Source organism: Paenibacillus sp. 79R4 (assembly GCF_013393165.1).
In the GTDB taxonomy this organism is placed as follows: domain Bacteria; phylum Bacillota; class Bacilli; order Paenibacillales; family Paenibacillaceae; genus Fontibacillus.
Genome location: NZ_QJOT01000006.1, coordinates 115343 through 173013, shown reverse-complemented (window position 1 = coordinate 173013; position 57671 = coordinate 115343). Strand labels below are relative to the sequence as shown.

Sequence of the window (57671 nt, the reverse complement as noted above, 5' to 3'; positions counted from 1 at the left end):
CGCTATCTCGCCAGAATAATGACCAGAGGACATGATGAACCAGTGCCAGAATTGAAGATAACAGCAGCAGGTTGCTCTTGATATCCTTGCTGACTAGCTTGAAGATAGCTACCAATGCAATCGCCGCTCCAGTAATCCCTAGCAGAAAATATAGCGGGAAGAGCATAATCACCTGATTCGGTGCAAGAAACAACGTAATGACCGCCGTACCTAAGATTAATCCCTTATATAACGGGTATATCCTGCGCCAATATCGCAGCATGCGGTGGTTCGTACACTCCAACAAAGCATAGACGCCGATCATTAATGAGACATTAGAGAGCCGAAAATCCCAGCCCGCGCCCATATAAAAGAGTTGATGGAACAGCTTCTCATCATTGCTTAGCACATTTGAAAAGGTGATACACAAGGTCAACAATGAAAAATAAAGCAGACGCTTCTCTTTGTTGCCAAGCAGGTACAACAGAAGGGCATAAATGGAATGCATCAAAAAGATAATGACTGCTAGAAACTGCATTGAAATGGACAACTTCATCTCTCGGGTAATAGCGGCTTCCGAACCGAATTTGATGGAACGAATAATCCCGCTGCTTCGGCTATCCACATAGTTAGCCGCCTGAATGACCAGATCGATCTCGCCTTTCTCATCCGCCGCAAATGTAGAGGAATAAGGGAGGTTCTTGGCTGTATATTTATCCTTTGTCTCCCCGATCTGCCCGGATCTGGCCAGCAATCGGCCATTGACGTATAACTCGGAGGCCGTGCGTACACTTGGTATGCGAATACCATAGTTCATGTCCTCCGTCGGATCTACATGAATACGCAAACGATAAGAACCGTAGCCATAGGGGGTTGGCTCCTCGGAATCCAGCGCTTTATTCCAGCCTCCGGGGACATCGATAAATCTAAGGGGATTCCCGTTTGGTATTTGGAGCAGCTTCCCATGTATCAGCCATTGTGAAGGATAGAATTCCCACTTTCCATCCAGCAACAGGATTTTACCGTCCTCTGCGTCCCAATCATGTAAATCCAACTGACCATTCTGAATCGAAACACGCGCCCGCTGGGGAGACACCTCCATCCACAAAATACGCAAAGCGGACAAAGCGACTATAAATAGAATTAGCAATATCACTACATGATTCTTCTTCATACCGTTATTTGGCATAGCATCTGCCAAGGAACATTCCTCTCTTTGTCTTTATCTGTTATTGCAAAGTACGTTACATTACCAGAAGCCCCCGTCGGAGTGAATGATTTGTCCCGTAATCCACTCCGCTTCCTCACTCGCCAGAAATGCGATAAGCTTCGCGGCATCTCTCGGTTCACCGAGGCGACCCATAGGAAATCTGGGCAATAAGTGTTCCTTCAATTCACGAGACATCCATCCACTGTTTGTGGGTCCGGGATCTACAGCATTCACCGTAATTTTAAGCGGCGCCAGTTCAATAGCAACGGACTTAGTGAAGGTAGAGACAGCTCCCTTGGTCGCTACATAAGCCAAATTGCCTGGCTCAGGCGACTTGTCCTGACCTGACACCATATTAATAATTCGGCCCCCATGCTTCCCTTCGATTTGTCGCGCAAACTCTACCATTAGCAGACAAGCTCCTCTCACATTCATCGCATAATGAGCATCAAGGATATCCGCTGTGATCGAACGAAAATCTACATCTACCGAATGGGTTGCATTATTTACAAGAATGGATGGCGAGCCTAATCTCTTATGAACTTCATCTAGCAGGAGCTTGGGGGCATCGGGGAGCGTGAGATCTACTTTCATCGATTCACACCTTACCCCAAGCTCGCGGATCTCCTCCATCAGCTGCCGTGGCCAATCCATATCCTCTTCGATAAAATAATCCATTTTCCGGTCATACCTGGACCAGTGCGTAAAGAATATATCAGCGCCTTGTTGGGCCAATTCTCTACAAATTGCCGTACCAATACCATTTATCCGGCTAGCGCCAGTAACAATGGCAATTTTGTTCATTAATTTTGTCATGATTAGCATCTCCTTGCGGGAACGCCAAACAACGTACTATAGGAGATGAATGCGCACCAACCAAAAAAGCGAACACCATAAATTGGTATTCGCTCGGTGCGTTTATAGCACATGAATTCAGCGATCCTATAATGGTCTAATTAGAAATGGACAATTGATCCCTTCCTGCAAAGGGAATCCGCAAAGCCATTCAATTATGGAACCATTAAAGGGTACCTGCCATTATAATTCATGCTCCTCTCGTACATCTCCTGCCTCATATCGTATCACAATTACAAATTATAGTAAAACATTAACTCGAATATAAAGAGCAATAAGTATGTGAGAAATTCCCTGCCAATAGGTCCTGCTTGCGAATGAAAAATTGCAGTTCCCCAGCGTCCCACCAACAGAACCCAACCTCTTGATCCGAGTCCAGGGCAAGAAGCAGAAGCGTATCCCGAACCTCCTGCTCTGCCTTGTGCGCATCGCCTTTCAAGTGAGCGGCGATTTGCTTCATCGCATCCTGTACGGAATAATTGTACTCCGCACCCGTCAGCATTTGCAGCGCCGCCTCATATTCACAATCCCCGTGCTGGGTCGCAGGATATCCAAACATAACGGCAAGATCGTTCGAGTTCGCTTCCGTCAGCTCAAAGCATAAGTCCTCATATTGCTCGTAATCATGCTCCTCATCCTCCACCAGCTCGTAATCCACATAACCATAATTCGGTGGCTCCATCGTGGATCTGGCTTCCACCCGATAACCCTTGAATTGCTCCTCCAGCGATGTTTGTTCAGGAGCCAGCCGACGATGAGCCTCCTCTAGCTCCTCATCTCGCAAATATAACACCTTATGTTCAATATTGTAGGCAGGCTCATCCACGCCCACAAAGAAATAAAGCATCCCTTCCTTAGGAAGCAGCGAAGACTCCTCCTGAGCCGCTAATTCACTCAAACGCAGTTGAGCGAGAAACGTCATCGGCGTTCCCTCCGAATCGAGCGGCCATTCCACACCCGCCGGCAAATCCGGATCCCCCCCAATGCGGGAGGCGCCCGCTTCTCTGTAGTTCTCTATTTCCTTCTTGGACCATCGAATGCCTTGGCGTACGGAAGCCTGTAAATAATCCAGCGCATGTTCAAACTGATGTTCACAGACCAATTGCCCTAGTCTGTTCTTGAGGTTCTCGCTCAGCACCGCTGTTCACCCTCCTTGTATTTCGATTAGATCATCCTGATATGTCATCGGAATGATTTAATCGAGCTTCATTTCCCGTGCTAATGAAGAGGGGATCTCTTCTTTATCCACGATCACATCGATGACGTATGGTTGGTTCAAGGCTAGCGCCTGTTTGAGGGCCTGCTTAAACTCGTCAATCGTCGAACACTTTGCACTATTTGCACCCATCGAAGCGGCGTAAGCGGCCACATCAAGGGGCTGCTTAAAGATCGTTCCATCCGTCCGTCCGGTAAACTGCTGCATCCCTTTTAAGGCCATATCTAATTGCCCATTATTGATGACGATAAATATAACCGGAAGCTGCTCCGCTACACAAGTGGAAATCTCAGAGCCTAGCATAAATAAACAGCCGTCCCCTGTCAGACAGATAACGTTCCGTTCCCGGTCGGCGAACTTAGCGCCAATGGACATTCCGATTGCATTAGCCATTGAGGCGAAATAAGAATCGAAGAAGAACTTCACACCGGGCTTAAGATCCAGCCAGCGAACAGCGTGATAGCCATGAGCACCGTCATCGGCAAAGATCGTGGTATTCTCCGGAATAATATCACTAACGGCCTGGCAGACCTCAGCAACAGACAGAAATTCCAGAATAGGAAGTGGATCATGATAAGGTGCAGGTGTAGCTGTATGTACAGGAATGGGTTCTTCTTGTGGATGTAAACGTAAAATCTCTTCCAGAGTGGTTCGTAAATCGCCCAGCACAGGCATAAATTCAGCTGGAACAATGCCGCCCATAAATTCAGGTGTTATATCAAACTGGATTATCTGCTGAGGATAATGAGAGCGGTCCAGACCAGCCAAAGCCGTATCACTTAACCGCGAACCCATCACCAGGAGCAAGTCAACTCCTGATTCCAGCAAATCCATGGCTCTTCGATGTCCGCCCAGACCCAAAGGTCCATCATACAGGGGATGTGATGAATGAGTGCTTCCCTTGCCACCCGGAGTTGTGACGATAGGGAGCTGGAATCTCTCGGCGAACCCGGCGAGCGCCTCTTGTGCGCCCGAGAGTACTACTCCTTTGCCGGCAAGAATAACAGGCTTGCGAGCACTCTTCAGCCGTTGAACCACCTCTGTCAGATTGGTGGCCATAAAATCGGTTCCTCTGGACGGTAAATGTATATGTGGTTCACTTACGGGTGAGATCATAACATCAAAAGGAATGCACAGATGCACGGGTCCTTTTCTTCCGGTCAAGGCCTCTCGTAGAGCATATGTCAGAATCGCAGGAAACGTATCGGCCCGCGTCACCATCGTGCTAAACAGAGTAACAGGCTTCATAATTTCCGCCAAGTCAATCCCAAATTGCGAAGAATCCTGACATTGCGGGATTCCCATTTCAGCAGCGGACTGATGCCCGGTTATAAAGAGCACCGGCAGACAGTTCATTTTGGCATGCGCTGCGGCTGTAACAAGGTTGGTGCCTCCCGGCCCAGAGGTGGCTACGACAACGCCCAAATTGTTATTCGTAAGAGCATAACCTCCGGCAGCGAAGCCGGATCCACTCTCGTGTCTTCCCAAAATAAACTCAATATCCTGGTTGCCAAATTCCAATACCAGTGGGGCAATCGATTTTCCCGGAATTCCAAATGCATGTGAAACACCAAGGTTTACGAGGGACTCAACTAAGATTTGCACAACACTTTTCACATTGAACACTCCTTTATGTCGTCTAGGTCGTCGCATGTCAAAGGTAAATGAATATTAAAATCCGTACCTATACCCGGTCTTGAATCGATGGTAATTTCTCCGTTGTGATTATTAATAATACGATAAGAAACAGATAACCCGAGGCCCGTTCCATTATCTTTCGTTGTAAAGAAAGGATTTTGAATTTTGGTCAGATTTTCCGGACTGATCCCGATGCCATTGTCAGAGACCGTGATTACCAGACTATTGCCCAGCTTCCTTGTTTTCAAAGTGACGATATCCTTGGGTTCAGAAGCTTCAACGGCGTTTTGCAAAATATTAATCAACACCTGCTTGATCTGAGCAGCATCAGCCAGCAAAATCTCCTCGTCCACGGTACAGTAGTCGCGAGCAAAGCTTATATCATGCAAAGCGGCATGCCCTTCCATAAATCGAAGCACGCTATCCAGAAAAGTGTTGATTTCAATCGGTTTAATAATCGGGACGGAGGGCTTGGACATCGTAACGAAATCGGAGACGAGATTCTTGACACGCTCCAATTCCTCATGAACATAACCCAGATATCGTGTAGTCACAGGGTCCAGCGGCCGTGAACGGGTGATTTGCACAAAGCCCATAATCGTAGTCAACGGATTACGTATCTCATGCGCCAGACCCGCTGCCAGCTTGCCAATCGCCGAGAGCTTTTCACTCACAATTACCTGCTGCTCTAAATAATAACGTTCCGTGATATCGCGAAACTGAGCATATGCGCCTTCAATATTTCCCTTTTCAAAAATAGGAATGATATCCACGAGACAAATCGTATGTACTCCTTTGTCATTGTAGTGGATCTCAAAGTCCCGCTGCGGCAGGCCATTCGTAATCGCTTCCCGAAAATAAGGGCCCAGCTCAGCGATGTGCAGGGACGACCGCCCCACCGCGATGAAGTCCGGAATCATATTGTGCGCGACCTTGTTATAATCCACAATAAGTCCCTTGTGATCTACCAAGAGAATCCCTGTGTCCAGATTATTGACCATCAAATGGTGCAAATCCAATTGACGCTGATTCGTTCTTCTCAAGATCAACTCTCTCGCCATGGACTCTACCATATTAACCAGCATGGCAAGCGGATAGTTGCTAAATTCAACGACACTGGTCATCAGAGAGATTGTACCTTCCAGCACCCCTTGTCCTCCATAACCGTCCGGGAAAGAAAAGGGAACACTATGACAAGCAGAATCGTGTAAAGCAAGATGGAAATGATCCGTCCCTACTGTCTGGAAAGGAATCTTCTTGTCCAGGGCGATCAGCGTGGCGCAAATTCCCACTTCCCGCTCAATGAGCAAACTGCCTTCTTTAATGTTGAGCTGCGATAGATTTTCCTTCATGATCCGATCCCCGAAGGAATCAATAACGAGACCTTTGTCGTCCGTAACGAGAAATAGTACCATCTGCCCATTCAACAGCTTAATGGTGTTCTCTCCAAAAATCTCCGTAACCTCTAGGATGTCGGCATATAGCCTCTGTTGCTGCTGTAAATGTTCTTCAGTCGCCTTTGTTAATGGAGAAGGGACATCGGTTGGCTGCATGCCATTCTCAATACAACGCCGGCGGATCTCAGCAAGGAGATTGTTTGTCATAGGATCGCCACCTCAGGTTAGCAAATTATACTACATTCTCTACTAATTCTTCTATATACTATATCGGTGCTTTAATAGGTTCACCGTATAGGTCTTGCCGCCTTCATCAACGTCTCATAGCTCGTCGCCCCCAAGTACTGATTACGGAGGGTGCCGGAAGGATCAATAATATAGGTGGTTGGATATGCTGTTACTGCGTAATCCCTTAGCACCTCTCCACTCTCGTCCAACACAATAGGGAAGCTAAGCCCTTCTTGATTCGCGTACTTTCCCACAAGCTCATCGCTTCTCTCCTGGCTCGTTGCGTTCACAGACAGCAAGACCACATTCCGATCTTGTTGATCACGATAGAACTTCTCCAGGTGGGGCATCTCAGCTTGACAGACGCGGCACCATGTCGCCCAGAAATTGAGAACAACGGTCTTGCCGCGATAGTCGGATAGCCGAACGGTATTGCCATCCAAGTCCCTCAGTTCAAAGTCAGGAGCGGCTTGATCAACACGGGCGCTCTGGCCAACAGTCCCGTCAAAAATCGTAAAGCCGAGCATGGCGACGAGGAGTAGAATGCCGAGCGATTGGCTCGCGATTTTGGACGTCGATTGAAGCAAGATAGCCAGCAATACGACCGCCATAGCGAATCCCACATAATGAACCGTGCCGGATGAATCATCCAGCAGAATAAGAGCAAAGAACGAAACTGCAGCCATTCCGGCTCCCCAGGTTCCTGCTACCTTCAATGCCTCTCGGCTTCCGTTCGGGCGATAATTACGCAGAAATAAATAAGCGAGTGAGATGATCGAGGCAAGCCAGACGCCCCTCAGCCCACCGCTAAAGAAGACCAGTGACAACGGATGGCGGATAACACCCTGGAAATCGAATAACATCAGACTGGCTTTCCAGACGATGATCCAGAGGAAAACGGCGTTCCAGGCCTGTCCTGCTCGCCTCTCCCTCTCCGCATGGTTCCGATCCCGGTAACGGACGATCAGAACCCCTGCAATACCCGCTATGAAATAGATCAGCAATTCGATATTCAGTACGAACGTGCCGATTTGCAAATTTGCCAAGGTCAATCGCTCCTTGTGTATGATTTGAACAGATCCTCGATGACACTAGGATCAAATGGGCTCACGACTTTGTATTCCCAGCTATATTTCTTCTGATTGCTGGACCCGTTATAAATGCGCAGGTAATTCGGACTTCCATAATGTATGCCAAAGGTTGGGCCGCTCCAGGTATGGAACCAGATCTCATATTCATCCCCACTATTCCCCTGCGCAGAACCCTTCCGCAGCCTGATATCGGATAAATTTTTCATCATTGCTGTGATTATCGCTTGATCGGTAATTGTTTGTTCACTTCCGTCCGGTTGATGCCGGTATTTATTTATCCGCATTTCATTTACCGATTCAGAGGCATTCATCTGGTCGAGAACCAGTTCCTTAAATGAGGTTCGCGTCTGCAAAGCAGAGTATACCCCGGCACTTCCTAAAATGAGCACTGCTAAACTTAAGCGAATATACCAAGTACGGCGCTTCATTTCGGCTCTCCTCCTCGCACTCGCAATAGGCTCACTATTCTAGCAATCTCCCCTGCAGTCATAGAATGCATCTATCAATGAAAAAACACCCTCAAGGATAATTTCCATATCTTGCGACATGAACACGATCTCTTGAAGATGTTCAGCTTAGTCCGTCCAGTAATATTTAAATTTTGTATCATCTATATCCATATTAATGGAATTCTTCATCCTAATCAATATTTTGCCGAGCTCCTTACGCAATTAGAGACTTAAGACTTAAGGCTTCAATATAACCTTAATGCAATTCTTCGTGATCATTGAAAATACGATAAGCATCGCTCGCTTGTTCCAACGGCGTACGATGCGTAATGGCTTCTGTTCGATATACTCCAGAGCAGACTTCTTGCCGTCCATGCCTACAATCAATGACGACATCGGCCCCACCGTGAGTGATTTCCTTCAGATACTCTCCCATGTCGTCATGCTTGGTGAAGTCAAATGTTCCACATAATTAATTTTCTTTCCCCGCCCGGATAGTTGCTGAATTTTTCCCTCATCATTGATCCGGCATCAGCGGATGATGAAGAGGCTGTGCTAGCTTACATCTGACGCAGCTCCGTTCTCCAGGTAGGATATTGTGGTTCCCAGCCATATACAGTCCTCGCTTTAGTGTTCGATGCTCCGCGTTCCCACCCCTGTCTTCCCTCCTGATATTCCGGAGCAGGGGCTTGCAGGGCTTTTGCGTAGATCGGTAGCCAGTCGATTCCCGCAGCAGGCTCATCATCTACGATATTGACGGGACCGGATGGCCAGTTTAGAGCCAATAATGCCGCATGGGCCGCATCCTTGACATGCAGGAATGACATAACTCCATCTGTAGCCGGAAGTTGATGATTCTGCACTTGCTTCGCCATTTCACCTTGAATGTCATACCATGTCCCAGGGCCATAGAACATCCCGTAACGCAAAATGACATGATCCGCAACTTCAGCCACGGCCTTTTCCAAAGCGACGATGCCATCGATGCTTATTTTTCGCGGTAATGGAGCGTCTATATCAAGAGAGTCTTCTTCTCTAGCTGGCTGATCACCTGATTCATAGGCCCAGGCGATGCTCTGGGCGATCATTCGCTTCACACCTGCAGCCTTCGCAGCATCCACCAAATTGCGAGTCCCCTCGATTCTGATTCTGGCGTTATCCTGAAAGTTTCGATCGCTCAATGAAGTAAGCTGATGAATCACTACATCCGGCCGGATGTCCTTTATAGCAGAAAATACGGCTTGCCGGTCAAAAATATCAAGAACGTGCTCTTGAGCTCCTAAACCGCGGATCAGCTCCGTACGTCCCGAATCGCGCGTCATTCCAACAACTTCATGCCCTGCTTTCACCAGTTTGGGGAGCAGCAGACATCCGATCACTCCCGTTGCCCCTGCTACGAATATTTTCATGAGTAACGCCTCCACATCTTTACTTTCGAGTTGGTAATTTCTGTGTTAACAAGCAGACTCGTATCCATAATATCACTTTTGATTAGCTTTTCGCATACAGTTTGAACCAATCTAACGTTTCTGCAATCGCTAGCTCATGGGGCGTTGTATCTGTACCAAAGGCTTGCTCATATTTGCTAGTGTTAACAATGAACGGTTTCTCAAATAAATAGAGGGTTTCTTTAATCTCTTTCATGTTGGCGTTGAACAAGCCCATCAGAGATACCAAAAGTTTAGGTGCAATGCGAAATTGGGGCCGCCTGCCTGCCGCCTCATAAACCATATTGACGATTTGTCTCGTCGTTATTGTAGCTGCGCCCGGAATATGCCAAATCTGCCCCAATGCCTCTTCGCGCGCTCCCAGCGTCACCAAGCCTTTTGCAAAATCACGAATATAGAGGTACGTATGAGGAATATCGATATTTCCCAGCACCTCCGCAGCCCTTCCCTCTAGCGCCGCCTTGAAGATTCGTTCCCCCAAAGCGGATTCCAGAACACCAGGACCATAGAAGTCTGCGCCACGGCCGATCGCTGCCCGTACTTTGCCGCGATGATGCGCATCTAGCAGCACATCAGCCATTTGAGCGCGCGTTCTGCCTTTGTGCCCGGTTGCGCCATTTGGTACATCCTCAGTAAGAACCCGATGCTTGCTTCCATACATGTACAGATTATCGCCATAGACGACTTTAGCCTCTTCCCTCACGGCCGCATCAATGATGCCATTCATTATTGGCGGGAACTTCTGCGGCCATTCCGTATAAGGAGCCTTGGCGCAATGATATATAACCGCCGCCCCCTTGCAAGCATGGCCGATGCTATTGCCATCAACAGCATCCCCTTTGACAACCTCTACGCCTGAGGGCACACTAGCCTGACCGCTTCGATTCACCATCCGCACGCATTTTCCCTTGCGAAGAAGTTCCTCCATAACCGCCATTCCCAGCGGCCCTGTTCCGATAACGACATGCAGCTCATCCATCCCTGTAGCCATACCAACCGCCCTTTCCGAAATTGAGATCATAATTCCTATAAGCCAATTATATTTTAAATATTTACTTGAGTAAATTATTTTATTTATGTAAATCAATTTTGTGAGTCAAGGCCATTCTTCCCACCCCAAAAAAAAACCAAAGCCAATACCGTAAAAACGGTATCGGCTTTGGGGCGAATAACTAGCCATAAATAGCGATAGCTCCATACTTCTTCTATTATTGATTTTCAAGCAATTGAAGATGGACTTCATAGAAGCCATTAATATCATTGGAAGCGTATTGCTGTGCGGTCAGGAAAGAGCCATAAAAGATCGTAAACAAGACCTTCACCGCATTATCGACGGATATTCCCTGCTTGAGCTGCTGCAATTCTGCGGCTTCTGCCATGCAACGCTTAAAAAGCTCATAAAGATTTGGCGCCTGGCTTCCTATTTCTTCTGCATCGGGGAACAAAAGCCGGATTTCCGCTCTGCTTAAAACTTGCAAATGGGGATGCATTTTCATTTGGGCGAGGAAAGATATTAGGCTTGGCATAATGCCCGTAATTGTCCGGGCTTGCTCTCCGACTTTGTAGAGCAGATGCCTGATCGCATCGAAGCCACGCTTCTGCAGGTGCTCGATTTCAATTATCCGTTCCGTCAGCCATATTTGCATGAAATAGATCAGCACATCTTCCTTTTTCGGAAAAAACTTAAAGAAAGTAACGCGCGATAGCTCCACTTTCTGACAAATCTCTTCTACCATAACTTCATGAAACATCTTATCTTCCATTAAGGACAGGCTTGCCTCATAAAGCGCTATCTTTGCTCTCGCCTTCTTAATCTCCCTTAGTGAAATATCCGTATTGGTCATGCTCATCATCCTATTATTTTAGTTAACTTATATTAATCAATTAACTAAGGATAATCAAGCTTGTCAATCAATTACGTTCTCAACCTTTCTTCTCTTTTAACCCGCCGATGCAGCCAAATGCCGCTATTGCCAATCCACCGCTTACGGCGGTTGTTAAGGAGAAAGCCCGGACATAGTCCTCCAGGCTGGCTTCCGCAAGGGGGGAGCGCAGGGTAGCCGAGAACAAAATGCTAATTAAGGCTACCCCAAAAACATTCGCCAAATACATCAAGGTGGTGAACAGCCCTGAACCGGTTCCTGCTAATGCCGATGGCACCTGATGCAGGATCATATTAGCCAGCGGTGTCGTTGCCATGCCCAGACCTAGTCCGTATACCGATAGAATCATGATATTTTGCCAATGGAATAAATGAACTGCATCGACTTGCAAGGACCAGATCAGTATTAATAAGCTGGCTCCCATCGTAAGCATTCCCGTTTTTAATACCGCGGCCCCCCATCTCTGCACCATCCGTGATGACAATAATGAGGCGGTGAAAAATCCCAGTCCCAGCGGCAGAAAGGCAAAACTCGTCTCTGCAATGCCATAATGCAGTCCCGACTGCAAATAATAATTCAGAATAAAGAAAAACGTAAACATGCTCAAATATACGACCAGCTCTGTAATAATGCCAACACGGAATGACCTGATTTTGAAAATGGACAGCCCCACCAATGGGATGCGCCCCGTCTCTTCTCTCTGTTTCTGCAACAGCACAAAGACCAATAGCAGCAGGATGGACACTCCCAAGCAGCCCCAGATCCATAGCGGCCAGCCTTGCTTTTGCCCGATGGTTAATGGATAGATCAGCATGAGCAAGCCCGGAATAATCAATGCGATCCCGAACCAATCAATACCTTGACTGTTCTGTCCGCGGGATTCGGGGACGATAGGCAACCCCATCATCACCAGCAATCCAAACGGCACATTAAACAGAAACACGATTCGCCAACCAAGACCGAATAAATTCCAGTCGACCAATAAACCGCCCAGGATCAGTCCCAACGTGAATCCGATACCGATCACTGCGCCGTAAATGGCGAAGACCAAGCCTTTTTCACTGGGGAGGAAGCTGCTTTGCATGATGGATAAAACCTGCGGTTGAATCATCGCCGCCGACAGTCCCTGAACGATGCGAATGATAATGAGTAAAGTCGGGTCCGACACCATTCCGCCGAACAAACACATACAAGTAAAGCCCATCACCCCGATCCATAACATGCGTTTTCGTCCATACATATCTCCCAGCTTCCCGCCCAGGATCAAAGCGATGGCCAGCCCTAACGAATATCCGGAGAATATCAGCTGTGCTTCAGCGAAGCTGGCATGAATGCTCGCCTGCATGCTGGGAAGCGCCACCTGCATCATATAATTGTTCAGCGAAATCAACAGCGTTGGCAGCAAAATCAGAATTAAGGCGAACCAGCGGCGCGGATGGGCCTGCGGCATTGGATCAAGTTCACTCACCTGGGCCGCAGTCGGATTATTCAAAGTCATTTATGGCAGCTCCCTTCCCTGCAGCAGTCTCCATTCGGATGAAACGCAAAGGCTATTCTCCCGTTCACTGGATTGTTGTAGATGTCGCAGTCAATATTGTAGACATGCCGGACCAGCTCTTTGGTCAACACCTGCTCCGGCGTCCCGCTGGCCACGATCTCCCCGTCTTTGACCGCGTACAGCACATCGCAGTATAATGCCGCAAGCGACAGATCATGTAAGGCGGCCAAAGTGCCGATCTGCAATGATTTCACGACCGATAATAGCTGCAACTGATATTTGATATCCAGATGATTGGTCGGTTCATCCAGAACGAGCAGCTCCGGTTGCTGGGCAATGGCACGCGCCAGAATGACTCGCTGCTTCTCGCCGCCGGAGAGCGTAGAGTAACTGCGCTCCGCATACTCCAGAAGATCAACCTTTTGCAGGGCTTCATGGACGATTGCGTAGTCCTCGTTGCGATCGGATTCCAGAAGCTGTTTATGCGGAGTGCGCCCCATCATCACCATTTCAAGCACCGTAAAATCAAAATTCATATCATTAAATTGTCCAACGACGGCCATCTTTTGGAAAACCTTTTTCGGCCTTGCCTTCATCACATCGAGACGATCCAAAAATACCGCCCCCCGCTTGGGCCTAATTACTTTATAGATCGATTTTAGCAGGGTGGATTTGCCACAGCCGTTTGGTCCGATGATGCCTACGAATTGACCTTGCCCGACATACAGTGAAATCTCATTCACGATTTGGACGCCATTCACGGCTACTACAATCTCATTGACGGCCAGTTCCATACTAGTTACCTCCAAATCCGTAGTTCTTCTTCAACAGCATGTACATCAACATGGGGGCTCCAAGAAGCGCCGTGACAATTCCAATGGGCAGTTCGCTGTTAGGTATAACCGTCCTTGCCAGCACATCCGTCCAAACCAGGAAGATGGCGCTAAATAATATGGCTACCGGCAGCAATCGTTTATGGTCTGAACCCACCATGCTCCTCGCAATATGCGGAATGATAAGCCCAACGAAACCGATAATGCCGCATGTGGCAACAAGCGTCCCGGTCAGAACTGAAGAGATCACCATATATAATCCTCGATAGGCTTTCATATTCATACCAAGCGTTATAGCTGCTTCGTCCCCCATCAGCATCGTATTTAGCACCCGTGACTGCATCATAAAAAAGAAGATGGCAGCAACCGTTATGCCTCCAACCAACGGCAAGCTATCCCACTTGGCAGAAGCGAGACTGCCCATCGTCCAGAATGTAACCGAGCGGATTCCCTCGGAGCTGCTCGCCATATAAATAATGAAATTGGAGCATGCGCTGCATAGTGCATTGACTACAGTACCCATTAGCACCAGCTTGGCCGATGATATTTTCCCGCCTAAATTGGCTAATATCATCACCGCTCCGGCTGCTCCTAACGCCCCTATAAAAGCCCAAAACGCTACGCCCATGTTTCCTGCCAGACTAGCCGTCCCAATCCCCAGCATAATGGAGAAGGTCGCCCCCAAGGAGGCGCCTGACGAGATCCCGAGAATATAAGGGTCCGCCAGCGGATTCTGCACGAAGGCCTGCATGACCGTCCCGCATAATGCAAGTCCCGCACCCACAATCATCGCCAGCAATACCCTTGGAAAGCGAATATTCCAAATGATATCCACCGCCCCGGCTGGCAGCGTCCCATCCGGATGATCGGGTAAGCTGCCAAACATCTGGTTGACCACGATCCGCATCGCATCGCCAAAGGATACAGAAACTTGACCAATCGATAAAGCTAGTCCAATCGAACCTATCAAACCAAGAACGAGTGCACATATGATCATCACGAATGAAAATGGCTTGCTTGCCAGCTTCCCGATGTCAGCCGATTGACTTTTGATCTTCTTATATGCTTGCGGCCTTGCCATGCTTATTGTCCCCCAAATAGCTCGGGTTGTACGAATTGAGCGACTTCTTCATACAATTCTGTGAGCTGCAAGCCCCCTCGAATGGCATTGGTGTAGTCCGCCACCATGACATCCCCGGTTTGAATCGCCTTCATATTCTTTAGACGCGGATTAGAGAGCAGCTTATTCTTAATGCTTTCATGGTCGCTTTCCTGAAAATGGGTCAGGATGATTTTATCCGGATTCGCAGCGATAATCGCTTCGATTTGCAATTCGATGTAGCCGTCCGCTAACTGCATATACTCTCCGCCCGCGCCTTCCACCATCTCATCGATCACGCACCAGGATGGAGGATAATAATCGTAGTTTTCACGCCCGGCGCTTGCCAGCAGCAGCACCTTAGGCCTGGTCTTCACATCTTGTGCCTTCTGTGTAATCTCATTGATTCTGGTTTGCTGCTGCTGAAGATAAGAATCGGTCTGCTCCTCGACATTGAAGATTTTTCCAAAGTTCCGAATATCCTCGAAATAGTTAGCGATGCTGCGTCCGATATTGAAATTCGATGCGGGAACCACCTGGATGCCCCTCTCGTTCCAGAAAGAGATCCCGCCTAACCGATCTTCCTTAAATGCCGAAGACATCGAATAGATCAAATCGGGCTGCAAGGCGATAACGGCTTCTTTGCTCGGCCACAGCTCCGTTAGGAGCGGCAATTCGGCGATTTCTTTCGTATACGGAGAGAAGGACTGATCAAGATAGGCCAACCCGGCAATCTTATCCTTTTGCCCGAATTGAATCATCAGCTCTGCCATAGCTGTTCCAAGCACAACTACTTTTTGCGGTTCCTTCTCGATGGTCTGCTTCATTTCCGTCCCTTCATCCGTATAAATTTGCAGCGTAACCGGATAATGCTGACTGCCGTGCTGTCCCGCCTCTGTTCCTCCTTCCACAGCCTGACTATCGGTGTTCACAGAATGAGCTCCCTGCTGCGACGAATTGCCGCATGCAGCGCTAAATAAAGCGAGCACCGTCAACAGTATAGTGAACTGAATTAATTTCATGCTTGAGTTTCTCATGATTGCCTCCCCTGAAAATTCTGCAAATTTGGACATGCTTCTCATTCCAGCAAATGATAAAATTAGCGGCATGACCAATTGATAATCATTATCAGTGATAATGAATCGGCGTTCTACCTGCAAAGGTATTTTCTTTACCTGTAAAAGAAGCCGAAAAAGCCAAAAAGGGATTCCGGACATGCTGATCATGTCCGGAATCCCGCCGGTAACCTCTCGTCTATTCTATTGACTTTAACTAATGGGAGAACCTTCTGAGGTATTCGCTTGGATTGTATCCATAAATTTTACGGAAAGCTGTCGTGAAATTGCTGACATTGCTGTAACCCACAGCTACCGCTGCTTCCCCTATATTCATCCGCTGTACCTCCATGTAATAGAGGGCCTTCTCCATCCTCTGCTTCCGCACCAGCTCGAATACGGTCGTGCCAAAACGCTCCCGGAAGCCCTTCTTCAGCTTGAATTCATTAAGCCCGACTCTGCGCGACAGCTCCTGAAGCGACAACGGCTGTTCGAAATAACGAATCGCCAGTTCCCTGGCTTGATCCAGTTTCAGCAGATCATCATGCGTCAGAAAGCGGTTAGGGCTCTCGATTTCATAACCTTCCACTTCTCCGAACAAAGCGATCAGCTCCATCGCCTTGCTCTCCATATACAGTCGTTTCAGCGCCTCATCATAAGAGCAGTTCATCATATCCGACACACATCGATGGATTTCCGGTGTATTCGGGTAAGGATTAATATGCCCTTTATGGCGGGTCAGCCAAGTCTCCATTTTATGCTTCTCGCTCAGATCAGCTGCATAATGGAACAACGCTTGTGGGGATAAGCGCACCTCCAGCATTTGATGACGAACGTCCGCCTTCTTCTCCTCATGGACCAATTCATCCTCGAAAAACAACACATTGCCCGTCCAATGACGAGTATGGCTTTCTTTGCCATCCCATTCACAGTAAATGTCTCCGCTAAGGCAATAGCTAAGCTCAAACAGCGGACAGGCTTCCTGAATGCGAAGCTTCATATCCTGCGCATAGGTCAGGTCGGTTACAACAATCTCCATACCGGGACGGATTGGCATTCTCAAAATGCTTCCCTCTCCAACCTGCGGAGGAATCGTGATATGCTGTTCCCATGAACGTCGCCGGGTTTGTCCTTGGATCAGATCCGTAAATTGATCAAAGAGGCTGTGCACCTCGCTGTTCAGTATATTAAGAGTCAATCAGACCACCTACTTATTTCGATAATTGCCCTTTTTTTCATATTCATATAAGTGCATTATACTCTGTCTATCCCAGGAAGGCATCCTGCCGGGTTATTAAACTTTGTGTTTATCCGTAGTACCCGCTCATCCAATTCATTTTAAAATGGTATAGTTAGAAAGAAAGTTAAATTTCAGTGTAAGGCAACAGCTGATCCAACACAATACCGGGAGGAAAATCCGATGACATTGCAACAACTCAAATACTTTATCGAAATTGTGAACTGCGGCTCGATTAATAAGGCGGCGGAGGGGCTTTTTATATCACAACCGAGCTTGTCCAATGCGGTAAAAGACCTGGAAAATGAGGTTGGTGTCGAGCTCTTTATCAGAACCCCAAAAGGCATTACTCTAACCATAGACGGTGTAGAGTTTCTAGGTTATGCCCGTCAAGTCATCGAGCAGGCAAGCTTGCTGGAGCAGCGCTATTTAAGCAAGAAGCCGACCCGCCGCCTATGCTCCATTTCAACTCAACACTACGCCTTTGCCGTGAATGCGTTCGTGAATATGGTCAAGAAAACCAATGCGGATGAGTATGAATTTACATTACGCGAGACGCGGACTCATGAAATTATCGAGGATGTCAAAACCTTGAGAAGCGAGCTGGGCATTCTATATATGAACCCGTTTAATCGAAGAGTCCTTGAAAAACTGCTGCGCGAGAATGGGTTAACCTTCCACCCTCTGTTTACCGCTAAACCGCATATTTTTGTCAGTACGTTGAACCCGCTTGCCAAGCAAGAGTATGTTACGCCTGAAGATTTGGAGGAGTATCCTTGCCTCTCCTTTGATCAGGGGGAGAACAACTCGTTCTATTTCTCCGAGGAAATTCTCAGCACGGCATATAGCAAGAAGACGATCCGCGTTAGCGATAGAGCAACCATCTTCAACCTGATGATCGGCCTCAATGGCTATACGATTTCAACGGGCATTGTCAGCGCCGATTTGAATGGGGATAACATTATCGCCGTGCCGCTTCGTATCGAAGACACGATCGTGGTTGGCTGGATTGCGCATCATTCAATACAACTGACCAAGCAGGCCATGATGTATCTGGAAGAATTAAAACAGGTAGTATCCGAATACGATGTTCTTATGGATGGTTAGATATAGCTAATAGCTATAACAGAGCATAGAATAATGGCGTTACCCTATATACTCCTATTTGTATTACATTTTATGTACCATACATTTTAGGAGGACTACCCTATGAGCAAGAAATTTCAAACGGTCGGCAGCTTGCTTCGCCCTCAGGACCTGCTGAGCTACAAACACCAAATCGAACATCGCGACGATATTGCGTATCCGTTTTATGCCGATTTCTCGGGATATGAGGAGTGCGAACATCAAGCGACTAAAAAAGTGATAGATCAGGAAATAGAGCATGGACTGGAGATTATAACGGACGGCGAGTTCTCCAAGTCGATGTGGCATCTGGATTTTGTCTGGGGATTCGCAGGTATCAGCCGCTATATTGCTGAGCACGGCTACTTCTTCCGTGACAAGGACGAGACCCAAAAGTACGAGACACGCCGCGATATCGGCCTGCGTATTACCGCGCCGCTTAGCGGCAAAAACCATCATTTCATCAAGATTTTCCAAAGACAGGCCGATATTGCCGGCAACCGGGAGACGAAGCTTTGTGTCCCATCGCCCTCCCATATTTTTGGTGAGCTCTCATGGTCGGACAATATTGGCGGCAAAGATTCCGTCTATTCCACGCCACAGGAGTTAAAAGCGGGACTTATTCAGGCGTATAAAGAGTTCGTTCAGGAATACGCCGCCGCTGGAGGCAAAATCCTGCAATTCGACGATTGCTTGTGGGAGATTTTTGCGGATGACAACCCTAACTCCCCTTACACCGGCAAAAATATTGACCAAGAGACCGTTCAAGCATTAGCGGCTGAATTTATCGATATCAATAACACAGTGATTGACTACGGTCACAGCCTCGGTTTGAAAATGTGGACTCATAACTGCCGCGGCAACTATGATTCTCGAAATATGGGCGGCGGCTCATACAGCAAAATTGCCGACTTGTTCTTGAAACAGCTGAAATACGACCGCTTCTTCCTGGAGTGGGACGATGACAGAGCGGGTTCGCTTGAGGCTCTTGAGGTGTTCAAGGACAGAAGCGATACTGAAATCGTACTCGGTTTGCTGTCGAGCAAGACAAATACGCTTGACGACGAATCCCGTGTGTTCAGATTGCTGGAGGAAGCGTCCAAGATTATTCCGAAAGAACGCTTGCTGCTCTCGCATCAATGCGGTTTTGCTTCCTGTGATGGCGGCAATGAACTAACCGAGAACGAGCAATGGGCCAAGATTGACCAAGGGCAAAAAATTGCTCAGCAATATTGGGGCGAGTAATTGCCGCAAGATATATGAAAAGACTCCTGTCCAGTACAGGAGTCTTTTTTTAAGCACTTGAGCTAATCCCTTCATATGCTCCAGCTACAACTCACCCACGCCCTCTCTGCGGCATTTTCCCGCGCATGCAGATCATTAATTCCCCTCGAATTTTGCACAGAGATCGACGAAAATGACGGGTAGAGTTGAGCAAAGCTACTAACCGTTGTATTCAGGATATTTCCCTCTTTGTTCTAAATTCGAATCAAAGCTGTATCATCTTACAATAAGTGAGAACATCAGGATGATAACCGGAATCCCTAATATGACACCGGAGACGATGCTATGCCGCTTCTTATTCATGACTACAACAGCCACATACTCCCGAATCATGGCATTTGGCCAGTAATATAGAGCCGTCTTGGCTCCGATTCCTTGGCTGGGCAACCCTGCCAAACGCGCATACATGCCAGCCCGAAATAAATGAAAGTTATTGGTTGTGAAAATGCTGTTATATCGGCTGCCACCGCTTAAATCGTCCATAATCCGCTTGGAGAACACCATGTTCTCATAAGTATTCGTAGAACGATTCTCTTGAAGCGTATCCTCGATCGGAATCCCCTTATCCACTGCATAAGTTTGCATCGCTTCGGCTTCTGAAACTTGTTCATCCGACCCTTTTCCCCCGGAGAGAATGATCTTCGGCGGCATTGTCACCGCTTTTTGACGATTATAAAATTCAATCGCCTTATTAATGCGATTTGCGAGCAAAGGGGGAACTCTTTGGCCGATGACCTTGCTTCCGAGTACGATGATAAAGTTCTGATTCAATTTCGGATGATTGAACTGATACAGGAAATAAGCCGATAGGAAGCTGGACAGATCGATGAAGAAATAGAACAGTAAGAACGTTACCCCGGAATATAGAATTTGTACCCACCACGGCATGTAACTCACCGGTTGAATAATTGAAAGAACGATATAAGCCAAGATGCAGATTCCTAATAATAAGGCGAGATAGTTCGAAAACTTCCGTCCTTCTTTTTTGATTAAGATTCGCCCGTTAATCATCAAGAGGATCGCCAGGGCGAATCCCCCGAAGAGCAACACAAGAAAGATTAAAATGACCGGAAATATCGCCAGTATTCTCAAAATCGGAATATCGGACGTTATCGCCGCTAAAATACACATTCCACCTGTTGAAAGGGCAAATATGTTGAACAGAAAGCCATTAATAATTCGCCTTGGGTCCCGAAGATAGAACCAGAGGAATATAACCAATGTGACAAGCGGTACTATCCATAATGCAAGTATCATCTATGCTGTACACTCCATTCATCAATTACTTATAATGCGTGTTCAAAAGGGCCGTTTTCAGCGCCGAGAAGGTTGAATAAGCCAGGGACAGAGGAGCGGAGCGTAGGCGAAACCTACGTGAGCACTGTAAGGCCTGACTGAATTCAAGATTCGATGTCAAGTTACTTCTCAAATCAAAAGCGGACTTTTTTGAACAACCTCTTCTATGTATATATCGTTTCTTTGGCAGGTGGAGAATATTCCCCTACCAAAACGCCTTATAAGGATACCACAAAAAAAGAAAACCGCCCATCAAAGGCGGTCTTTCATGTAAACAATAAATATTTAGCTATGGCTATGTGTCCATCGATATATCATCCCAGCCTTCATCAAAGCGTCCGATCAGCCAGAACAGACCACGGCGTCTCTCCATGACAATGCTCTCACTCATGCCCGCGGGTGCCTCCTGACCATGGATTCTACGGTCTACGCATGCCCAGTGCAGCCTGTAGACCTTATCGGCTTCATCAAGAATTTCCGCCTGACTGCGCATCGATATCTCCCGATAGAAGTCCTCAAAAGAATCGCGTTGCGAGACAACCTGAATTGCATAGTCGCAGTCACAGACCTGATCGGGAAAATCAAGCTTTTCCACAAGCCCGAGCGCCCAGATCAACGCCCAATAAGCTTCATATTGCCAAGTTATATTGATTGCTGCCTGATTCGTCGGATGCTCGTCCTGCAGAAGCTCCCTTTCCTTGTCGGTCAGCTCTTCCTCCACGCCAAATTTCTGCAATAAATTGAGGATAAAGTCCCTGGATTCCCCAAGCTCTTCTCCCTGGGCAACATCGCAAGCATACTGAATAACGATCAGCAGGGCTATCGCCCTTCTGGCAATTTCCTCTGGCGTCTTCCACTGGCATTCCGCTGCAGGCGGAAGCTCAGGCATGGACTCCAGATAAGGTATACCGCGCTCTCGTATGTAGGAGATCGACGTTTGCTTTCTCCGCGCCCCTTCCTCAGATGTCTGCTGCGGACCCATAATTTTATTCGTACACGCATGGGGTCTGAAATTCGCCGGGCCCGAGCTTCCGTCCGGATGAACGACCGCCTGCCCGTCACTGTCAAGCAGGGTGCCATCCTGCAGAAATCCGATGCCGCCAAGCGCAGACATCAGTTCGAGACAGAGCTGCCATTGCCCTTCGTTCAGCTCCTTCTCCGCTTCGAGCGCAAGCAATGTATTAAAGACGGAAATTTGCGTTAACACCAGTTCCTTTAACTGCTCATCGGCAAAAGGGATACGGTCGTAAAAGCCCATCATCCCCGGAATATTTGCTTCGAAATAATCAGGATTGGCATCCTCGGTCAAGATTCGAATCGTCAGCTTCTGCTTTTTGAATAATGAATTGGATTGCAGAAGATAGTCACTGCCGTTCCTATCAATCTTATAGCTTCTCGCAAACACGCTCGTTATCTTGCCCTCCAGATCATCAATATCATTTTTGGAAGCAAATAGGGAGAAATATTTCAAAATCTATGACCTCCTCAAAAGTGCGAATAGGGTTAATTAATAATTCCCCCTTGATCACGCATCATTACCGCTGGCTTCAGCGGTATAACTTTAGCCTACTTGACCTCCGAAACGGTTGTCAAATGCACGAATGCATTTCTGATCCTTGGAGTTGTCAAGGACTGCGTATACAATATGCTCAAAGCATTTGCCGTAACCCTCCTTAATAAGCAGCTCATGCCACCAGCCCGCAACCTTGACCGGGTCATTGCGAAATACACCGCAGCCGTATGCTCCAAGAATCAGGTTGCGATCCCCGCGTTCAGCGAAAATAGCTAGGGCAAGACGCATGCGATCGAGCATGACTTGAAGCGCCTGCTCCGCATTTTCTCCCTTCAACAGCACCTGTCCATAGTTGACTGCTGGCAGCGTCAATACGGAGGCCGTTACCGGCCGCTCCAGCAGTTCAAATCGCTCATCCTGGAAAAATACCACATCCGGTGAATAGATCGCATGATGGGTATACATCATGGACTTGCAGGCACGGTTAGCCTTGTAATAACCTTCATTGCGCAGCTGAGTACCATATAGACCGCTGGATGCTGCAAGGCTCTCCTCCTGCGCCATTGCACCATTCAGGAAGCCGCCTCCGGGATTTTTGGCGCTGGCGAAGTTGAGTACACCAACCCGCTCTACCCCCGCCTGTGTGAAATCAAGGATTGCCTTGACTGTTGCCGCATTAACAACGTTCTGCTTCGCCTGCACTCCATGCGCAGGCGGCGTACAAGCGCGCACCAGCGTTTCCCCTTGTTCAGGCGTAATCAACACGCTGCGATCCTCGGAATGCTTCTGCTCCGCAGCGAAATCAACACGCCGTCCATTTACTTCATAATATCCTTGCTCGATATATTGCAGTGTATTTTGTGCAATTTCTTTTCGATTCATGGTAATCCCCTACCTTTTATCATCTAGGATCAGCTGATCCCGCACTTCAGTCAGTGCAAAGCCCAATAAGTTGCGTCCCCGCCATTTCAGCGGATTCTCCACATGAGGATCGTTATCTCCCATTCCTATCCCCCAGATACGGTCAAGCGGACTGGCTTCCACGAGAATCCGGTTCTTCGTCGATTTCAGATAATTCCCCAGCTGCAGATTTTGTGAAAATTTAGCCAAGTTGCCTCGCTTCACAATTTCATAGCAGTTTTGTTCCCAGATTTCATTGTCAAAGCTCTTCACGGCGCGACCATAGGCCTTCATCTCTTTCGGATGCCTGGCGTTCATAATCGCGGCTTCCATCTCCCCGTCGTTGAACAGGCGCGCCTTCTCCGCCATCATATATTGCTCCGTGCAGGAATAACGCTTGCCGTCCACCGTAAATTCGCACTTCCACCATTGGCTGAAGCAGCTCCGATTGATGCTGCCTTCAGACGGAGGCGTATGTCCCCAGAAGAACACATATTTCAACTTCTGTCCCGCATTATGAGCTTTGCGCAGCTCCTCGATGTTATAGATCAATTAAATCCTCTCCCTATTTCTCCGGTACAGCCTCGAAGGGCGATGACCGGCGTTCTCCGTATAATGATCCGTCTCTTCAACAAGATCGGCGATCTTGCGGCGGAATGCCGCCTTCAGCAGGTCTCGGTCCAAAATGACTTCATATACCTGCTGCAGTTCTGTTAAGGTAAACCATTTGGGCATTAAATGAAGCGCAATATCCGTATACTCGACCTTGCCCCGCAGCCGTTCCATAGCGCAGGCGATAATCTTCGCATGGTCGAAGGCAAGCCCTTGATTGGAGATAATAGCGTACTCCGTTGCCTGGGCCTGATCCGTCGATGTAATCTTCCGTTCTACGATAGCATTCAAGCAGATATCTCCATGGATCAGGCTAAGTTCGTATTGCCTCATCTTGATATACCCGTCCTCCAGCAGTTCCTTTGACTCCCGCAGCAATCGATAAGAGAGCTGGAACCAAGCGGCATGGTCCGCATCATCTCCGGCCTCAACCTCAACCTGACCGCTATCGATCAGCGCCATATAAGAGCAGCTCATCACCCAGGTGCGCGGATCGCGACCCGGTTCGCTGAAGGTGTACAGCTGCTCCAGGTAGACATGATCTACGCCGGTCTCTTCCCGCAGCTCACGCTGAGCCGCCTGCTCCGTCGTCTCCGTAGGGCGGACAAATCCCCCTGGCAGCGCCCACTGTCCCAGATATGGATGCCCGCCACGCTGAATGAGCAGGATGCGCAGCTCCTTCTCCGGCAGCTTGCGGTAATTATCTTCCTCCGTATCACTCACCGTAAAGATAACCATATCTGTAGCCACCGATGGACGCTCATAATCTCCAGCTCGATATTGTTCCAGGAACTCCCGTTCCGTCAACCCATTGCGATCCCTAAATTCCATTCATTGTCACCTGCACCGTCATCATAATCCAATCTTAGTAACACAATGTTATTATCAATTTATTACTAACAATATATGTTATAAATCCCACGTTGTCAACTTAACGTGGGATGCTTCATACGGAAGATTATGCGGGAAGCTCATGCGGAGCTTTTATGGATGCTCATTCGGGAGATGCTCATACAGGAGTTTTTGTGAATGCTTATCCGGGAGCCTCTTTATGAGTGCTTTTACGGGTTCTTGTGCGGGAGTTTCTACGGTTGCTCATTCGGGAGTTTCTACGGTTGCTCATTCGGGAGATGCTCATACAGGAGCCTTTTACGGGTGCTTATCCGGGAGCCTCTTTATGAGTGCTTTTACGGGTTCTTGTGCGGGAGCCTCTACGGTTGCTCATTCTAACGGAAGCTGAGTCCGCTATTTTGGTGAATTTGACGATTCTGGAATTGTAACGGAAATCCAATCCGCTATTTGGGGGATAATCCCCCTAATTTCGCTGAATAACTCCATTTAAGGGACTCCATTTCCGTTACCTTTCCAAATTCGCCTTTTCAAGCTCAATAACAGCACAGATTTCCGTTAGCCTGCCACAAAGAGGTGACTATTCTTGCCGCCCCAATATTGCCGCAGCTTTTCGTACCCCATGCTTTAATCCAAAAAGCGTACTGTCCAAAGCAACTGCCCAATTGATCTCCTATCTAAGCGAAGAAGACCAAGCGTGTCCAGAGTAAGGCATTTCACGGATTTGTACCCGCATTCCACAGCATTTTCCCTCACAGCGTTTTGCGTTTTTTGCCCTCTACGGTATTTCACCCGCATTTTACGGCTTTTGCCCTTTACGACACTCCACCCGCATTTTGCAGTTTTACCCATTACGGTATTCCACCCGCATTTTGCGGCTTTTGCCCTTTACGACATTTCACCCGCATTAGCGGCTTTTTCCCCTTACGGCATGGCCTTATAAAAATAACCTTTCGGATAGCTCCTATTGCAGCATCAGATCATTTAAATACCGTGGATACAACAGTTTTCTCAGTTTCAATATGCCAGCGGTTCATCCCTGCGGATTTGAATCTGACGCTGCACCTGGTTGGATGCTTATTGTGCTAAATTTACTTACGCTGCTTACTGCAAGAACCGGCCACCGATAAAATACCCCAGCGAAATGAACAAAATAGTCCACACCAAGGCTCCTGTACAGCAGAAGACGATATATTTTCGAAATGGAAGATGGGAAATCCCGGACATATAACCGGAAACATGGCGGATGCCGGGAATAAAATACGCGAATACAATCGTCCAAGCACCGTACTTGTTGAACCAATTCTTGACCTTATCGTATCGTTTGGGAGTCAGTCCAACCCATTTCCCGCATTTCTCAATAATCACTGAACCCACTCTTCTCCCAATCACATAAGTAATGGCCATTCCAGTCACAGAACCGATAAAGCTAATAATAATGGCTAAAAAATAGTTCAATATGTGTTCTGATGCTAAGTAACCAACAAACAACATCAATGTCTCGTCCGGGATCGGAAGTCCTACAATCCCCAGCGCCAACAATACTAGAATTGCGGCATATCCATATTGCGTTATAAAATCAATAGCTGTCTCCATAATATTATCTCCGATTATTTCCTGATGCTGATATTCTTAAGTGAAGGGAACGGAATACGGCTGACCATTAAAAAGGATAATACCACGATAAACGCAATAATGACCGATGGTTTCAAATGGTTCGTAAGCGACAAGCAGGCCAATAAAGTACCGGCGCAGGTGATAGGCATGCCCGTAAATTGAGGGCTTGATATCGAAATGTTGAATCTAGCAAGTCTTGAGGCACCGCATACTAGAAATATAATGGCTGCTACAGCACTCAGCCAATGAAATTCCCCGGTTCTATGCAATAAGACCAGAAACACGGGCGCCACGCCAAAAGAAACAATGTCCGCCAAGGAATCCAGCTGCTTGCCAAAATCACTGCTGCAGTTCATTAGCCGTGCCAGGTACCCATCGAACACATCAAAAAGCGCTGCAATTGCTATAGAAAATAGAGCAAGCCGATACTGCTCGTGAATCGTTAATATCAAAGAGGTAACACCCGCAGATAAATTAACGAATGTACAAGTGTTAGGTATGAATTTCCAACTCATTATAATTCTCCTTTCTGAGCGGGGGATTCTTCTTGTTGAAATTTATAGCCGACGCCAATCACGGTTCGGATAAATTGTGAATCATAGCCAAGCTTCGACCTCAGCTTCTTAATATGCGAATCTACAACTCTGTTATCTCCCTCGAACTCAATTCCCCATACCCGGGCGATAATGGCTTCACGGGTCACAACCAGATTCTTGTTGTTGATGAGAAGCAGCAGGAGTTCATACTCCTTGGGCGTTAATTCAACCTCTACACCATCTACTTCCAGCCGGTGCGCCAGCGTATTAAGAACGGAAGAACCGAACAGGAATCGATATCCATCCGGTTTGTAATTGTCTATAACACGTTTCATTAACGAGTTTGCCTTGGCAACCAATACCTTTGGACTGAACGGCTTCGTCATGTAGTCATCCGCGCCAAGCTCATAACCTAGCAGCTTATCCTGGTCCGCCGATTTGGCCGTTAATAGAATAATAGGAACCCCTGAACGAAGCCGCAGCTCTTTGCATACCTCAAATCCATCCATCTGAGGCATCATAATGTCTAATATGACCAGGTCGGGATAAAGGGCCTCGAACCAGCTCAATGCATCGCGCCCATTGTCCGTCTCCGTGACCTGCCAGCCATCCTGGATGAAATAATCCGAGATCACCTCTCGAATCCGCGCTTCATCCTCCACTATAAGCACATGTTTACTCACGCTATTCCTTCTTTCTGGATCTGTTTCCATTCACAGCCGAATCCTGGTTGAACTCCAGATCGTCTGAATGAACTATCCGCGGATCAGACCGGGAACTCGACGATAAATTGAACGCCATCCTGCAGATTTCTCACCGTATAGCTGCAGCCATGCAAATCCATGATTTGCTGTGCAATCGAGAGTCCCAGGCCGGTCCCCCCGGTCTGCCGACTGCGCGAGGCTTCACCGCGATAGAATCGCTCCCAGATGAGGTCAAGCTGCTCTTCGCTAAGGGTTTCCCCTTGGTTGGACACGGACAAGGTAGTAAGGTCCGGTGTACTGATCACCTCTATGAGAATCGTGCTTCCTGCTACTGCATGACGAATAGCGTTCGTTATCAGATTCAAGACGACCTGCTCGAACCACAGCGGATCAGCCGGTACAGGCTGTTCATTAACCGGCACTACGACAATCTCCAATCCCTTATCCTGCAATGGGTACATCAGCCTGCTGGCGACCTTCTCCACCAATTCACTGAGCATAAGGGATGTTTTTCGCAATTCGATGGTTCCCGAATCCAACCTGGCCAGATCAAGCATATTAGTAATCAACATCTCCATCTTCTCTGCCTCTTCGACAATGACGGAGACGTAATGATCCTGTTTGTTCAAGTTCACCCCGTCCTTCAAGCCTTCGGCGAAGCTCTTGACGATACTTAACGGGGTTTTTAGCTCATGGGACGCATTGGTGAAAAATTCCTTCTGCGTCTTTTCCATGCGTTCCTTCTGTTCCATATCTTTCTGTAATTGCTGATTCGCTTCTTTTAGCTCGCGCAGCGCACTGTCCAGCTTCTGCGACATCGTCAGCATACTCATAGACAAGCTGCCTAATTCATCCTTCTGCCGAATCGGTTTTAAGGATCCAAATTCAAAGTTGAGCATCTTTTTGGCCATTATATTTAATGCAATTAAAGGTTTTGCAACCATTTTGGAGAAGAAGAGCGCCAAGATCAGAATCAGTATAATCCCCCCGCAGCCAACATAAATGAACAACCAACGCAACGCCTCATTCGCATCGCTAATCTCCTGTAAGGAGGTTACGGTAAACAGCAGATCCTTTTTCCCATTCTCCTTCATGACCGGCTCAATAATAATAAAATTGCTTGTGCCGCTCCATGGCTCCACCCACTGGAATTCCTGCTTAACCATCGAATTAAGCTGTTCCTTAACCTCCGTTGAGAGCGGAAAATGCTCATACAAAGCGAACATGAGCAAGCCCTGACGCTGGTTCCAATTCTTGATATTCGGCAGGACAAGATCGACGACAGTACCCGAGATTTGCGTGGAGTCATTATCATAGTTCTCGCCAATTGAGGCGGGGCTGAAATTCAGCTTATTGATTTTATCCGGGTAAAAGACCACAACGGATTCATCCTCACGAATGTCCTTCTCGCCCCAAATCGTTAGCTCGTCTCCAATTTTCAAGTTGGCATCCCTGAACTTATCCGGATTCATACTCATAAAAAGAGATAGCGCCACGAGAACCCTCTTATGATCGGGAAGCTCCAGCACCAATCGGTAAGGGTCTTCCATCACCATATTTCCGTCCATATTGACGACAGCCAGCTGACTGCGGCTATGGCTCATAAATTTGACAGCTTCCAGCAGAAGCTCTCTGTTATCTGCCTTCTCCTGCGTATATTTCAAGGCGAATTTATCCAGTTCCCGCTCCACCTTAGTTATGCGGTAATTCTGATAGAACTTCTCAAAGAAGAAGAACTGCGACAGAATGATCATAAGATAAAAACAGGCAAAAAAGATGACAGATAAAATAAACAGTTTGAAGGTAATGCTTCTATTTCTCATATTTTCACCTACAGAATTCTCTGTAATCAGACTTTTCTCGATGTATACACTATAACTCAGTCATTTGTTCTTTATGTGTCCTGCAATGCAACTACTTTTACGACAAGCGCCATATAGCTATAACGACAAACGATGCGGGATATTTACATTTAACGTAGTGTTTCCTCATATGTCTAAGAAAATCACTTCATTTGAAAGACCGTTTTCGACTGAAAACTCTGATGACCTCTATCCATCCTCCAAGCAGGAAAATAGTATAAAGCATCGGCTACTCTATTGCAGTGACATTAGGAGGTTTCAATTCAAATCTCCCAGATCGCGGATAGCAAGGATGCCCGGATTAAAGAATAACCTGTCCGGATTGATTATCCCCCATCGACTATCGATAACGGAATGAGGACAAGGAAAATTTTAGTTGTACAAGTCATTTTCCCTCATAGGATATAACACAGGGCTAAGGTTTGGGGGTATGAATATTGAATATATGGATCAGCCATTTATTGCTTGGACTCTCGTTGGCTGCGCCAATCGGGCCGATTAATGCCGCTCAGATAGACCGGGGGATCAAGGGAGGTTTTCTCCATGCCTGGTTAGTCGGGCTTGGCGCTATGGTAGCGGATGGGATTTTTATGCTGCTTGTATATTTTGGCGTTATTCACTTTCTTAACATTCCATTTATGAAAACGTTCCTTCTGTTATTTGGTTTCTTCATTCTGACCTACATCGGAGTGGAAAGCTTGCTTACGGTCGGCAAAACGGGAATGGAAATGCGTGGCGGTCATGAATCGCATGTAAAATCCTTTAGCGCCGGATTCGTGATGTCCATCTCTAATCCCCTCTCCATCCTGTTCTGGATGGGGATCTACGGATCGGTACTGGCGGATATGATCGCTAAATACGACGCCAAAAGGGTGCTGCTCTACAGCTGTGCTATCATGGCCGGCATCATGTTGTGGGATGTGGCCATGGCCTTGGTGGCCAGCATGTTTAGACGATTCCTGACCGGGCGCCTTATCGGCGCTGTCTCGGTCATCTCCGGTCTATCGCTTATCGGATTCGGCCTTTACTTCGGATATGAGGCATACCGTATTTTGTTCGGGAATTAATGCCTGGGGAAAGCTGGGCTTCTTCTTCACTCTTGGACAAATCCTGCTTAGCCCCCTCAGCCTTATTCCAGAAATGCCGCATGATTAGAGTAACGCACCCGATAATGACGATAAATCCGAGACTAATAAAAAATCCGGGCCGGCTGATTTTATGAAACAGGGTCCCCACCAGCGTCAGGCTGATCAGCGCCATCCCGATGTAACGCTTGGCTTTTCCCCAGCTTGTAAGCTTAAGCAGCTTTCCTGACATCAGCAAAATAAACAGCCAGTTGTATAGAAGCATGATTCCTGCGGCCGTGGTGATGTATTCATATACGCTTCTGGGCATTAAAAGAGCAAACACAACCGAGGCGAGCAGCCCTGCCGTCGTCAAGCCTATAGCCGGTAAGGGCTTCTTTCCTTCCACTTTTCTCCCTCTAATAAAAAATCGCGGTGCGTCCCCGTCCCTGGCTAGAGTAACAATCATAGTCGTGACCGCAAATAATGAGGCAGTCATCGTGGAAAATCCGGCAATAATGAGGACGGCGTTGAACAAATGCGGAACAAAGGACAGCCTGTAATCCACGAGAGCCACGACAAAAGGGCTTTCTCTGACTGTATAGGATTGCCAGGGCTCCAGAATCAGCGCCAGACCTATTGAGATGACATAGATGAACATCAGCAGCAAGAGCATGACCTTGCCGGCCTTCGGGGATTCCTTAGGATCTTTCAGCCGCATTGTCATGAGTCCCAGCGCTTCCAGACCACCATAGCCGTAAAAGGCGAAAATAAGCCCCGCCCAAAACCCAATCAAACCATTGGGGAACCAGTCCCTGGGAATGGACGGTCCGTGAGCATGGGTCCTGAGGACGCCGGCAATCGCAAGTATGGCAATCACTAGAAACATGAAAATGGCCGCGATCTTCATTACAGCAAAAATGCTCTCCATCCGTTCAAACCCTTTGGTCCCGATGAAAATAATGATAAGACCCAAAATGCCATATCCAGCAGCAAAGCACCACATCGGTACTTGCTGGAACCAAAATCTTGAGAACAAGGCAAGTGCTGTTAGCTGGCTTCCCATAATCAGCAGCTCTGACGACCAGTACACCCAGCCACTGCTGAATCCTGCCCAACGGCCGAAGGCCTTCTTGGCGTAAGAGCGGAAAGAGCCCTCCATCGGATCATCCGCTGTCATTTGCGACAGCTTGTCATAGACCAAATAGGCTCCAACAGCTGCTAATACATAAGCAATAACTGCCGAGGGGCCCCCGAGCTGAATAGCGATATGGGACCCCAGAAAAAAACCTGTACCTACCGTACAGGCGACCCCAAGCAATGACAACTGCCACCACTTCAACTTCTTCTCACTTGTCGCAGGGCTTTTATTTTGAGACACCATAAACTCCCCTTCATCGAAATTTAGGAATCTCTGTTATCATCCCCCAGGGTGTTGGGATTATGTAGAATCCGCGGGCATATAGGGTGTTCCGCCGCCTTTCGGCCACCTAAACCTTTTTATAAATCAAGAATATACCATGCGTCACAAGCGAAATGCTCTGTCGCATTCAGAGGCTTGTCTAATTGCTTAAACCCTTTTTTGGCATAAAACTTGTTAGCCGCAATCATGTTGCTCAGCGTCTCCAAATAACATTGCTTATAATGATGCTTGGCGAAATCAAGGGCAGTCTCAAGCAAATGACTCGCTGCTCCGGTTCCACGCGCTTCTTGCAAAGCATACATCTTCTGCAGTTCACAGACTTCAGGGAAGCCAACCACCGGTCCAATCCCGCAGCCGGCCACAATCCGGTCATCTAGCTCAACGACCCAATACTTGCATCTCTCTGTACTATACAGATGATAGAAATCTCCTAAATTGGGGTCGGCCCACGCTGTGCCCGGTTTATTTGCGCCAAATTCTATCAGACAGGTTCTTATGAGCTGCTCAACCTGCTTATTATCTGTTTCCTCAATTTCTCTTATTAGCATGTATGATTCTCCTCCCCTCAAGAAATAATATAACATGAACTTTATTAATTCATGTAGTGAATAACTTATATGTTTAATAAAAGGATATGCGCAACAAAAAAAGCCGCATTCCTGCGGCTTATCTAAGGTATCGACCAGGACGGTCCGGTTCATATTTCTATTTCAATACGCTGCCTCCATATAGGAAGCGATTTTGCCAGGAGGATGAAAAATCAGTCACAACCACACCGCCCGCTTTTTGCGAGTACGTGTGCAGAAGCTGTCCATCTCCCAGATACATAGCTACGTGAGTAATCCGCTGCTGCGATTTATCGATTCCACTGTAGGCGGAGCTGCTCGAGCCTTTATAGCTCATAAAGAACACGATATCTCCACGTTTGAGCTTGTCTATGCTATAGACAGGTGTACTGTTCTCCTTAATCCATGTCCCCTGCTTTCTTGAATCGGTAGGGAGAACTATGCCCGCACCTTCTTTAAAGATTTGCCGAATGAAGTCGGAGCAATCAAATGTTGTCGTCGTGCTGCGGTTAGAGCCAAACTCATAAGGGGTACCCAAATATTTCATTCCCGTTTGAATTACTTTTTCAATCGTAGAACTGGCTGTGGCCTGACTCTGAACATTTTCTGTTGTGGTATAGGATGATGCCATGTCTTTGGCAGATGCTGCATGCGATGGAGTTGGAAGAGTAACGACCGCCGAGACTACTGCAGTAACCACCAGGCTGCCGATCAAGCTTTTCTTAAAATTAATCATATGTTGTTCCTCCTCTGAGATGACAATTTTGTAACCTATAGGGTATGCTCTGCCAAGCAGAAGCGAATATCCTAATCTGTGATTCTATTATCTCAGGGTGGAAGCGATAACACAAAGCACTATTTGTGACAATAGAGGATTAATTTAGGGGATTTTAGCGAAAATATACTCTTTATTTCTAATTCATAAAGAATTTGGATGGTAACACATTTGTAATAAAGGGCCATTCCTTACTGCAGCTTTTTGCTACAGAGAAATGGCCTTGTGTATATAACCGGCTGCTTGCTATTTGCTTTTGTATACTGTTGGATCTAAGTTCTGTTGGATTACTGCTCGGCCAACTTCATGAAATTTTCCGCTGCCAGACGAATAGCCAGAATGCTCCCACTGTTCAGAGAATTATCAAAGAATAGAACGTGATTTTCTTTAACCGCTGTGAGCGATTTCCATACGTCCATAGCTTCCTTCTCTTGAACCGCTGCCTGAGCCGTCTTAAGATCATGCTGGATAATAATATAATCGGGATTCATCGCCGACAATGCCTCCAGCGATAGCACTTGCCCTTCTTCGGGATATCCCTCCGGCTTCAACAGGCCAAATCCCGTGACATCATTGTAATAGACTGTATTCTTGGCACCCTGAGCAGTAAAATTAGCTTTTCCGTCAACCCGCAGCAATGCAAAGCTCTTCCCCTTCACTCCGCTCATCTGTTCCTTCGTCTTCGCAATGGTTTCTTTAGTATCGTTGATAAGCTGTTCTGCCAATGATTCTTTGCCTATAACTTGGGCACAGAGCATCGTGGCATTCTCCCAAGTATCTCCATAGTCAATTTGCACAACAGGAGCAATCTTGCTTAGCTCATCATAATTCGCGTCAACATGTCCTTTAAAAGTTACAATCACATCCGGGTTCGCCGCGATCACCGCTTCCAGATTCAAGTCTCTGCCGCTGCCCAAATCAGCGATTTCAACCGTTCCTCGGTATGGCTCCAGGGTTGCAAATTCCTCCAACGCGCTTTTGGCATTACCCGAAGCGACCGGAGGCGTATCCAACGCCAAGAAGTAATCCAAGTACAGGGGATGAAGCACAACAACGCGCTCCGGCCGTTCCTGGAGTACAATCTCATGACCGACAGCGTCCGTGATCGTTCTGGGCCATACGCCTGTATCCGTTGCTCCAGCTTCAGACGTATTGTTCACGTTCGACTGCCCGTTATTGCTATCGCTCACTGAAGGCGAAGCCGCTGGCGCAGCGGCGCACCCGGCCAACATCGCAGTCACAATCACCAACGCAGCTATACTACCTAACCATCTCTTCATATTGCTTCCTCCAGCCTGTCTTTAACTCTTAATATATAAATGCTGCATCAACTCACGATTCTTTTGCGTAAACAGATCATTGTGTGAGGACACCATTCCATGCTCATTCGCATCTGGCGAAATATACTGCTTGGCCTTGTTCGCCGCGTTCGCGGCATCTTGGAAAGCCCCGGCAATCAGGTGAAGCTTGCCCTCATGATGCAGAATATCACCGGCGGCATAAAGACCCGGCACCGATGTCTCACTCGACGGATTGCCTGCAATCCAGTAATCCTTCAGCTCGATTTGCACCTCGCTGTTGGCCAGCAATTCTTTATCGCGTTCATAGCCATGATTAATGATCATTTCATCGATTTCCAATTCAAACACAGCGTCCGTCTCATTCGTTCTCAGCGCCACTGTCTCGATCCGCTGATGATCCTCCGACGCAATCAGCTTCTCGATCGATGTATTCAGCAAACATTCCACTGAGCTTCTCTCAAGACGTGAAACCTCTGCCTCATGTCCTTTTAACGTTTCTTTGCGGTATGTCAAATAAACCCGCTTGGCAATCGGCTCCAGTTCATTTGCCCAGTCGATGGCTGAATTGCCGCCGCCAGAGATTAGCACTGTCTTGTTCTTAAAGCGCTCCAGTGATTTTACGGTATAATGCAAATTCGTTACCTCGAACCGTTCCGCTCCCTCAATATCCAGCTTGATCGGCTTCAGAATCCCTCCCCCTATAGCCAAAATGACTGTCTTGGAGTAATGCTTCCGACCGGATGCGGTGTGCAACACGAAATGATCTTCATCATCCTTGGCGATGGACGTTATCTTCTCTCCTAGAACGACTTCCGGTTGAAAGGTCAAACCTTGAGCTACCATTTGTTCAATCAGCTGCGAGCCGGGAAGCGGCGTCAAACCGCCCACATCCCAGATCAGCTTCTCGGGATAGACATGTACTTTTCCGCCCAGGAAGGGCTGAAATTCAACAATTTTCGTCTTCATTTCACGTAACCCACTATAAAATGCGGAGAACAGCCCGGCAGGTCCACCACCTACAATCGTGACATCAAACAGTTCCTTATTATGCATCTCTCAATCTCCTCGCTTTAATTGGCTATTTCACCGGATTCCTGGGTAGCAGCTAGCATCCACTAATCCCTAGATGCTCCTTCAAAGTTGAACCCGAATATTCACTTCTAAATAAGCCCAGCTCCACCAATCTTGGCATCAGCTGCTCGAAAAACAGCTCCATCGATTGTTCCGAGCCGCCTGGAAGAGCGATAAAACCATCGATGGCCCCTGCTTCATATCTCTGAATAATGTCATTCAATACGTCCTCCACCGTTCCAACCGATACCCAGTGCGCGGAGCCGAGAACTTCCGGTCTTGACAGCACCTCTGCCACGGTCGGCTGGTGGTTGATAATATAGCGGCGGAGCAGTTGGGCATGCGTTCGGCTGCGGACCGGCTGATCCGGATCAGGAAGCAAATCCTCAGTTACTCGATAATCCAGAGCAAAGCCGCTTAAATCCAGGCCCAGCACAGATTTTAACGATGCTAATCTCCGTTCGGTGCTTAAATGCGCATTGGCCGCCTCGAACAGCTCTTGGGCCGCCTCGCGCGTATCGGCCAGGAAGAAATAGAGGCCCGGCAATATTCGGATCGTATTCGGGTCCCGCCCGAACTCCTCTGCTCTCCTCCTCAGGTCATGCCGCAACTCAACTCCAGACTCGACGTCCGGCATCGCCGCGAAGATGGCATCCGCAACAGAAGAAGCGAAATTCCGACCGATGTCCGATGCTCCTGCCTGGAACAGCGGGATATTTCCCGATGGATGAGCAGGCAAGGTGAGCGGTCCCTGGACCTTATAGAACTCTCCGGAATGATCGATCGGGGACACTTGCTTAGGGTCCGTAAATTGGCCTGATTCACGGTCAATCAGCACCGCTTCATGCGGGAAGCTGGCCCAGAGCTTAAGCACTATATCAGTAAATTCGCTCGCCCGCGCATATCTCTCTTCCGGGGATGGCATGGCAGCCATGCCAAAGTTCTCAGCTCCTTCGATCGAGGTTACAATATTCCAGCCCGCACGCCCGTTGCTAAGCCAATGCAGGGATTGCAGCTGTCTGGCAACAACATACGGCGGATTAAAAGTAGTGGAGATCGTGGTAACAAGTCCAATCCGCTCCGTCTCACGAGCGATCGCCGCGAATATCATCGTCGGATCAGGACTGCCGAAATTAGCGGAATCGCCCAGCATCTGCGGACTTACATATAGATAATCCGCTCTAAACAGAAAATCGAGCTTGGCCTTCTCCGCCAGCTTGGCTAATTCGATATAATAATCGATCGAACTCATTCTCTCTACGCCGCTATCCGGACGTCGCCAGCCATGTCCCTTCATCCAGGTTGCTGATAAAGAAAATCCGATACATAATTGCCGATGTGCATTCACTTTGCTTCTTCCACCCTTTCCCCACTCTGAAAATCGTCATTCGTTCAGAAATGGCACTAATCTCGAAATGCTTTGAAGAGAACAGAATAATCATTAACCGTTTCGTTATCAATGATTATCATTCTCAATTGATAGTGTAGCAAGGACTCTAGCAAATGCAAATACACAAATAGTAAATGCAGCATGCACAATTATTAAAAATCGCTATCCCTGATCTATGAATCTTTTTGCTCGCATCCAGGTGAAACTTGAATGCAAGCTTGCCGCGCGTATACGGATGGGGACACTCCGAATCTTTTCTTAAACGCCCGGCTGAAATAAAGCGGATTAGCATAACCGACACTAACTGCAATATCACGAATCGGGAAATTGCCGACCCGCAGCAGCTCGCTTGCTCTCTCCATCCGATATTGGATAACAAAATCAATGGGACGGACACCTGTATGCTTATGAAAAAAATAAGAAAATTGCTTAGGGCTCATTGCATGTATTTCCGCCAGTTTTTCAAGTGTTAAGGGGTTCATATAATTTCTCTTAATATAGGCAACGGCTTCTTCTATGGCTGCAATGTCGGTCGAACCGCTGAGCTCCCGATTTTTATGCCCAACCAGCACTTGATGCATAATGCTTAGAAACAGCTCCTTCGCCCGAAGCTTTCCCAGCCCTCCAGGGGTATGGATATTCTGCTGAAGCATCAGCAATAATTCTATCACTCGCGGAATCACTCCGGATTCCAGTCTGAAATGAGCATTGCACTCATGATGGCTGTTCTCTGAATAGTGCTTATCCAGATTATAGTAAACGGAATAGTACTCAAGCTCAGCTTCACTTGTAACCTGCGCTTCCATCTGCATGCCTGGGGCTGCGTGAAATACAGAGCCCGGCTGCAATTCATAGACGGTTCCGTTGACGATTATTTGGTTGGATCCACGGGTTATAAAGAGAAATCCATACTTTAAAGTTCTGAACTCCCGCAACAGGCTCTTCGGCTGGATCACCAGACGATATACACTTTGTATCTCATAGGAATCATTAGCGAACACTTCCGCCAACCGCTCCACATTTATCATAGCTTCACACCTGCTCCTCATATCATTCTTGCCACTTGGACCCATTCAACGCTCCAAGTTATTGGCCTACACTTTAGTCTATTATATTTTGAATATAAAATCGTCGATTCTCAAGTCGGACTTTCTTTCTGATCTTCTATCCCCGGTTTTAAATACAAAAACAGCGGGCCGGAGCTTCAGCTCCGCCCGCTGTTTATTCTCGCTTTAATTCACTCCCGTAACCCAGAACGCCTCCCAAGCTCCCCCAATCGTATCACTGGAAGCAAACAGCTTGCCTCCGTTCTGTTGATCCGCCTTAATATATTTGCCGTTGGCAACCGCATAGATTGCATATTCATAATCCTTGATCTTCTCAAGGTAGAATTTCTCCCAGGTGCCAATGCTTGAACTGCGGGCCAGAAGCTGATTTTTCTCATCCACCACCGCGCAGACATATTTATTGTTGGCCATCGATTGGAAGGAGACCGTTCCATCCCCATTATTCACTAACTTGAAGGTTTCCCAGGCTCCACCATTGGAATTCCGATCGGCTACGAGCGGGTCCTTGCCTCCATTCTCCGCACTGACGACCTTCTTGTTTACGATCGCGGTCAACGTATAACCCCCCTCGTCAAAATTCCCGAGGGTTACTTGCTCGACCTTAATCGAAGAGGTCTTGTCATTGAAATCGCCAAGAGACGGCGCATCCGCCAGCAGGACCTTGGCTCCGCCTTTATAAAGATCATCCGCATACAAGGTAACCTTATAGCCTTGCGGAACCTTCAGCGATGAGATTGTATCGTTGCCGATGCCTTTAGAGACCAGATCGTTATAGGTGTATTCGCCCTTGCTCAATTTAATGGACTTGCCTTGATAGCTCGCATGTTCATAAAATTCTGCGGACTTATCGGTTAGAGAGCTGTCAAAGTCCAGTCCGGAAGAGTCGCCCATTTTTGTGATCTTGAAGGCTTCCCAAGCCCCTGCCACCTTATCCTGAGTCGCTTCCAGCCTGCCGCCCGAATTCAGATTCGCCTGGACGAATTTGCCATTGGCCAGCGCCTTGATTCCGTAATCGCCGTTCCCGGTACTAACTAGCTCAAACTTCTCCCAGGTGCCGATGGAGGCGCTGCGAGCCAATAGCTGATTACTCTCATCGATTACCGCACAGACATACTTTTGATTAGCCATCGATTTGAAGGAGACGGTCCCGTCACTGTTATTTTCCAGCCGCAGGGTCTCCCAAGCCCCTCCTACAGAGGCACGATTGGCTGCTAATGGCTCAGCCCCTCCATTCTCCGCGGAGACAACCCCGCCGTTGGCAACCGAGGTCAGATAATATTCCCCATCCGCGAATAACGATGAACCGCCACTGCCGGGATCTGTTGATCCTTGCAAATAAGGCTTGATCACATTGTAGATTTTGCTATTCACCGCACTGTAATTTGCGCCAACCTTGGACCATTTCTGACGGATCGTCTCTTGCGAATCACGGTAAATATCTACCGCTTCCGCATTGAGATTGTAAATGCCCCAAGAGTTGTTGCTGCCTGTGACTTTATAAGTCCAGGTGGTCCAATGCCAGCCCTCGCGATTAAATGTAGACAACGTATTCTTCCAGGCGTCCTCCACATCAAAGGATGTAAATTCCCCTACGAATGTCGGCACTCCATAATTATGGCTGCGGATATCCGCCACTTTGCTCGAAATATAAGCCGCTTGGCCGGGAGCACTGGTCACTGAATCCCACGGGTAATAATGATATTCGTAGACGACGTTAGTCCAGCCATATTCCTGCGGATGCGGCAGGTTCGCAGCATCCCAGCAAGATTCCATCATGATGATATGATCACCATCTACTGCCCGAATCCGATTATAAATTTCGTTGTAGAAATCCCATTGCGTACGGCCTGTCGCCGCGGCTTTAATTCCCGGCTCATTCAGAATGTCATAAGCGGCTATAGCCGGATTCCCCTTAAAGTGTTCCGCTATTTTTTCCCATAGCCATAAGGTCTTCTGGCGGTTATTCGGATTTCCGTACAATTGATTGCCATCATTGATCTCTCCGGAATGGTCCATACCGTTCTGAGAACCAAATGCCCCATGCATATCCAGAATGACATAAATCCCCCGCTGGCGGCTGTTCTCCACAAACCAATCCAGACGCGCCCATGCATCCGCTTTCAAATTTCCGGAATCATCCACCAAATTCATGTACGTAAAAGGTAGACGGACAACAGTCATTCCCATCGCAGAAATATTATCAAAATCCTGTGTGGTCCAGTAATGGTCCTCATAGACAGAAATAAGCTCATCCCGTGCGGCGGCGCCGAAGCGGTCCTTGAATGTATTCATCATCGTCTTCTGATCCGGAGCGTTCGTTGGGTTCATCCACGACTCCTGAACCAGCCAGCCTCCAGCATTTGTACCCCGCAGGTATACATTGTTTCCCGTTCCCTTGGATTTACGGATGGATGTACCGTTCGTCTTCAAAAAATCGCCATCCGACAAACTGCTCGCCGCATTTACCACATCTGTATGCCCCAGACTCCAATCTGCCACAAGGGCCCCCAGCAGCAAAATCGTTGATAGAAAAATTCGAAATCCCTTTTTATGAAATCGATTTCCTTTTACCATACAGTACCTCCGATTTTAAATAGTTATAAGCTTTGGTAAAGTCGCTTAGTAAGATTCACCTCCCACCGACCGGAATAAAAACGTTTTTATTCTCGGGCCTAAGAGAAATATAACAGACCCCGATTGTCGAAGTCTGTCATATTTTGAAGTCTGCCGATTTTTTATTATCCCATAGTTATTGCTCTTCTATGGCTGCTCTTAAATCATAGTCATCAAGCTGAATATCCAACTCCATTCCCAAGGCCAGCTTGGCAAGCTGACCTCCGATATATGGACCCATGGTAAGTCCGGAGGCTCCGAGACCATTAGCCGTAATAAGTCCTTCCCAACCAGGGATTTGTCCGATCACCGGCAAAAATCCAGGGGTAAACGGCCGAAAGCCGACTCTAACCTCCTGGAAGGTACTGTCCGCCAAGCCTGGCGCTAATGTTAGCCCTTTGTTCAATATTTCCTGCATTCCACCTGGAGTTATTCTTGTATCATAGCCCTGAACCTCGTTCTCATGAGTCGCTCCAATCACGATCTTTTGGTGCTCGAACGCAAGTAAATATTGATCGGATGGTGGCATAATCACAGGCCAATTCCCTGTATCCTGGCTATGCTCAGCCCGTAAATGCATAATTTGTGCTTTCTGGAAGTGAACGTTAAAGTGAATGCCGAGAGGCTGAAGCAGCTCCCTGGCCCAGGCTCCCGCACAGACAACCGTCATGTCCGCAGTGTAAATGTCTGTACCCACCCGAACTCCTATAATTTGATTTCCCTGGAACTCCAGCACAGCATTTCCCTTAATCCGCTTCGCCCCATGTCTCTCTGCTGAACGCAGCAAGGCATCCCGTAGAGCACGTCCATCTATACGGGCTGCTCCGCTAATATGAACGGAATGATATCCTTCTTCCAATAATGGGAACCTGCGGTGGGTTTCTGTCTCATCGAATCGCGTGATCTCGCCAATCTCCGGCGCATCCGCTTTGCGCTGCTGGGCCCGTTCCTCCATCCTGATTACTTTCTCCAGATCATGGTGAATGCTAAGTGCGCCAACTCTAGCGTAACCTGTCTCTGTCTCCCCCTCGTTCACCAGCTCTTCGATGAATTTCGGATAGAAGCCCGCACCTGCTTTGGCCAGGCGATACCAGGCCTGATTGCGCCGCTGCGATAGCCAAGGGCAAATGATGCCGGCCGCTGCATCCGTGGCCTGTCCTTGTTCTTCACGATCTATAATAAGTACATCATCTGCTCCCATTTTAGATAATTGATAAGCCGTTGATGCCCCCAAAATCCCTGCTCCGATAACAATATACTTCTTCATGATGAGATCCCCTTCTATTTCAACACCTTCAGTGTCAGATCATCTACATATTGCTTGGCTTCCAGTAGCGACATTCCATACAAAGCTCTTGATTTCTTTATAGCTTCGATTTTCTTGCCCTCATGTATTAATCGAATAACTTCATCTTGCCCAGAGTACGAGATTGATCCCTCCGCTTGAGCTGTGGGAACTGCTTGGGTTCCCGGGAACGGCATCGCTTTGATCCGCGCCTCTAAGGCAGATACTTTGTTATACACACTTAGACATGCGATCAAGGCAATAAGGGAGATGAAGAGTGCTAAATATTCCATGAGCCATATCCTCCTTGTCTGTTACGTAAATCCATTATAGCTTATTTAGTCCTCTTCCTTCATTCCAGACGAATATCAGCAAACCCAATTGTTTGGATAGGCAGCCTTGTTGTGAGGGGACATTCGCGTATGATAATAAGCTTATAACGAATTAGTAGTCAAAAACGAGGTGCAAATATCCATGGACATATCCAGGTCTATTGTTGAAGGTCCTTTATTATTTTCAGGATTCTCAATCAGGCTGCAACATCCTGCTCCTCTTAGTCCCTTCGCATAACCGCGGCCTGGCTGTAAACATGGAAATTTCCAGCCTGCAATACGGTTACATACGTAAAACACCCTTGATCATCTATCGGAACCGTTCCGGTTAACCAATGATTACAAGGGTGTCTTCCACTTCTATTATGCTGAGGAGCCAGACTCAAATCAGTCTTCAATTGCAGCAAATAATTGCTCCTCGAAATGCAGGTCAAATACCTTGCCGGTAAATTGCTGTTCAACCTCTTCATAAGGCCCGATCCTAAGGCTGTCGGTATGGATTTTAATCCGCTGGATCAATCCGTTCTCCACATCCAGCAAAGCTTGGATCAACCCCTGCGAGGTTCTTCTCTCCAGTATTACGTCGTATTTCGGGCTTTCGCCGTAGAGCCATTTGGAATCCGCATACAAACTTAACTGCGCCGGAATGTAGTTTTCATTATTATATCTGAGCAGCTGCACCTCTCCATAGCTTTCTGCAAAGCTGGTGACCAGCAGGTCAATCAAATGATCGACTGTACAGGAAGGAGCAAGCTGCTGTAGATTAACGACCCTGCTCTTCACGGATGTGATTCCCTTGGCTTGCATTTTTAGCTTCGAGGGTCTAAGCACCCGCCCTAACTGGCTCAAATCTACATTTACCATCAGAGTTCCGTGATGAAATTCATGACCGTTCTCCGCATAGAAGGCATGTCCGGAAAATTTCTGTCCCTGGATGGTCAGATCATTTCTGCCAGAGCACTCAACCGCAACTCCCAGGGCTTCAACCGCTTTTTTAATCACATCCAACTGCCGTTCCAGATCTTTATGCTGCTCCAGATAAATGAAAGTAAAGTTCAGATTGCCCAGATCATGGTACACGGCGCCTCCGCCCGAGATCCGTCTGGCCAGCCGGACTCCGTTAGTCGCCAGTTGCAGTACATCGCATTCAAGATACGGATTCTGATTTCTGCCGATCACAACCGTCTTCTCATTTTGCCATAAATACAAGATGACCTCATCCGAGTTAACGCCTCGCAGCAACGCTTCCTCCAACGCCAGGTTATAGTACGGGTTATGCTCTTCGGACAGGATAATCCTATTCATCGTAATGCAGAGCCCCTACTCCAAAGCCGAGTATCGCCTCATGAATCACTTCACCCGTCGTAGGATGTGCAAAAATGGCATGGGCGATCTCTTCCTCAGGAATGCCTGAGCCGATCATGATCGTCAATGTACTGATCAAAGCCGATGCTTCTGGCCCAATAATCGAAGCGCCAATCAGCTTGTTGCTGTCCAGATCCTTGACCAGCTTGATGAAGCCCCGTCCCTCTCTCATCGTTAATGCTTTGCCATTGGCCTGGAATGGGAATTTGCTCACTTGAATGTTCCTGCCCAGGAGTCTGGCCTGGTCTTCATTCAGACCCACCTCAGCGATTTCCGGTGAAGTAAATATTACATTAGGCACCATTTCATAATCCATATGAGCAGCCGTACCCAGAATATGATCCACAGCCGCTATTCCTTCATGGGAAGCGACATGGGCCAGTTGAATTCGGTTCGTGACGTCGCCAATCGCGTAGATATGAGCCAGCGAGGTTTGTAAATGCTCATTAACCGCAATCCCTTTTCGATTGTCGTTCAGCTTGACGCCTGTCTTCTCAAGCTCCAGCCCATCTATATTCGGCGTTCTGCCAATTGCAACCAGTACCTTCTCGCTCGTTATAAACTTTTCGACTCCACCCTGTTCAAAGATAACGACGGCTTTGCCTGTCTGGTCCTTTTCGATCCGGGTCACCTTGGCTCCGTTAAATACGCCGATTCCCTGCTCGGCAGCAATATGAGCGATCTCTTCCGAGACGTCTTTGTCCACCATCGTCAGCAGCCTGTCGCAGAATTCTAAGACATTGACCTGAATGCCAAAGTTGGAATAGAGAAAAGCGAATTCCATACCGATGACGCCGCCGCCAATAATCGTAACCGAGCTGATATTTTTTCGATAGGCCAGAGCTGAAGTGCTGTCCATGACAAACTCATGATCGATTCCAGGCAGAGCAATATCTGCGATCTGAGATCCGGTGGCAATAATGGTATTGTCGGCTTCGATCGTATATTCATCTTTTCCATTCTTGACGAGCACATGGTGATCATTTAGGAATGAAGCGTCGCCTTTAATGACGCGAACGTTATTTTTGCCAAGCAGATACTCAATCCCTGACACCAGGCTGCCCTTAATCTCATCCTTCTTATCGATCACCTTGGCCATATCCAGCTCAATTTCCTTCACAGAAAGACCAAAATCATCGGCATGCATCATTTGGTGAAAAACTTCGGAGGATTTGATTAAGGCCTTGGTCGGAATACAGCCCACATTCAGGCATGTTCCTCCCATGGAATCCTTCTCCACCAGCACGGTTTGAATACCTTTCTTGGCTGCGTAGAGGGCAGCGACATAACCTCCCGGCCCCGCGCCGATAACCAGCAGATCAGTTCGTACATCCTCCTTCTTCCCTTTCAGAAGCCCGCCGAAATAATCCAGCTTCGGTTTTACTTCTGACGGCGCCGCGGCAGTCTCTTCGGCAGTCATCTCAAATAGGCTCTGACCAATTTCAATTTCCTGCCCCTCATCGACCAACACTTTCTCGATCTTGCCTTTATATTTAGAATGTACAGGTGAATTTCCTTTCTTGCTCTCTAACTGAAGTAAAGGTTGACCAATTTCAATCTGATCTCCTTCGGCAACATTCAGCTTCCCGATTTTCGCCTGCTTGGCGTGTCCTGTGAGCTGTTCCAGCTTGATAATCATGATGTTCCCTCCGCTGATTCATTAGTGGTTGGCCTTACTTGAAGAAGCAACCTTCCGAACCAGTCAGAAGGTTGCCATGAATCACATCATTATAAGTTTTATTTAAAGTCCTTTTCGAACTCATCAATTGAATCCTTCAGCAAGGTAACAGAATAAGCCATGCTTGGTCCGCCGCCAAATGCCACGGCAACCATAGCCGCTTCAATAATCTGTTCACGGGTTGCTCCTGCTTCGAGCGCTTTATAGACGTGGAACACGATGCAATACTCGCAGCGGTTATAAGCGGCGATCCCTACGCTGATCAGTTCCTTGGTCTTCGTATCAATGGCCCCATCGGCATAGTTGGTTCCCAGCAAGTTCATAAACGCATTAACGCTCTCCCCATTCGTTCCGGACAATTCCTGCAATCCACCTGTAAAATCATTCAGCATTTGTCTAACGTCTTTCTTCATTTCTGTCAGCTCCTTATTTTTTGTGAAATAATTCACTTGTGATCTAATAATACTTTACACTGCATTAATTGCATTGTAAAGTATTTTGTCAAAAATAAGATTTTCTTTTTTGAAACAATTTTCCATGGTTTTCTTACAAAAATGCAATATAATAAGAAAATATTTATATTAATACTGGGGGAGCTTCTATGACTACACCGAAAAAAGGCCCAGAGATGTCAGGAAAGAACGATCGTTTTTCCTCGTCAGGGTTTATCTTGGCTGCTATTGGCAGTTCCGTCGGGCTCGGAAACATGTGGAAATTTCCGTACATTACCGGCGAAAATGGAGGGGCGGCCTTCTTCCTGCTCTTTATCGTCTGTCTGATCGTGATCGGTCTGCCGGTTCTGCTGGCCGAGCTGGCCATTGGCCGTGCGGGCAGGGGCAGCGCTGCTACTTCGTTTGTGAAGGCCGGCGGTTCGAAAGTATTCGGAAAACTCGGGATTCTGCAAGTTATAGCACCTTTTCTGATCCTGACCTTTTATATTATCGTTGCCGGATGGACGCTGAACTACGCTGTTCAATCCTTTAGCGGTCACTTGTTCAGCAGCTCTGATTACGAAGGACAATTCGCTTCCTTTATTGGCGGGTATATGCCGATTGTGTGGCAAGCGATAGCCATTCTGATTACTGCATTTGTAGTCATCAAAGGGATTTCGGGGGGAATTGAGAAATTTAATAAAGTACTCATTCCCGGGATGATCATTTTGCTCATCGGTCTGATGATCCGCTCCGTAACTCTTCCGGGCGCGGGAGAAGGAGTAGCCTTCTTCCTGCACCCTGATTTCTCCAAGCTGAGCCCTGAATCCGCATTGGTTGCTCTGGGACATGCCTTCTTCTCACTATCGCTTGGCATGGGGATTCTGCTAACTTATGGCGCTTATGTGGACAAGCGTCAATCGCTTGGAACGGCTACGCTCGCTATCGGAGCTGGCGATTTGATCTATGCCTTTGTTGCCGGGCTGATTATTTTCCCGACGACTGCCTCCTTTGGCATTGCTCCCGATTCCGGTCCAAGTCTTGTGTTCATGGCGCTTCCGGCCGCTTTTTCAGCAATGCCGTTCGGATCGCTTTTCGGAGGTTTGTTCTTCATCTTATTAGCCATTGCTGCCCTTACCTCGGCTGTATCGCTGCTGGAAGTACCGGTCTCCTTTACGATGGACCGCTGGGGCTGGAGCCGTACGAAGTCCGTAATCATTATCAGCGCTCTAGTTATGCTTATTGGACTTCCATCCGCACTGTCCTTCGGGATGGTGCCTGCCCTGTCCGATCTGGGCGGCAAGAACTTCTTTGACTGGCTTGACTTCATCACCTCGAATATAATGCTGCCTATCGGCGGGCTCATTACGACTTTGTTCGCAGGCTACTTCTGGAAGGGCGCTGCGGAAGCAGCGGGCCTGAAATCGAAATGGTTCAAGATATGGCTGTTTATGCTTCGGTATATCGCGCCGGTTCTTGTTCTTCTGGTTCTTCTGCATACAACAGGTATCATTAAAATCGATTAGCACCAAAAAAGGCAATCTCGCGGCCGCTATAAACAGCGCCGTAGCGAGATTGCCTTTTTAATGATATTTCATTGTTCTTTGGTTACATTCGCAACCATTTTTTCCAGCACGTTCTTGAAAATCTCCAGGTCCCCCACAGGAATCCCATCCGTTGCATCTTCATGGAAGCTTTGTCCTAATGGCAGCAGCTCCGCTCTTAGTTGCGTTCCCTTGGAAGTCAGGTTGACTCTAATAATTCTGCGGTCCGCCGTATCTCTATCCCTCACGCATAAGTCGTCTCTCTCCATCCGTTCCAATAACCTGGCTATAGAGGATTCATTGGCGTTCATCTTTTGGGCCAGCTCTTTCTGAGAGATATTTTTCTCCTCACCGATGAAGAACAGAGCAATCCATTTTACTCGCGTAATATTGTTATCCCGCAAGCGTTCATTAAAAGCATCAACTATTTTCTTGGAAGCAGTATTCGTAATAAATCCGATACAATCCGTTAGATTAAACACAATAAACTCCCTTTCCTGGACATTCAGATAGATAGTATTATAAACCAAACCTATGCTTCAATTATCATATCATCCATCTAAAAAGCCCAGTTGCCGTTTCGGAAAATCGCTTCTGTCCGACCATCCTGGGTAATACCATCAATGGATAACTCGGCAGCTCCGATCATAAAGTCGACGTGAATCAAGCTTTTATTTACCCCATGCTTCGCCAGTTCCTGTTCATTCATGTCCGTTCCGCCCTCAATAGTAACCGGGTACGCTTGACCCAACGCAAGGTGACAGGATGCATTTTCATCAAATAATGTATTATAAAAAATGACGTTCGAGTTGGAAATCGGCGAATCATGAGGAACCAGCGCGACCTCACCAAGATATCTTGCGCCTTCATCGGTATCAAGCAGCTTCTGCAGTGCTTCAGCCCCTTGCTCCGCACTGAAATCAACGACCTTCCCCTCCTTGAATGTCAGAGAAAATCCATCGATAATTACTCCGTTATTGTTCAACGGCTTCGTACTGCGCACCGTTCCGTTTACGCCGTTCTTGCTGGGCAGCGTATAGACTTCCTCTGTCGGAATGTTAGGATTGAACCAGATGCCACGGGAATTTTCCTTTGCCCCACCTAGCCAGACATGGCCTTCAGGAAGCTCAATCGTCAGCGATGTGCCGGGAGCTTCATATTGAAGCTGCTTGTAACGCTTATCATTCAAGAAGCTGACCATTTCAGCTAGCTTGGCATTATGTTTGCCCCATGCCTCTACCGGTTGGTCCTGGTCCATGCGAGTCGCATCGATGATGCGTTCCCATAGCTTTTGCTGTGCGGATTCTGGACTTTCGTCCGGAAAAACCTTGCTTGCCCATTCCACAGTAGCATAAGAGATCAGCGTCCATGCGTTGTGATGGGCCATCAAATAACTGCGGTACTTGTTAAGCGCAGTGGCAGCCGTCTTGGCCGCGGTGGCGATCCGTGCTGGTTCAACCCCGTTCAGTAAATCCGGGTCCGGGGAGTAAATCTGGATAAAAGCCGCTCCCTTTTCCGCGTATTCCTCCATCGCTTTCGCACGCCATTTCGGATATTCGGAGAATACTGCTTCCGGTGCATGATGATATTTTATTTTGGACAGCTGATCGTCATTGTACTCAACATAGACATTGTGAGCGCCCGCTTTATACGCATGGAGCGTAATCAAGCGAACCAAGTCGGCCGCTGTAACAGGTGCCATGACCACGACCGTTTGGCCGGGCTGAACATTAACCCCTACCTTAACGGCCAGCTCCGCATAATTATCCAATTGCTGTTTCGTTGGATACATTTTCATTCCCCCATATTGGTCAAAGTTATTATTCTATTATATCCTTGCCTGGGCATATCGCGAAATAAATTTACTATGAAAAGAAATGATGGCCCCTTGCTTCCACAGGTTTTGCGAACCTTCCGAGATACATGTTACTGTTGAGAGAGATCTCACACGAGGATTCATCGAAACGCTGCGGGCCAAGCTTCCCTGACCTCTAACGAAACTCCGGAACACTATTTTGGTGAATACCATGTGGGTAACATCAACTTCATTCTAACGAAACTCCATATCGTTATTTGCTCCAAAACCATGGCAAATAAATTCTAACGAAACACCATATCGCTATTCGGGTGAAAATAGGGCTTTGGGCCGCAATTTTACTCAAATAACGATCCCCAGTTTCGTTACAATTTTCGGAGGTCCTTTTTTGCCGGAATAGCGATACCACGTTTCGTTAGATAGTTAGTGGCTAGAAATCGGAGGTTAGAGCAGAGGTTAGTAGCAACAGATCAGAGGTACGGTGGCCAATGACGGCCAGAGTTAAATGATCAGAGGTTAGTTGGAAACAGTTCGGACGGTCAGAGGTCATAGCCACAGGTCAGGGGGTCAGAGATTGGCCAGTTGGTCAAAGGTCAGATTGCTGCAAGCTAGTTGGCAAAAGGTCAGGGGTCCGGTGGTCTGAGACCGGATAACCAGAGATCGATCAGAGGTCGGTAGTCATGGGTTAGTTAGCCACAAGTCAGACGGTCAGAGCCACGGTGGTCTGAGATTGGGTATCCAAAGGTTGGTGGATCAGAAGTTAGTTAGCCACAAGTTAGTTGACCAGAGCTCAGTTGTTCAGAAATCAGAGGTCATCCGAACTTTGATCTTCTCCCCAATCCATGGGACAACGTTGCCGATGGGGGCTGACTGACTCTAACGAAACTCCATATCGTTATTTACTCCAAAACCATGGTAAATAAATTCTAACGAAACACCATATCGCTATTCGGGTGAAAATAGGGCTTTGGGCCGCATTTTTACTCAAATAACGATCCCCAGTTTCGTTACAATTTTCGGAGGTCCTTTTTTGCCGGAATAGCGATACCACGTTTCGTTAGATAGTTAGTGGCTAGAAATCGGAGGTTAGAGCAGAGGTTAGTAGCAACAGATCAGAGGTACGGTGGCCAATGACAGCCAGAGTTAAATGATCAGAGGTTAGTTGGAAACAGTTCTGACGGTCAGAGGTCATAGCCACAGGTCAGGGGGTCAGAGATTGATCAAAAGGTCAAAGGTCAGATTGCTGCAATCCAGCAAAAGGTCAGATGTCCAGAGGTACGGTGCGGCACGCGATAGATCTGCTCCGTAACAAACCTAATTCCATTGTGGTATATGATGCTGGAGCAGCTGCCGAGGAAATGTTCAATCGCCCCGATGCTTCTATTCACTACAGGCATTCCGGCGAAATCCCCCCGGACAAATTAAGGGAAGTCTTCCTCCGCCCGGACAATCTCGCCATGCTAGCTGCCGATATCAAGCAATTACAGCAAGAATGGCAGTGGATTAGCAAACAGACGGGTACGCTGCGGATCTGGCAGGATAACACCGTACTGGAGGTGCCTGCCGATTATTATGATTCATACTTGCTGGACACTCTGGATAAGCTCAAACCTGCAACCGGCCATAGCGATTTTCTCAAATCAGCCCGGCTGATCGGGGAAGCCATCGGGTATTGTGAGCAGTGTATTGGAGATGCTTATTTTGAATATCGGTTGAGAGAACTTATATATAACGGTATTCTCAAAATTAAAGGAGTTCTCGCGGGGATGCGGTTTTATAGCATCAGGCGCAAGTCCCGATAGGATAGATAACCCCTGCCGGACATCTTATCTGACAGGGGGTAACAAAATTATTTTACTTTTGAACCTATATCATTCATAAATTCCTTAAGGCCTTCGGCGATTTCTATTGAGCGAGTATGGTGCAAATAATGGTCTCCTTCAAGGGGGATCACTTTTCCATATCGGGACTCTTTGGCTTGCTCCTCATGCAGGGATATCCAGTCTTCTCTGGCCATATCATGGGCTTGTACAAATAAGAGCAGAGGAATACTTTCCGGGAATCTCAAATTTGAGGCTGCCACGAAATTAGGATAGATATGTTCCATTTCATTCATGCTGCTGGAATTATACAAGTTTTTGAGCATAATCAGGTTCATTTGTTTTTTGGTCTCATCATCAAAGGGAAGCTGGGCATAAGGGTCGCCCGATACTTTCAACAGCAATCTGGCTAAACCTGAGTTTTTAAGAAATTTAAGCTTATTGATTGGAAATTTAACATCCATACCGCTCTGCGTTGGCACACTGCTGTCGATTCCGGCAAAAGCAATGACTTCATCCGGATATTTGTTTACATAGTCCAGCCCGTAAATTCCGGCGATAGAATGGCCCATCAGAATATACCGGTCAATACCCAGACTTTGCAAGGCCTCGTGAACTTCGCTTACAATATTCGCTGTGCTGCGGTCTTTTTTGGTATCATCACTTAATCCATATCCAAAGGGCTCGACCACGACGACTTTATAGGATGGAGACAGCTCTTCGAATAGCGACTTAAAATCAAGCGCCGGTGCTGCTGTTCCATAACCAGGCAGGAGAACAATGGTCTCCTCTCCTTCCCCTTGAATCAATACATTCATATTTTTCCCATCTATTGATACTTGCTGACCGTAATGCTCGATTCTTTTTTGCTCCGAACGACTGCTGATCTTATCCACTGCAAAAATAACAGCCATAAACAGCACAACTGCAAGGATGATGGCTCCTGCGATTTTTAGCAAAATGCTTCGTACTTTTTGGGCCCTCGTTCTGTTCTTTATATTCATGTCCTCGGTTTGTGGCACGATCATCTTCTCCTATCTATCTCTGTTTATTCAGCCTCCCTGGCTATAAAATGAAGTGTACCTTACGAATATGTACTCCTCATGACGACAATATGAACTGAATATGAACAGATATAAATAAAAAAATGCTACGCTAACATAGCAAGCAATACTTGCTATGTTAGCTGTAGCATAGAAAATTACTCTGACGGAATATTCATGGGCAAAGCGACCGTAATCGTTGTCCCCCGGCCAAGCTCGCTTTCTACTAGGAGGTCACCTTGATGAAGAGATACAATTTGCTTCACAATGGCCAGCCCCATGCCGCTGCCGCCATACTTGCGGCTGTGGGAACGATCCGCCTTAAAGAATCGCTCGAAGATACGCTTCTGATCCTCGGCAGAGATGCCTATTCCCCTATCGGTGATTTGCACGGCTACATTTTTGGCCTCCTGCCGGAGGCTGACGGCAATCACACCGCCATCCTCCGAGAATTTGATGCTATTGCCAATGATATTGGTCCATACCTGATTTAGAAGATCATAGTCTGCTGTTACAGTCACTGCTTTTAGATGAAGCTCAAAAGAGATATTGCGTGCCGACCACTGCGGCTGGATCGCCACAATCACACGTCTTATCTGTTCGTCAAGACTATATGAAACCGGATTCAGCTGCTGTGACTGCGATTCAAGCAAACTCAGCTTCAGCAAGCCATCGCTCAGCTTGGACATCCGCTCCGCTTCAGCAATGATAATGTCAAGATATCGGCTTCGCTCACTATCAGAGATAGATACATGCTTAAGTGCCTTAGCGTAACCAGATATCGAAGTGAGCGGCGACTGAACCTCATGCGATACGTTTGATACGAAATCCCTGCGCATCTGTTCCAGCTGCTGCAGATCATGCATCATCTCTTCAAAACTGCGAGCCAGAGTGCCGATCTCTCCCTGCTGCTTAATGTTCAGCTCGACATTGAAATCCCCGGCTGCGATTTGTCTGGTAGCTCTTGTCAGCTTTTTAATCGGTCTTACCAGAAATATAGAGGCAACCAAAATCAGCAGACTGCCTGCCATTAACGTATAGGTCACAAACGAAGATAACCACTTTATGTTAAAGGAAGCAGCAGGGGGCGTCAGCTGTTCCACAAACATCGCTTTCGTGCCCATTTCCGTGTTCAACGGCAATCCCAGAAGATGCGGGGAAGCCGCACTAGCATCCACTCGAACGGTTTCCCCACCCAATACTTTTTTTACTTGCTCCATCGTCACAGTGGCCGGGGACTGTCCGTTTAGCGCTCCGTAGGACTGGAATTGCCCCGTTTCATCGTAGATGCGAACATGGTAAATATTGAGCTGCTTCATCCCGCTCACATACAAGTTCGCCTCATCAACGGATAGAATCTCGTAAATCCGGACGATATCCTGGCTGAAATTAGATAAGGTGGCATGCATCGTTTCATTCAATTTCTCTCTATATTCCCAAAATGTAATAACAAAACCAATGACCGTCCCCAATAGAATAGCGGCCAAAAACGTGGCTACAACCCGAGTATATAACGATTTGATCATTCGCAAACCTCAAGCTTGTAGCCTAGCCCGCGCACGGTTTCAATCCGAAAATCGGATATAGTCGCGAACCGTTCGCGCAATCGCTTAATATGCACATCTACCGTCCGTTCATCCCCCACATAATCAAGTCCCCAAATTTGATCAATCAGCTGCTCTCGCGTGTAAACCTGACCAGGTGTTCCAGCCAGCTTATACAGCAATTCGAACTCCTTGAGCGGCAGGGTGAACGCCTCCGCCCCTCTCGTTACCTTATATGTCAATCGATCGAGGATAACACTGGCGAATTGAATCGTCTGCGTGGAGCCAATTCGGTATCGCTTTAATAAAGCCTTTACGCGAACCGTCAGCTCCAGCGGATCAAACGGCTTCGTCAAATAATCGTCCGTCCCCAGTTCGAATCCCTTCACCTTCTCCCAGGTTTCGCCTCTCGCTGTAAGCATAAGCAGGGGCAGATCGGGATTAGCTCGGCGGAGCTCCTTGCATAAGGTCCAGCCATCCATGATTGGCATCATAATATCAAGCACAACAAGATCCACCTGCGTCGAGCCGTAGATGTTCAGCGCTTCTTGGCCATCTGCGGCCTCGACTGTTGTAAATCCGTCGGTGCGTAGAAATAAACTAACAAGCTCGCGAATATTTGCATCATCATCAGCAACCAGTATAGTAGGCATCCATTACCCTCTCTCTCTGTTCATCCTACATCCTAGTATTTATTATACTATAAAAGATTTATACTGGCCCTGCCGGACTGACTCCCTCCCTTGGATCATTGACGCAGCTGCTCTCCCAGAAACCTTACGATCCCGTCCTCGGCATCCTGGGAGTATTCCCAGACCATCGCGCCGCCCAGATTATGCTGCTGGATATACTTCACCTTTTCAAGCAGTGACTGCGGGTCTTCATAGGTGATGAACATATCTCCATTATAGAGATAAGCGGCTTTCGCTTGAGCATCATAGTAGCGCTTGTAACCATTTTTGTTCATATAGGATTTCTGAATCACCTTATAAGTGAGATCCAACCGCTCGATATCAACCGCTTGTCCGGGAGCAAATGCACCGTCATGCTTGCTACCCTTCACCTTCTGCCAGGCATAAGAGTAGGCGGGAATACCCAGCAACAGCTTCTTGCTGTCAATATCGTGATCAAGATACATCTTTATGATCTGATCCACACTCATCTGTGACTTATTCCCGCGGTCCATATATAGATTGGCATTATAGCCGGTCTGCTTCGACCATTGGCCCGTCAAGTCATAGCTCATCACATTGATATAATCGACATATTCAGCTACCTTCTGGACCTCAACGCTCTGAAAATACCAATCCTGCGTACCCGCAGCGAAGGTTAACAGATATCCCTTGCTGTTGAATGGCAGGCGGTACATTTTCTCCCTCAGCTCCCTGATCAGGCTGGTGAAATTTTGCGTATCCTCTGGCCGAGATTTCTGAGTATTCCAGGCATGAAATGCCGGGTACTCCCAATCGATATCCACGCCGTCCAGATCCAGCTCTCGGATCATCTCAAGAATGCTCTCCGTAAATAAATAACGGTTGCCGTCCAGTGCAGCATCGGAGAAGCCATCCACCCCATATCCACCTATCGCCAGCACGAATCGGGTTGCAGCGTTGCTCTGTTTCATTTTCTGAATATTACGTTTTATCTGCTCGTTTGTCGCCTCATCTTCATGAAAATAGAGCTTTGTTCCGGCAATCTTCGCAAAGGCAATATAAGCGATATCCACATTTTTCTCGGATAAACGGACGTTGTCTGCATCCCTCCAGGCTTCCACGTACACTGCCGTCACTTTATGATCCTCAGCGCTTGAGATTTGATAGAAATAAAGGCCCATGCCCGCCAGCAATATTATCACGAACACTTTCGTATATAAACTGATCTTCATGGAGTCACCCTCTTCCGCCAAATAGAATATAGGTTGTGACCTTATTTAAATTCAGAATCTTGACGGTGACATAACTGATTATAAGGATGAGGAAAATATTCGCCAGGAGTCCCAGAATGGCCTCCAGCAACGAAGCCTCAAGCGGTGTCTTGCCCGATACCATCATCTCGATTAACAGATGAATCAAATATACGCTGAAGCTGGCTTTGGAGATGGAGCCAAGCAGTTTTTGTACTTTATGATTCAGTTTCGCGTTCAGCGCCTCCTCTTTAGCCTGGAAATAAACGAACATGCCGACAGCCATACAAAAAGTAGTAATGGAATAGTTGCCGTAGAACATTTCGTCAAGCACGCCTCTCTGTACAGACACAAAATAAGTCGCAACGGGGGCAATAAAAAACGAAAGGACGCCCAGATTGAACATTCTATTCTTCATTCTCACAGGCAGATCGAAATGATATAGATAGTAGCCTAATATAAAATACCCGAGATACCCCGTAAAGAACGGTATGTTTAAGAGCGGTATGCTGATCCCTGTCCCTGTCAGCCGTTCCACGATATCGTTCAGCAAGCGGCCCCCGATGCTTACAGCAAACCATAAGCACAAGTAATATCTCAGGTCCTTCTCGCCGCAAGCTTTGATCCATTTGCTGAGCAACGGAACTGTCAAATAAATGGCGATAATCGCGTAAATAAACCAAAGATGCACATAATTACGATCGGTCAGCAGACGGTAGCTAAAATCGAGCAGAAATTCGAAGCCATTCATCTCGCTTTTCAAAATCACATATTGGTTGTACAACCCGTAGATCAACGACCAACTGACCAGTGAAATTAATAAGGGTACGATCCGCTTCTTAAAAAAAGCCTGATAGGATTGAACCTCTGTCCGCAGGATCATCGCTCCGCTAATCATAAAAAAGACAGGAACGGCAAACCGTGATATGGAATTGAAAAAATTGCTGATCCACCAGGAAGCCGTATGAAAATCATTCGAGGCAGTAAGTATCTCCGCCGTGTAATGCAGGGCAATCACAGCAATAATCGATAAAATTCTCAAGCAATCTACGTATAGGATTCGTTTGCTTTCCATAACTGTATTCATGGGAGTCCTCCTTCTATCCTGAATGCGATCCGGATACGATATTTTGACTAATGGCTGCGACGCCTTTTCTCTCCACAAACCCCCAGCCTTCATCATTATCAAAATATTTGAACGTCCCGGCGATATTGATATATAGCAGTACATTGCGATAGGTGAGCAGATCCAGTTGACTAAAAAGGAACATCCTAATATAGTCCTGAATCGTATAGCTGCTGCCGTATTTTCTGCAGAGGCCTAATGAAACTACGATCTGTAGCCCATTGATCACCAGGGTGATTAGAAAGAAGATCAACGCGTGGATCAGATTGCCGTCGGCAAAAAATATCATCTGCACGATATAGACAAGCATCATAAATGCTGAAAAGGTACCCAGCATAAAGCCGTCAATAGCAAAGAACAGGTTTACCCCTACGCCAAAACGGCTCGACAGCCGCGACCAATAGATGAGAACACAATCGATGAACGCCTTCTGCCAGCGGATGCGCTGTTTGTAGAAGTTGGTCAAATTCTCCGGACACTCCGTGTAGCAGACCGCCTCCGGCGCATACACCAGCTTCTTCTTCAAGCGATTGGCCTTCAAATACTCGTGAATTTTCAAGGTAATATCGATATCTTCGCCAACCGTGCTGCGAAATCCGTTCACCTGTACCAGAACATCCTTGTAAAATGCGCCGAACGCGCCGGATATGACGACAATGGAATTAAAAAAGGACTGCGTTAATTTACGTACATAGAAGCCATGTGTATAATTGATAATCTGACTTTTGATCAGCCCTGAGCCCCTGAACTTCTCGACAATAGCTCCGTCCCGCTTCTCCGCGCCTTGTACAATTTTCACGGTGCCGCCGAGGGCGATAATATCGCTGTTATGGAAATATTGATTGACGTATTTCAAAGCATTGGTTTCCAGCATGCTGTCGGCATCCAACGTAATGACAATCTCGGATGCAGCATAATCGATCCCTGCATTCAGGGAATCGGCCTTGCCGCCGTTTTGCTTGTCGATGACGAGGATATGAGGGTAATGGACTGAGCGGTATACGCCTTTAATAGGCTTGTAGGCTAACTGATGCGCGGGAGTCCGGCAGTCAAGTTCGAGCTGCAGCAGTTCGTCCAGCCTGGAAAGGGTCTTATCCTTG

At 47.4% G+C, this 57671-nt stretch carries 50 protein-coding genes and 1 pseudogene (2 of these 51 running past the window's edge); 5 read left to right on the top strand and 46 right to left on the bottom strand.

Annotated elements, in window-relative coordinates; translation table 11 throughout:
* From DMN77_RS10460 to DMN77_RS10385, 16 genes and pseudogenes are all read right to left on the bottom strand, one after another.
* Nucleotides 1-1153 carry the 5' end (the start) of a hybrid sensor histidine kinase/response regulator gene (locus DMN77_RS10460; protein ID WP_179014988.1) on the bottom strand. The gene continues 1976 nt to the left of window position 1, outside the view, so the window shows 1153 of its 3129 coding nt (coding positions 1-1153); its start codon is at nt 1151-1153; the stop codon falls past the left edge of the window.
* A 75-nt stretch (nt 1154-1228) separates the two neighbouring features.
* Nucleotides 1229-2005, bottom strand: a complete 777-nt coding sequence (locus tag DMN77_RS10455) for an SDR family oxidoreductase (protein ID WP_068781307.1) — start codon at nt 2003-2005, stop codon at nt 1229-1231.
* A gap of 292 nt (nt 2006-2297) precedes the next feature.
* Nucleotides 2298-3182: a YwqG family protein gene (locus DMN77_RS10450; RefSeq protein ID WP_179014821.1), complete on the bottom strand. Its 885-nt coding sequence runs from the start codon at nt 3180-3182 to the stop codon at nt 2298-2300.
* A 57-nt stretch (nt 3183-3239) separates the two neighbouring features.
* Nucleotides 3240-4877, bottom strand: coding sequence for a thiamine pyrophosphate-binding protein (locus DMN77_RS10445; RefSeq protein ID WP_179014819.1), 1638 nt, complete (start codon nt 4875-4877; stop codon nt 3240-3242).
* A complete protein-coding gene (locus DMN77_RS10440; RefSeq protein ID WP_068781310.1) occupies nt 4874-6502 on the bottom strand; it encodes an ATP-binding protein in 1629 nt (542 codons plus the stop codon). The genes DMN77_RS10445 and DMN77_RS10440 overlap by 4 nt, the downstream gene beginning before the upstream one ends.
* Nucleotides 6503-6582: 80 nt before the next feature.
* The gene (locus DMN77_RS10435) at nt 6583-7569 is read right to left on the bottom strand and encodes a TlpA disulfide reductase family protein (RefSeq protein WP_179014818.1); all 987 of its coding nucleotides are present in this window, start codon (nt 7567-7569) and stop codon (nt 6583-6585) included.
* A 2-nt stretch (nt 7570-7571) separates the two neighbouring features.
* On the bottom strand, nt 7572-8042 hold the full coding sequence (locus tag DMN77_RS10430; RefSeq protein WP_179014816.1) for a hypothetical protein: 471 nt from the start codon (nt 8040-8042) through the stop codon (nt 7572-7574).
* A 354-nt stretch (nt 8043-8396) separates the two neighbouring features.
* Nucleotides 8397-8546 (bottom strand): annotated as a pseudogene (locus DMN77_RS23890) (glutathione-dependent formaldehyde dehydrogenase); the annotation flags it as partial.
* A 77-nt stretch (nt 8547-8623) separates the two neighbouring features.
* A complete protein-coding gene (locus DMN77_RS10420) occupies nt 8624-9472 on the bottom strand; it encodes an NAD-dependent epimerase/dehydratase family protein (protein WP_179014815.1) in 849 nt (282 codons plus the stop codon).
* Nucleotides 9473-9554: 82 nt separating this feature from the next.
* Nucleotides 9555-10502 (bottom strand): NAD-dependent epimerase/dehydratase family protein, encoded by a 948-nt coding sequence (locus DMN77_RS10415; RefSeq protein ID WP_218652928.1) that lies wholly within the window; start codon nt 10500-10502, stop codon nt 9555-9557.
* Nucleotides 10503-10719: 217 nt separating this feature from the next.
* Nucleotides 10720-11355, bottom strand: a complete 636-nt coding sequence (locus tag DMN77_RS10410; RefSeq protein WP_179014813.1) for a TetR/AcrR family transcriptional regulator — start codon at nt 11353-11355, stop codon at nt 10720-10722.
* 79 nt (nt 11356-11434) lie between these two features.
* A complete protein-coding gene (locus DMN77_RS10405) occupies nt 11435-12892 on the bottom strand; it encodes an MFS transporter (protein WP_256872341.1) in 1458 nt (485 codons plus the stop codon).
* Nucleotides 12889-13686 (bottom strand): ABC transporter ATP-binding protein, encoded by a 798-nt coding sequence (locus DMN77_RS10400; protein WP_179014812.1) that lies wholly within the window; start codon nt 13684-13686, stop codon nt 12889-12891. The genes DMN77_RS10405 and DMN77_RS10400 overlap by 4 nt, the downstream gene beginning before the upstream one ends.
* Nucleotide 13687: 1 nt before the next feature.
* A complete protein-coding gene (locus DMN77_RS10395; protein ID WP_082790117.1) occupies nt 13688-14806 on the bottom strand; it encodes a FecCD family ABC transporter permease in 1119 nt (372 codons plus the stop codon).
* Nucleotides 14807-14808: 2 nt separating this feature from the next.
* Nucleotides 14809-15861, bottom strand: coding sequence for an ABC transporter substrate-binding protein (locus DMN77_RS10390; protein WP_256872340.1), 1053 nt, complete (start codon nt 15859-15861; stop codon nt 14809-14811).
* A gap of 235 nt (nt 15862-16096) precedes the next feature.
* Nucleotides 16097-17077 (bottom strand): helix-turn-helix transcriptional regulator, encoded by a 981-nt coding sequence (locus tag DMN77_RS10385; RefSeq protein ID WP_179014810.1) that lies wholly within the window; start codon nt 17075-17077, stop codon nt 16097-16099.
* 222 nt (nt 17078-17299) lie between these two features.
* Here DMN77_RS10385 and DMN77_RS10380 point away from each other — a divergent pair, with 222 nt between their 5' ends.
* Together DMN77_RS10380 and DMN77_RS10375 are read left to right on the top strand one after the other, a co-directional pair.
* A complete protein-coding gene (locus DMN77_RS10380; protein ID WP_179014809.1) occupies nt 17300-18223 on the top strand; it encodes a LysR family transcriptional regulator in 924 nt (307 codons plus the stop codon).
* 102 nt (nt 18224-18325) lie between these two features.
* Nucleotides 18326-19486 carry a cobalamin-independent methionine synthase II family protein gene (locus tag DMN77_RS10375; RefSeq protein WP_179014807.1) on the top strand — a complete coding sequence of 387 codons (1161 nt, stop codon included), beginning with the start codon at nt 18326-18328 and terminating at the stop codon, nt 19484-19486.
* 255 nt (nt 19487-19741) lie between these two features.
* Here the strand turns inward: DMN77_RS10375 and DMN77_RS10370 are convergent, their stop codons facing one another.
* The 9 genes from DMN77_RS10370 to DMN77_RS10330 form a co-directional block, all read right to left on the bottom strand.
* Nucleotides 19742-20779, bottom strand: a complete 1038-nt coding sequence (locus tag DMN77_RS10370) for a YdcF family protein (protein ID WP_148466619.1) — start codon at nt 20777-20779, stop codon at nt 19742-19744.
* 337 nt (nt 20780-21116) lie between these two features.
* Nucleotides 21117-22292, bottom strand: a complete 1176-nt coding sequence (locus DMN77_RS10365) for a DUF4272 domain-containing protein (protein ID WP_068781320.1) — start codon at nt 22290-22292, stop codon at nt 21117-21119.
* A 90-nt stretch (nt 22293-22382) separates the two neighbouring features.
* Nucleotides 22383-23216 (bottom strand): TIGR02452 family protein, encoded by an 834-nt coding sequence (locus DMN77_RS10360; protein ID WP_179014806.1) that lies wholly within the window; start codon nt 23214-23216, stop codon nt 22383-22385.
* 9 nt (nt 23217-23225) lie between these two features.
* Complete coding sequence (locus DMN77_RS10355; RefSeq protein ID WP_179014804.1) at nt 23226-23786, bottom strand: riboflavin biosynthesis intermediates N-glycosidase; 561 nt, start codon at nt 23784-23786, stop codon at nt 23226-23228.
* The gene (locus DMN77_RS10350; RefSeq protein WP_179014802.1) at nt 23787-24677 is read right to left on the bottom strand and encodes an NUDIX hydrolase; all 891 of its coding nucleotides are present in this window, start codon (nt 24675-24677) and stop codon (nt 23787-23789) included.
* A 1122-nt stretch (nt 24678-25799) separates the two neighbouring features.
* Nucleotides 25800-26291 (bottom strand): DedA family protein, encoded by a 492-nt coding sequence (locus tag DMN77_RS10345; RefSeq protein WP_179014800.1) that lies wholly within the window; start codon nt 26289-26291, stop codon nt 25800-25802.
* Between the two features lie 14 nt (nt 26292-26305).
* Nucleotides 26306-26827 (bottom strand): CDP-diacylglycerol--serine O-phosphatidyltransferase, encoded by a 522-nt coding sequence (gene pssA / locus DMN77_RS10340; protein ID WP_068781325.1) that lies wholly within the window; start codon nt 26825-26827, stop codon nt 26306-26308.
* Complete coding sequence (locus DMN77_RS10335) at nt 26827-27531, bottom strand: response regulator transcription factor (RefSeq protein WP_068781502.1); 705 nt, start codon at nt 27529-27531, stop codon at nt 26827-26829. Before DMN77_RS10335 ends, pssA begins: the two co-directional genes overlap by 1 nt.
* An 83-nt stretch (nt 27532-27614) precedes the next feature.
* Nucleotides 27615-29375, bottom strand: coding sequence for a HAMP domain-containing sensor histidine kinase (locus DMN77_RS10330; protein WP_068781326.1), 1761 nt, complete (start codon nt 29373-29375; stop codon nt 27615-27617).
* A 476-nt stretch (nt 29376-29851) separates the two neighbouring features.
* Between DMN77_RS10330 and DMN77_RS10325 the strand changes: the two genes are divergently transcribed.
* A complete protein-coding gene (locus DMN77_RS10325; RefSeq protein ID WP_068781327.1) occupies nt 29852-30481 on the top strand; it encodes a LysE family transporter in 630 nt (209 codons plus the stop codon).
* Here DMN77_RS10325 and DMN77_RS10320 read toward each other — a convergent pair.
* The 13 genes from DMN77_RS10320 to DMN77_RS10260 form a co-directional block, all read right to left on the bottom strand.
* The gene (locus DMN77_RS10320) at nt 30423-31859 is read right to left on the bottom strand and encodes an amino acid permease (RefSeq protein ID WP_068781503.1); all 1437 of its coding nucleotides are present in this window, start codon (nt 31857-31859) and stop codon (nt 30423-30425) included. The two genes, DMN77_RS10325 and DMN77_RS10320, sit on opposite strands and share 59 nt — an antisense overlap.
* Nucleotides 31860-31978: 119 nt before the next feature.
* The gene (locus DMN77_RS10315) at nt 31979-32449 is read right to left on the bottom strand and encodes a GNAT family N-acetyltransferase (RefSeq protein WP_179014799.1); all 471 of its coding nucleotides are present in this window, start codon (nt 32447-32449) and stop codon (nt 31979-31981) included.
* Between the two features lie 157 nt (nt 32450-32606).
* On the bottom strand, nt 32607-33203 hold the full coding sequence (locus DMN77_RS10310; RefSeq protein ID WP_082790118.1) for a C40 family peptidase: 597 nt from the start codon (nt 33201-33203) through the stop codon (nt 32607-32609).
* A gap of 326 nt (nt 33204-33529) precedes the next feature.
* On the bottom strand, nt 33530-34522 hold the full coding sequence (locus DMN77_RS10305) for an iron-siderophore ABC transporter substrate-binding protein (protein WP_179014797.1): 993 nt from the start codon (nt 34520-34522) through the stop codon (nt 33530-33532).
* A 21-nt stretch (nt 34523-34543) separates the two neighbouring features.
* Entirely contained in the window at nt 34544-35596 is a 1053-nt protein-coding gene (locus DMN77_RS10300; protein ID WP_179014796.1) for an NAD(P)/FAD-dependent oxidoreductase, read from the bottom strand.
* Between the two features lie 52 nt (nt 35597-35648).
* Nucleotides 35649-36962: an NtaA/DmoA family FMN-dependent monooxygenase gene (locus DMN77_RS10295; RefSeq protein ID WP_148466610.1), complete on the bottom strand. Its 1314-nt coding sequence runs from the start codon at nt 36960-36962 to the stop codon at nt 35649-35651.
* A gap of 215 nt (nt 36963-37177) precedes the next feature.
* Nucleotides 37178-38032 carry an AraC family transcriptional regulator gene (locus DMN77_RS10290; RefSeq protein ID WP_179014794.1) on the bottom strand — a complete coding sequence of 285 codons (855 nt, stop codon included), beginning with the start codon at nt 38030-38032 and terminating at the stop codon, nt 37178-37180.
* 204 nt (nt 38033-38236) lie between these two features.
* Nucleotides 38237-40645, bottom strand: coding sequence for a cellulase family glycosylhydrolase (locus DMN77_RS10285; RefSeq protein WP_179014793.1), 2409 nt, complete (start codon nt 40643-40645; stop codon nt 38237-38239).
* A gap of 175 nt (nt 40646-40820) precedes the next feature.
* On the bottom strand, nt 40821-41951 hold the full coding sequence (locus DMN77_RS10280; RefSeq protein WP_179014791.1) for an NAD(P)/FAD-dependent oxidoreductase: 1131 nt from the start codon (nt 41949-41951) through the stop codon (nt 40821-40823).
* Between the two features lie 14 nt (nt 41952-41965).
* Nucleotides 41966-42262, bottom strand: a complete 297-nt coding sequence (locus DMN77_RS10275; protein ID WP_068781334.1) for a hypothetical protein — start codon at nt 42260-42262, stop codon at nt 41966-41968.
* 426 nt (nt 42263-42688) lie between these two features.
* On the bottom strand, nt 42689-43606 hold the full coding sequence (lplA, locus tag DMN77_RS10270) for a lipoate--protein ligase (protein ID WP_179014789.1): 918 nt from the start codon (nt 43604-43606) through the stop codon (nt 42689-42691).
* Nucleotides 43599-45305, bottom strand: a complete 1707-nt coding sequence (lpdA, locus tag DMN77_RS10265; RefSeq protein WP_179014788.1) for a dihydrolipoyl dehydrogenase — start codon at nt 45303-45305, stop codon at nt 43599-43601. Before lpdA ends, lplA begins: the two co-directional genes overlap by 8 nt.
* 98 nt (nt 45306-45403) lie before the next feature.
* Nucleotides 45404-45757: a carboxymuconolactone decarboxylase family protein gene (locus tag DMN77_RS10260; RefSeq protein WP_068781337.1), complete on the bottom strand. Its 354-nt coding sequence runs from the start codon at nt 45755-45757 to the stop codon at nt 45404-45406.
* Between the two features lie 188 nt (nt 45758-45945).
* On the opposite strand from DMN77_RS10260, the gene DMN77_RS10255 reads away from it, so the two are divergent.
* Entirely contained in the window at nt 45946-47301 is a 1356-nt protein-coding gene (locus tag DMN77_RS10255) for a sodium-dependent transporter (RefSeq protein ID WP_068781338.1), read from the top strand.
* 68 nt (nt 47302-47369) lie between these two features.
* On the opposite strand, the gene DMN77_RS10250 is transcribed toward DMN77_RS10255, so the two are convergent.
* Both DMN77_RS10250 and DMN77_RS10245 read right to left on the bottom strand, forming a co-directional pair.
* Complete coding sequence (locus tag DMN77_RS10250; RefSeq protein WP_179014786.1) at nt 47370-47801, bottom strand: MarR family winged helix-turn-helix transcriptional regulator; 432 nt, start codon at nt 47799-47801, stop codon at nt 47370-47372.
* 77 nt (nt 47802-47878) lie between these two features.
* Nucleotides 47879-49117 (bottom strand): aminopeptidase, encoded by a 1239-nt coding sequence (locus DMN77_RS10245; protein ID WP_372775726.1) that lies wholly within the window; start codon nt 49115-49117, stop codon nt 47879-47881.
* A gap of 1283 nt (nt 49118-50400) precedes the next feature.
* On the opposite strand from DMN77_RS10245, the gene DMN77_RS10240 reads away from it, so the two are divergent.
* Complete coding sequence (locus DMN77_RS10240) at nt 50401-50937, top strand: DUF3658 domain-containing protein (RefSeq protein ID WP_179014783.1); 537 nt, start codon at nt 50401-50403, stop codon at nt 50935-50937.
* Between the two features lie 47 nt (nt 50938-50984).
* Here DMN77_RS10240 and DMN77_RS10235 read toward each other — a convergent pair whose 3' ends face one another.
* From DMN77_RS10235 to DMN77_RS10210, 6 genes are all read right to left on the bottom strand, one after another.
* Nucleotides 50985-51983, bottom strand: coding sequence for an alpha/beta hydrolase (locus DMN77_RS10235; protein ID WP_179014782.1), 999 nt, complete (start codon nt 51981-51983; stop codon nt 50985-50987).
* A gap of 173 nt (nt 51984-52156) precedes the next feature.
* Nucleotides 52157-53524 (bottom strand): sensor histidine kinase, encoded by a 1368-nt coding sequence (locus tag DMN77_RS10230; RefSeq protein ID WP_068781341.1) that lies wholly within the window; start codon nt 53522-53524, stop codon nt 52157-52159.
* On the bottom strand, nt 53521-54195 hold the full coding sequence (locus tag DMN77_RS10225) for a response regulator transcription factor (RefSeq protein WP_068781342.1): 675 nt from the start codon (nt 54193-54195) through the stop codon (nt 53521-53523). Before DMN77_RS10225 ends, DMN77_RS10230 begins: the two co-directional genes overlap by 4 nt.
* A gap of 95 nt (nt 54196-54290) precedes the next feature.
* Nucleotides 54291-55427: a glycoside hydrolase family 18 protein gene (locus DMN77_RS10220; protein WP_179014775.1), complete on the bottom strand. Its 1137-nt coding sequence runs from the start codon at nt 55425-55427 to the stop codon at nt 54291-54293.
* Between the two features lie 4 nt (nt 55428-55431).
* Nucleotides 55432-56532, bottom strand: coding sequence for an acyltransferase (locus DMN77_RS10215; RefSeq protein ID WP_179014774.1), 1101 nt, complete (start codon nt 56530-56532; stop codon nt 55432-55434).
* Between the two features lie 13 nt (nt 56533-56545).
* Nucleotides 56546-57671, bottom strand: partial view of a glycosyltransferase family 2 protein gene (locus tag DMN77_RS10210; RefSeq protein WP_179014773.1) — the 3' portion only. Its footprint extends 233 nt past the window's final position; the window shows 1126 of its 1359 coding nt (coding positions 234-1359); its start codon lies off the right edge, out of view; its stop codon occupies nt 56546-56548.

Coding starts and splice junctions, on each gene's coding strand:
- DMN77_RS10455 (WP_068781307.1), bottom strand. CDS start 2,005: ATGACAAAATTAATGAACAAAATTGCCATTGTTACTGGCGCTAGCCGG.
- DMN77_RS10440 (WP_068781310.1), bottom strand. CDS start 6,502: ATGACAAACAATCTCCTTGCTGAGATCCGCCGGCGTTGTATTGAGAAT.
- DMN77_RS10430 (WP_179014816.1), bottom strand. CDS start 8,042: ATGAAGCGCCGTACTTGGTATATTCGCTTAAGTTTAGCAGTGCTCATT.
- DMN77_RS10420 (WP_179014815.1), bottom strand. CDS start 9,472: ATGAAAATATTCGTAGCAGGGGCAACGGGAGTGATCGGATGTCTGCTG.
- DMN77_RS10415 (WP_218652928.1), bottom strand. CDS start 10,502: ATGGCTACAGGGATGGATGAGCTGCATGTCGTTATCGGAACAGGGCCG.
- DMN77_RS10410 (WP_179014813.1), bottom strand. CDS start 11,355: ATGACCAATACGGATATTTCACTAAGGGAGATTAAGAAGGCGAGAGCA.
- DMN77_RS10405 (WP_256872341.1), bottom strand. CDS start 12,892: ATGACTTTGAATAATCCGACTGCGGCCCAGGTGAGTGAACTTGATCCA.
- DMN77_RS10400 (WP_179014812.1), bottom strand. CDS start 13,686: ATGGAACTGGCCGTCAATGAGATTGTAGTAGCCGTGAATGGCGTCCAA.
- DMN77_RS10395 (WP_082790117.1), bottom strand. CDS start 14,806: ATGGCAAGGCCGCAAGCATATAAGAAGATCAAAAGTCAATCGGCTGAC.
- DMN77_RS10390 (WP_256872340.1), bottom strand. CDS start 15,861: ATGAGAAACTCAAGCATGAAATTAATTCAGTTCACTATACTGTTGACG.
- DMN77_RS10380 (WP_179014809.1), top strand. CDS start 17,300: ATGACATTGCAACAACTCAAATACTTTATCGAAATTGTGAACTGCGGC.
- DMN77_RS10375 (WP_179014807.1), top strand. CDS start 18,326: ATGAGCAAGAAATTTCAAACGGTCGGCAGCTTGCTTCGCCCTCAGGAC.
- DMN77_RS10360 (WP_179014806.1), bottom strand. CDS start 23,216: ATGAATCGAAAAGAAATTGCACAAAATACACTGCAATATATCGAGCAA.
- DMN77_RS10350 (WP_179014802.1), bottom strand. CDS start 24,677: ATGGAATTTAGGGATCGCAATGGGTTGACGGAACGGGAGTTCCTGGAA.
- DMN77_RS10345 (WP_179014800.1), bottom strand. CDS start 26,291: ATGGAGACAGCTATTGATTTTATAACGCAATATGGATATGCCGCAATT.
- pssA (WP_068781325.1), bottom strand. CDS start 26,827: ATGAGTTGGAAATTCATACCTAACACTTGTACATTCGTTAATTTATCT.
- DMN77_RS10330 (WP_068781326.1), bottom strand. CDS start 29,375: ATGAGAAATAGAAGCATTACCTTCAAACTGTTTATTTTATCTGTCATC.
- DMN77_RS10315 (WP_179014799.1), bottom strand. CDS start 32,449: ATGCTAATAAGAGAAATTGAGGAAACAGATAATAAGCAGGTTGAGCAG.
- DMN77_RS10310 (WP_082790118.1), bottom strand. CDS start 33,203: ATGATTAATTTTAAGAAAAGCTTGATCGGCAGCCTGGTGGTTACTGCA.
- DMN77_RS10305 (WP_179014797.1), bottom strand. CDS start 34,522: ATGAAGAGATGGTTAGGTAGTATAGCTGCGTTGGTGATTGTGACTGCG.
- DMN77_RS10300 (WP_179014796.1), bottom strand. CDS start 35,596: ATGCATAATAAGGAACTGTTTGATGTCACGATTGTAGGTGGTGGACCT.
- DMN77_RS10290 (WP_179014794.1), bottom strand. CDS start 38,032: ATGATAAATGTGGAGCGGTTGGCGGAAGTGTTCGCTAATGATTCCTAT.
- DMN77_RS10285 (WP_179014793.1), bottom strand. CDS start 40,645: ATGGTAAAAGGAAATCGATTTCATAAAAAGGGATTTCGAATTTTTCTA.
- DMN77_RS10280 (WP_179014791.1), bottom strand. CDS start 41,951: ATGAAGAAGTATATTGTTATCGGAGCAGGGATTTTGGGGGCATCAACG.
- DMN77_RS10275 (WP_068781334.1), bottom strand. CDS start 42,262: ATGGAATATTTAGCACTCTTCATCTCCCTTATTGCCTTGATCGCATGT.
- lplA (WP_179014789.1), bottom strand. CDS start 43,606: ATGAATAGGATTATCCTGTCCGAAGAGCATAACCCGTACTATAACCTG.
- lpdA (WP_179014788.1), bottom strand. CDS start 45,305: ATGATTATCAAGCTGGAACAGCTCACAGGACACGCCAAGCAGGCGAAA.
- DMN77_RS10260 (WP_068781337.1), bottom strand. CDS start 45,757: ATGAAGAAAGACGTTAGACAAATGCTGAATGATTTTACAGGTGGATTG.
- DMN77_RS10255 (WP_068781338.1), top strand. CDS start 45,946: ATGACTACACCGAAAAAAGGCCCAGAGATGTCAGGAAAGAACGATCGT.
- DMN77_RS10245 (WP_372775726.1), bottom strand. CDS start 49,117: ATGAAAATGTATCCAACGAAACAGCAATTGGATAATTATGCGGAGCTG.
- DMN77_RS10240 (WP_179014783.1), top strand. CDS start 50,401: ATGTCCAGAGGTACGGTGCGGCACGCGATAGATCTGCTCCGTAACAAA.
- DMN77_RS10235 (WP_179014782.1), bottom strand. CDS start 51,983: ATGATCGTGCCACAAACCGAGGACATGAATATAAAGAACAGAACGAGG.
- DMN77_RS10230 (WP_068781341.1), bottom strand. CDS start 53,524: ATGATCAAATCGTTATATACTCGGGTTGTAGCCACGTTTTTGGCCGCT.
- DMN77_RS10225 (WP_068781342.1), bottom strand. CDS start 54,195: ATGCCTACTATACTGGTTGCTGATGATGATGCAAATATTCGCGAGCTT.
- DMN77_RS10220 (WP_179014775.1), bottom strand. CDS start 55,427: ATGAAGATCAGTTTATATACGAAAGTGTTCGTGATAATATTGCTGGCG.
- DMN77_RS10215 (WP_179014774.1), bottom strand. CDS start 56,532: ATGAATACAGTTATGGAAAGCAAACGAATCCTATACGTAGATTGCTTG.